This window comes from Halalkalibacter hemicellulosilyticusJCM 9152 (assembly GCF_000513115.1).
In the GTDB taxonomy this organism is placed as follows: Bacteria; Bacillota; Bacilli; order Bacillales; family Bacillaceae_D; genus Halalkalibacter; species Halalkalibacter hemicellulosilyticus.
The window spans coordinates 1-57,671 of sequence record NZ_BAUU01000015.1; the positions used below are offsets into that span (position 1 = coordinate 1).

56 protein-coding genes, 3 pseudogenes and 1 riboswitch (1 of these 60 running past the window's edge) are annotated in these 57,671 nt (G+C 36.6%); of the genes and pseudogenes, 39 read left to right on the forward strand and 20 right to left on the reverse strand.

Going from position 1 to position 57,671, the window contains the following annotated elements; all coding sequences use genetic code 11:
* The 3 genes from JCM9152_RS10750 to wrbA form a co-directional block, all read left to right on the forward strand.
* Positions 1–1,173 (forward strand): asparagine synthetase B family protein (locus JCM9152_RS10750; RefSeq protein ID WP_035344070.1); only part of this gene is annotated, 1,173 nt, incomplete at its 5' end.
* 192 nt (positions 1,174–1,365) lie between these two features.
* Positions 1,366–2,106 carry an SDR family NAD(P)-dependent oxidoreductase gene (locus JCM9152_RS10755; RefSeq protein ID WP_035344072.1) on the forward strand — a complete coding sequence of 247 codons (741 nt, stop codon included), beginning with the start codon at positions 1,366–1,368 and terminating at the stop codon, positions 2,104–2,106.
* Between the two features lie 172 nt (positions 2,107–2,278).
* Positions 2,279–2,881 (forward strand): NAD(P)H:quinone oxidoreductase, encoded by a 603-nt coding sequence (wrbA, locus tag JCM9152_RS10760; RefSeq protein WP_035344074.1) that lies wholly within the window; start codon positions 2,279–2,281, stop codon positions 2,879–2,881.
* A gap of 357 nt (positions 2,882–3,238) precedes the next feature.
* Here wrbA and JCM9152_RS24055 read toward each other — a convergent pair whose 3' ends face one another.
* Positions 3,239–3,322, reverse strand: coding sequence for a YjcZ family sporulation protein (locus tag JCM9152_RS24055; RefSeq protein WP_081727997.1), 84 nt, complete (start codon positions 3,320–3,322; stop codon positions 3,239–3,241).
* Positions 3,323–3,486: 164 nt separating this feature from the next.
* Here JCM9152_RS24055 and JCM9152_RS10765 point away from each other — a divergent pair, with 164 nt between their 5' ends.
* Positions 3,487–3,996: a PTS sugar transporter subunit IIA gene (locus JCM9152_RS10765; protein ID WP_035344076.1), complete on the forward strand. Its 510-nt coding sequence runs from the start codon at positions 3,487–3,489 to the stop codon at positions 3,994–3,996.
* 63 nt (positions 3,997–4,059) lie between these two features.
* On the opposite strand, the gene JCM9152_RS10770 is transcribed toward JCM9152_RS10765, so the two are convergent.
* Both JCM9152_RS10770 and JCM9152_RS10775 read right to left on the reverse strand, forming a co-directional pair.
* A complete protein-coding gene (locus JCM9152_RS10770; RefSeq protein ID WP_035344078.1) occupies positions 4,060–5,016 on the reverse strand; it encodes a TIGR03943 family putative permease subunit in 957 nt (318 codons plus the stop codon).
* Positions 5,017–5,030: 14 nt separating this feature from the next.
* A pseudogene (locus JCM9152_RS10775) lies at positions 5,031–6,063 on the reverse strand (permease).
* A 202-nt stretch (positions 6,064–6,265) separates the two neighbouring features.
* Here JCM9152_RS10775 and JCM9152_RS10780 point away from each other — a divergent pair.
* Complete coding sequence (locus JCM9152_RS10780) at positions 6,266–6,814, forward strand: DUF2179 domain-containing protein (RefSeq protein ID WP_035344080.1); 549 nt, start codon at positions 6,266–6,268, stop codon at positions 6,812–6,814.
* A gap of 62 nt (positions 6,815–6,876) precedes the next feature.
* On the opposite strand, the gene JCM9152_RS10785 is transcribed toward JCM9152_RS10780, so the two are convergent.
* The 4 genes and pseudogenes from JCM9152_RS10785 to JCM9152_RS10800 form a co-directional block, all read right to left on the reverse strand.
* Positions 6,877–7,146: a DUF2651 family protein gene (locus tag JCM9152_RS10785; RefSeq protein ID WP_035344082.1), complete on the reverse strand. Its 270-nt coding sequence runs from the start codon at positions 7,144–7,146 to the stop codon at positions 6,877–6,879.
* A gap of 73 nt (positions 7,147–7,219) precedes the next feature.
* Positions 7,220–9,202 (reverse strand): DUF6449 domain-containing protein, encoded by a 1,983-nt coding sequence (locus JCM9152_RS10790; RefSeq protein ID WP_035344084.1) that lies wholly within the window; start codon positions 9,200–9,202, stop codon positions 7,220–7,222.
* Positions 9,177–10,075, reverse strand: a pseudogene (locus JCM9152_RS10795) (ABC transporter ATP-binding protein). The gene JCM9152_RS10790 and the pseudogene JCM9152_RS10795 overlap by 26 nt, the downstream one beginning before the upstream one ends.
* Positions 10,062–10,457, reverse strand: a complete 396-nt coding sequence (locus tag JCM9152_RS10800; protein ID WP_035344086.1) for a GntR family transcriptional regulator — start codon at positions 10,455–10,457, stop codon at positions 10,062–10,064. The pseudogene JCM9152_RS10795 and the gene JCM9152_RS10800 overlap by 14 nt, the downstream one beginning before the upstream one ends.
* Before the next feature lie 158 nt (positions 10,458–10,615).
* On the opposite strand from JCM9152_RS10800, the gene JCM9152_RS10805 reads away from it, so the two are divergent.
* Both JCM9152_RS10805 and JCM9152_RS10810 read left to right on the forward strand, forming a co-directional pair.
* A complete protein-coding gene (locus tag JCM9152_RS10805) occupies positions 10,616–11,563 on the forward strand; it encodes a CobW family GTP-binding protein (RefSeq protein ID WP_035344088.1) in 948 nt (315 codons plus the stop codon).
* Positions 11,564–11,618: 55 nt separating this feature from the next.
* Complete coding sequence (locus tag JCM9152_RS10810) at positions 11,619–12,263, forward strand: SDR family oxidoreductase (protein ID WP_035344090.1); 645 nt, start codon at positions 11,619–11,621, stop codon at positions 12,261–12,263.
* A 250-nt stretch (positions 12,264–12,513) separates the two neighbouring features.
* On the opposite strand, the gene uppP is transcribed toward JCM9152_RS10810, so the two are convergent.
* A complete protein-coding gene (gene uppP / locus JCM9152_RS10815; protein WP_035344092.1) occupies positions 12,514–13,347 on the reverse strand; it encodes an undecaprenyl-diphosphatase UppP in 834 nt (277 codons plus the stop codon).
* 165 nt (positions 13,348–13,512) lie between these two features.
* Here uppP and JCM9152_RS10820 point away from each other — a divergent pair, with 165 nt between their 5' ends.
* Both JCM9152_RS10820 and JCM9152_RS10825 read left to right on the forward strand, forming a co-directional pair.
* The gene (locus tag JCM9152_RS10820) at positions 13,513–14,031 is read left to right on the forward strand and encodes a TlpA disulfide reductase family protein (protein WP_035344094.1); all 519 of its coding nucleotides are present in this window, start codon (positions 13,513–13,515) and stop codon (positions 14,029–14,031) included.
* A 70-nt stretch (positions 14,032–14,101) separates the two neighbouring features.
* A complete protein-coding gene (locus JCM9152_RS10825) occupies positions 14,102–15,175 on the forward strand; it encodes a DUF3866 family protein (RefSeq protein WP_035344096.1) in 1,074 nt (357 codons plus the stop codon).
* On the opposite strand, the gene mciZ is transcribed toward JCM9152_RS10825, so the two are convergent.
* Positions 15,091–15,288, reverse strand: coding sequence for a Z-ring formation inhibitor MciZ (mciZ, locus tag JCM9152_RS23685; RefSeq protein WP_268870722.1), 198 nt, complete (start codon positions 15,286–15,288; stop codon positions 15,091–15,093). The two genes, JCM9152_RS10825 and mciZ, sit on opposite strands and share 85 nt — an antisense overlap.
* 78 nt (positions 15,289–15,366) lie before the next feature.
* On the opposite strand from mciZ, the gene JCM9152_RS10830 reads away from it, so the two are divergent.
* The 10 genes from JCM9152_RS10830 to JCM9152_RS10875 all read left to right on the forward strand — a co-directional run bounded on the left by JCM9152_RS10830 (position 15,367) and on the right by JCM9152_RS10875 (position 24,018).
* Positions 15,367–15,909, forward strand: coding sequence for an NUDIX hydrolase (locus JCM9152_RS10830; protein ID WP_035344098.1), 543 nt, complete (start codon positions 15,367–15,369; stop codon positions 15,907–15,909).
* A 5-nt stretch (positions 15,910–15,914) separates the two neighbouring features.
* Entirely contained in the window at positions 15,915–17,069 is a 1,155-nt protein-coding gene (locus JCM9152_RS10835; RefSeq protein WP_035344100.1) for an endonuclease Q family protein, read from the forward strand.
* A 68-nt stretch (positions 17,070–17,137) separates the two neighbouring features.
* On the forward strand, positions 17,138–17,779 hold the full coding sequence (gene spoIIM, locus JCM9152_RS10840; protein ID WP_439644205.1) for a stage II sporulation protein M: 642 nt from the start codon (positions 17,138–17,140) through the stop codon (positions 17,777–17,779).
* Between the two features lie 122 nt (positions 17,780–17,901).
* Entirely contained in the window at positions 17,902–18,375 is a 474-nt protein-coding gene (gene fur / locus JCM9152_RS10845) for a ferric iron uptake transcriptional regulator (RefSeq protein WP_035344104.1), read from the forward strand.
* Positions 18,376–18,508: 133 nt separating this feature from the next.
* The gene (locus JCM9152_RS10850) at positions 18,509–18,736 is read left to right on the forward strand and encodes a YqzK family protein (RefSeq protein ID WP_035344106.1); all 228 of its coding nucleotides are present in this window, start codon (positions 18,509–18,511) and stop codon (positions 18,734–18,736) included.
* A gap of 29 nt (positions 18,737–18,765) precedes the next feature.
* The gene (gene xerD, locus JCM9152_RS10855) at positions 18,766–19,656 is read left to right on the forward strand and encodes a site-specific tyrosine recombinase XerD (RefSeq protein ID WP_035344109.1); all 891 of its coding nucleotides are present in this window, start codon (positions 18,766–18,768) and stop codon (positions 19,654–19,656) included.
* A gap of 169 nt (positions 19,657–19,825) precedes the next feature.
* Positions 19,826–21,007, forward strand: coding sequence for a phosphopentomutase (gene deoB / locus JCM9152_RS10860; RefSeq protein ID WP_035344111.1), 1,182 nt, complete (start codon positions 19,826–19,828; stop codon positions 21,005–21,007).
* 32 nt (positions 21,008–21,039) lie between these two features.
* Complete coding sequence (locus tag JCM9152_RS10865; RefSeq protein WP_035344113.1) at positions 21,040–21,855, forward strand: purine-nucleoside phosphorylase; 816 nt, start codon at positions 21,040–21,042, stop codon at positions 21,853–21,855.
* Positions 21,856–21,868: 13 nt separating this feature from the next.
* Positions 21,869–22,696, forward strand: a complete 828-nt coding sequence (locus JCM9152_RS10870; protein WP_035344115.1) for a purine-nucleoside phosphorylase — start codon at positions 21,869–21,871, stop codon at positions 22,694–22,696.
* A gap of 20 nt (positions 22,697–22,716) precedes the next feature.
* A complete protein-coding gene (locus tag JCM9152_RS10875) occupies positions 22,717–24,018 on the forward strand; it encodes a pyrimidine-nucleoside phosphorylase (RefSeq protein WP_035344117.1) in 1,302 nt (433 codons plus the stop codon).
* 264 nt (positions 24,019–24,282) lie between these two features.
* On the opposite strand, the gene JCM9152_RS10880 is transcribed toward JCM9152_RS10875, so the two are convergent.
* Together JCM9152_RS10880 and JCM9152_RS10885 are read right to left on the reverse strand one after the other, a co-directional pair.
* Positions 24,283–25,419, reverse strand: coding sequence for an acyl-CoA dehydrogenase family protein (locus JCM9152_RS10880; RefSeq protein ID WP_035344119.1), 1,137 nt, complete (start codon positions 25,417–25,419; stop codon positions 24,283–24,285).
* Between the two features lie 92 nt (positions 25,420–25,511).
* Positions 25,512–26,699 (reverse strand): ROK family protein, encoded by a 1,188-nt coding sequence (locus tag JCM9152_RS10885; RefSeq protein ID WP_369384554.1) that lies wholly within the window; start codon positions 26,697–26,699, stop codon positions 25,512–25,514.
* Positions 26,700–27,037: 338 nt separating this feature from the next.
* Between JCM9152_RS10885 and xylA the strand changes: the two genes are divergently transcribed.
* The 6 genes from xylA (at position 27,038) to JCM9152_RS10910 (ending at position 33,552) form a co-directional block, all read left to right on the forward strand.
* A complete protein-coding gene (xylA, locus tag JCM9152_RS10890; RefSeq protein WP_035344123.1) occupies positions 27,038–28,354 on the forward strand; it encodes a xylose isomerase in 1,317 nt (438 codons plus the stop codon).
* Between the two features lie 76 nt (positions 28,355–28,430).
* The gene (gene xylB / locus JCM9152_RS10895; protein ID WP_035344125.1) at positions 28,431–29,930 is read left to right on the forward strand and encodes a xylulokinase; all 1,500 of its coding nucleotides are present in this window, start codon (positions 28,431–28,433) and stop codon (positions 29,928–29,930) included.
* Between the two features lie 23 nt (positions 29,931–29,953).
* Positions 29,954–30,946, forward strand: a complete 993-nt coding sequence (locus tag JCM9152_RS10900; RefSeq protein ID WP_035344127.1) for a Gfo/Idh/MocA family protein — start codon at positions 29,954–29,956, stop codon at positions 30,944–30,946.
* A gap of 363 nt (positions 30,947–31,309) precedes the next feature.
* Complete coding sequence (locus tag JCM9152_RS21890) at positions 31,310–31,459, forward strand: YycC family protein (RefSeq protein ID WP_081728000.1); 150 nt, start codon at positions 31,310–31,312, stop codon at positions 31,457–31,459.
* A gap of 511 nt (positions 31,460–31,970) precedes the next feature.
* Positions 31,971–33,035, forward strand: coding sequence for a glycosyltransferase family 4 protein (locus JCM9152_RS10905; RefSeq protein WP_035344129.1), 1,065 nt, complete (start codon positions 31,971–31,973; stop codon positions 33,033–33,035).
* Between the two features lie 112 nt (positions 33,036–33,147).
* A complete protein-coding gene (locus JCM9152_RS10910; protein WP_035344131.1) occupies positions 33,148–33,552 on the forward strand; it encodes a hypothetical protein in 405 nt (134 codons plus the stop codon).
* 1,218 nt (positions 33,553–34,770) lie between these two features.
* On the opposite strand, the gene JCM9152_RS10915 is transcribed toward JCM9152_RS10910, so the two are convergent.
* The 5 genes from JCM9152_RS10915 to JCM9152_RS10935 form a co-directional block, all read right to left on the reverse strand.
* Positions 34,771–35,490 carry a glycosyltransferase family 2 protein gene (locus tag JCM9152_RS10915; RefSeq protein ID WP_035344133.1) on the reverse strand — a complete coding sequence of 240 codons (720 nt, stop codon included), beginning with the start codon at positions 35,488–35,490 and terminating at the stop codon, positions 34,771–34,773.
* Positions 35,491–35,873: 383 nt separating this feature from the next.
* Positions 35,874–37,004: a non-hydrolyzing UDP-N-acetylglucosamine 2-epimerase gene (gene wecB / locus JCM9152_RS10920; protein WP_035344135.1), complete on the reverse strand. Its 1,131-nt coding sequence runs from the start codon at positions 37,002–37,004 to the stop codon at positions 35,874–35,876.
* Positions 36,997–38,133 carry a polysaccharide biosynthesis C-terminal domain-containing protein gene (locus tag JCM9152_RS10925; RefSeq protein ID WP_035344137.1) on the reverse strand — a complete coding sequence of 379 codons (1,137 nt, stop codon included), beginning with the start codon at positions 38,131–38,133 and terminating at the stop codon, positions 36,997–36,999. Before JCM9152_RS10925 ends, wecB begins: the two co-directional genes overlap by 8 nt.
* A 12-nt stretch (positions 38,134–38,145) precedes the next feature.
* Positions 38,146–39,138, reverse strand: coding sequence for a polysaccharide biosynthesis protein (locus JCM9152_RS10930; RefSeq protein ID WP_035344139.1), 993 nt, complete (start codon positions 39,136–39,138; stop codon positions 38,146–38,148).
* Between the two features lie 898 nt (positions 39,139–40,036).
* Complete coding sequence (locus tag JCM9152_RS10935; protein WP_035344140.1) at positions 40,037–40,678, reverse strand: sulfotransferase family 2 domain-containing protein; 642 nt, start codon at positions 40,676–40,678, stop codon at positions 40,037–40,039.
* A gap of 554 nt (positions 40,679–41,232) precedes the next feature.
* Between JCM9152_RS10935 and JCM9152_RS10940 the strand changes: the two genes are divergently transcribed.
* Positions 41,233–42,096: a hypothetical protein gene (locus tag JCM9152_RS10940; protein WP_035344142.1), complete on the forward strand. Its 864-nt coding sequence runs from the start codon at positions 41,233–41,235 to the stop codon at positions 42,094–42,096.
* A 170-nt stretch (positions 42,097–42,266) separates the two neighbouring features.
* Here the strand turns inward: JCM9152_RS10940 and JCM9152_RS10945 are convergent, their stop codons facing one another.
* Positions 42,267–43,427: a glycosyltransferase family 2 protein gene (locus JCM9152_RS10945; RefSeq protein WP_158318432.1), complete on the reverse strand. Its 1,161-nt coding sequence runs from the start codon at positions 43,425–43,427 to the stop codon at positions 42,267–42,269.
* Positions 43,428–44,196: 769 nt separating this feature from the next.
* Positions 44,197–44,385, reverse strand: coding sequence for an H-type small acid-soluble spore protein (locus tag JCM9152_RS10950; RefSeq protein WP_035344144.1), 189 nt, complete (start codon positions 44,383–44,385; stop codon positions 44,197–44,199).
* Positions 44,386–44,571: 186 nt separating this feature from the next.
* On the opposite strand from JCM9152_RS10950, the gene JCM9152_RS10955 reads away from it, so the two are divergent.
* From JCM9152_RS10955 to sigF, 5 genes are all read left to right on the forward strand, one after another.
* Positions 44,572–44,772: an alpha/beta-type small acid-soluble spore protein gene (locus JCM9152_RS10955; RefSeq protein ID WP_035344146.1), complete on the forward strand. Its 201-nt coding sequence runs from the start codon at positions 44,572–44,574 to the stop codon at positions 44,770–44,772.
* Positions 44,773–44,967: 195 nt separating this feature from the next.
* Positions 44,968–46,131: a D-alanyl-D-alanine carboxypeptidase family protein gene (locus JCM9152_RS10960; RefSeq protein WP_035344237.1), complete on the forward strand. Its 1,164-nt coding sequence runs from the start codon at positions 44,968–44,970 to the stop codon at positions 46,129–46,131.
* A 132-nt stretch (positions 46,132–46,263) separates the two neighbouring features.
* The gene (spoIIAA, locus tag JCM9152_RS10965) at positions 46,264–46,614 is read left to right on the forward strand and encodes an anti-sigma F factor antagonist (RefSeq protein WP_035344239.1); all 351 of its coding nucleotides are present in this window, start codon (positions 46,264–46,266) and stop codon (positions 46,612–46,614) included.
* On the forward strand, positions 46,615–47,055 hold the full coding sequence (gene spoIIAB / locus JCM9152_RS10970) for an anti-sigma F factor (protein ID WP_035344148.1): 441 nt from the start codon (positions 46,615–46,617) through the stop codon (positions 47,053–47,055). It abuts the gene before it with no gap.
* A gap of 12 nt (positions 47,056–47,067) precedes the next feature.
* Positions 47,068–47,835 (forward strand): RNA polymerase sporulation sigma factor SigF, encoded by a 768-nt coding sequence (sigF, locus tag JCM9152_RS10975; RefSeq protein ID WP_035344150.1) that lies wholly within the window; start codon positions 47,068–47,070, stop codon positions 47,833–47,835.
* 64 nt (positions 47,836–47,899) lie between these two features.
* On the opposite strand, the gene mtnA is transcribed toward sigF, so the two are convergent.
* Positions 47,900–48,943, reverse strand: coding sequence for an S-methyl-5-thioribose-1-phosphate isomerase (gene mtnA, locus JCM9152_RS10980; RefSeq protein ID WP_035344152.1), 1,044 nt, complete (start codon positions 48,941–48,943; stop codon positions 47,900–47,902).
* Entirely contained in the window at positions 48,940–50,151 is a 1,212-nt protein-coding gene (gene mtnK / locus JCM9152_RS10985) for an S-methyl-5-thioribose kinase (protein ID WP_035344241.1), read from the reverse strand. The genes mtnA and mtnK overlap by 4 nt, the downstream gene beginning before the upstream one ends.
* A 75-nt stretch (positions 50,152–50,226) precedes the next feature.
* A riboswitch (SAM riboswitch) is annotated at positions 50,227–50,332 on the reverse strand.
* A 165-nt stretch (positions 50,333–50,497) separates the two neighbouring features.
* On the opposite strand from mtnK, the gene JCM9152_RS10990 reads away from it, so the two are divergent.
* From JCM9152_RS10990 to spoVAE, 8 genes and pseudogenes are all read left to right on the forward strand, one after another.
* On the forward strand, positions 50,498–51,685 hold the full coding sequence (locus JCM9152_RS10990; protein ID WP_035344154.1) for a 2,3-diketo-5-methylthiopentyl-1-phosphate enolase: 1,188 nt from the start codon (positions 50,498–50,500) through the stop codon (positions 51,683–51,685).
* Between the two features lie 5 nt (positions 51,686–51,690).
* A complete protein-coding gene (locus JCM9152_RS10995; RefSeq protein WP_035344156.1) occupies positions 51,691–52,338 on the forward strand; it encodes a 2-hydroxy-3-keto-5-methylthiopentenyl-1-phosphate phosphatase in 648 nt (215 codons plus the stop codon).
* Positions 52,335–52,973: a methylthioribulose 1-phosphate dehydratase gene (locus JCM9152_RS11000; RefSeq protein ID WP_035344158.1), complete on the forward strand. Its 639-nt coding sequence runs from the start codon at positions 52,335–52,337 to the stop codon at positions 52,971–52,973. Before JCM9152_RS10995 ends, JCM9152_RS11000 begins: the two co-directional genes overlap by 4 nt.
* Complete coding sequence (locus tag JCM9152_RS11005; protein ID WP_035344160.1) at positions 52,960–53,493, forward strand: 1,2-dihydroxy-3-keto-5-methylthiopentene dioxygenase; 534 nt, start codon at positions 52,960–52,962, stop codon at positions 53,491–53,493. The genes JCM9152_RS11000 and JCM9152_RS11005 overlap by 14 nt, the downstream gene beginning before the upstream one ends.
* 289 nt (positions 53,494–53,782) lie before the next feature.
* Positions 53,783–55,689: pseudogene (asnB, locus tag JCM9152_RS11010) on the forward strand (asparagine synthase (glutamine-hydrolyzing)).
* 338 nt (positions 55,690–56,027) lie between these two features.
* Entirely contained in the window at positions 56,028–56,489 is a 462-nt protein-coding gene (gene spoVAC / locus JCM9152_RS11015; RefSeq protein ID WP_035344163.1) for a stage V sporulation protein AC, read from the forward strand.
* 13 nt (positions 56,490–56,502) lie between these two features.
* Positions 56,503–57,507, forward strand: a complete 1,005-nt coding sequence (gene spoVAD, locus JCM9152_RS11020; RefSeq protein WP_035344165.1) for a stage V sporulation protein AD — start codon at positions 56,503–56,505, stop codon at positions 57,505–57,507.
* Position 57,508: 1 nt separating this feature from the next.
* Positions 57,509–57,671, forward strand: the 5' portion of a protein-coding gene (spoVAE, locus tag JCM9152_RS11025) for a stage V sporulation protein AE (RefSeq protein WP_035344167.1). 191 nt of this gene lie beyond the right edge of the window; 163 of the gene's 354 nt are visible here — the first part of the coding sequence; its start codon is at positions 57,509–57,511; the stop codon falls past the right edge of the window.

The following is a 57,671-nucleotide window of genomic DNA, read 5'->3' on the forward strand; positions in this document are numbered from 1 at the left end:
CTTAAAAGTAAAGAGCATTCACATACGGTTGAAGAAACAGCTGAATATATTCGATATTTATTAGAGGATATCGTAGAGAGGCAGCTAGTAGCTGATGTGCCTGTTGGGATGTTTCTTTCAGGGGGCGTTGATTCGAGTGCATTAACCGCGTTAGCAGCCAAGGTGTATGAAAAGCAAGGGAAAGGACCGATTCGTAGTTACTCTGTCGATTATGATGAAAATGATAAATATTTCCGTGCAAATGACTTTCAACCGAATGAAGATGCTCCTTGGGTGAAAGAGGTTTCGAATGCAGTAGGTACACATCATCAAAATAAAGTGATTTCTATTGAAGAGCTGGCTGTTCGCCTTAAAGAGGCTGTGCATGTTAGGGACCTTCCAGGCATGGCGGATGTCGATTCATCACTACTATGGTTTTGTCATGAGATAAAAAAGGACGTGACGGTCGGTTTATCTGGAGAATGTGCGGATGAAATCTTTGGTGGATATCCGTGGTTTCATAAGCCAGAAGTGATGTACATCGACGGCTTTCCTTGGATGAGATCTATATCGGAAAGAGAAGGGCTATTAAATGATAAATGGAAAAAAAAGCTTAACTTAAAGAAATATGTATATGATCGTTATAAGGAAACCATCAATGAGACGCCTCGATTTGAAGCAGATACGAAGGAAGAAGCGCGTAGAAGGGAAATTTCATATTTAAATATTATTTGGTTTATGACCAATTTATTGGACCGAAAAGATCGTATGAGTATGGGAGCGAGCTTAGAAGTTCGAGTACCTTTTTCGGACCATCGTTTAGTTGAATATGTGTGGAATATACCGTGGGAAATGAAGAGGTTACATGGACGTGAGAAAGGGATTTTACGAAAAGCATTAGAAGGGCTCCTCCCACATGATGTATTGTATCGGAAAAAGAGTCCTTATCCAAAAACATACCATCCACACTATACGAAAGCTGTGCATGTGGAGATGAAGAAAGTACTTGCTCAAAAGGATGTTGCTTTGTTTGAATTTATTGATAAAAATTCATTGAAAACAGTAGCTGAAAATGGGGGATTCGATCAAAATATTCCTTACTTTGGTCAGTTGATGGCAGGACCTCAGCTTCTTGCTCATTTTGTTCAAATGAATGAATGGCTAAATCACTATAACGTTCAAATAGAAGAATAATCAATTAAAAGGTTTCTTAAGCATGAGTCGCTTAGGGAACTTTTTTATTGTATAGTTAAGTTGTATTCAATAATGTAAGAAAATTCCCTCATTGACATAAATAAAAAGAGGTATTTGAAGAAGGTTTATGTCAACGGAGCAAAAGAATATGACTAAATACTAAGCGAATCTTGAAAAGAGGAGTGGGTTTCGTTGGATAAGCGTGTCGTGATTGTGACAGGAGCTGGAAAAGGAATAGGGAAGGCGATTGCGTTTGCTTATGCAAAAAAAGGTTTCCAAGTGGTTGTCGTTGATGTAAATAAGTATGATGCGATTGAAACTGTACGTTTCATTGAAGATCATAATGGAGAAGCAGAGGCCATTTATTGTGATATTAGCAATGTAAAGGATATTCAGATATTAGTGAAAAAAGTAAACAAGTCGTATGGAAGAATTGATGTGCTTATTAATAATGCTGGTATTTCAGAATTTAAATCTCCTTATGAGCTTACTGTTCATGAATGGGATCGAGTATTAAATACGAATGTTCGGGGAGCATTTTTTTGTTCGCGAGAAGTAGCGAATGTCATGAAGCGACATGGTGGAGGCTCAATTGTTAACATTGCTTCTACGAGAGCATCCATGTCTGAACCGCACTCTGAAGCGTATGCAGCTTCAAAAGGGGCGATTGTTTCTCTAACACATGCATTAGCTGCCTCTTTCCAAGACGACTTGATCCGAGTAAATGCAATTAGCCCTGGCTGGATTCATACTGGAGAAGAGGAGAGCTTACGTCAGAAAGATCATGATCAGCATTTTTCAAAAAGAGTTGGTAAACCGGAAGATATCGCAAATGTATGTTTATTTCTTACAAATGAGGGGAATGAGTTTATCAATGGAGAAACGATTATAATTGATGGAGGAATGACACGGAAGATGATGTATGAACATTAAACTTTACAAAAAAGCAACATAATTTCAATATCAAACTATTTGACATTAAATCATTATCGCGTTACAATCAAACTTGTAAAAAGGATGGATATGTTCTTTTTATAATCGTATAATTCAGTACTGTATTATATGATTTCAAATTAAATAAAAATGTATGGGGAGGAATTTTCAAATGTCAGTAAAATTAGCGGTTATTTATTACAGCTCGTCAGGTACCAATTATCAGCTTGCCAATTGGGCGAAAGAAGGCGGTCAAGCAGCAGGTGCTGAAGTGAAAGTCTTAAAAGTACCAGAACTTGCACCTCAAGCTGCGATTGACTCTAATCCAGCATGGAAAGCACATTTAGAAGAAACAGCCAATGTACCTGAGGTAACACTTGATGATCTGGAGTGGGCAGACGCGATTATATTTAGTGCTCCAACACGTTTTGGGAATGTCCCTGGTCAATTGAAGCAGTTCCTTGATACGACAGGTGGATTATGGGCTGAAGGTAAACTAGCTAATAAAGTTGTAAGTGCAATGTCGTCAGCAATGAATCCACATGGTGGTCAAGAGAAAACGATTCAAGCTATTTATACGACAATGTATCATTGGGGGGCGATTATTGCGGCGCCTGGTTATACAGATCCGGTGACATTTGCAGCTGGAGGTAACCCTTATGGTACGAGTGTTACGGTTACACAAGATGGCAAATTGGTTGAAGATGTTCAAGAAGCAGTGAAATACCAAGCGAAACGTACAGTCGATGTAGCGAAAGCATTACAGTCTTTATAAGAAAAAACATAACAAGACAACGAGACAATTCAATTGTCTCGTTGTTCAGCTTGTCGATCGACAAGCTTTTTTGTTTAGAGATTTGCCACGATACAGATCTTCGAGCCCGCTACCGGGATAGGGGGCACGCTTTTTGACAAAGAACGTCCAAGTATTGATCTGGTCGCTTTAGTGAAATGGGTGTTTATTGAACACACCAACTGGCATTGAAGAAACAAACCTATCATCATCCAAAACGCCTTTGAGAGTCAGTTCTCAAAGGCATTTTATCTTTTTTTAAAAGATACTTATAAAGTGTTTAGAGACTTAATCAAGTTGGGGGTAAGTGAATTTAGAGAAAAACCGCGCAGCGGTTTTTTAGCAAACATATGCAGAGCCAACGATAACCAAGAGGATGAATAAAACGACAATTAACGTAAACCCGTTATAACCGTGACCCATTGTCCTCAGCTCCTTTCTTTACTTCTCTATAGTCTATGTCAAATAAAAAATGATGAATAGGCAACAGCTGAAAAAAATGAAGAACGATGGAGAATTGTACGTTTTGCTATTCTGATAAAGGGTATAGTAAGAGTAACTTGAACGCATGAAGGAGTGCACGAGAAATGCTAAAGAAATTGTTTGGAAAAAAAGAACGAACGAAGCCTACTGAAGAACAGATTTATAGCCCATTAACAGGCACATTAATTCCGATTGAAGAGGTGCCAGACCCTACTTTTAGTGAGAAAATGATGGGAGATGGATTTGCTGTTGCTCCAACTGAGGGTAAAGTTGTAGCCCCTGTCGATGGAGATGTTATACAAGTATTCCCAACTAAACACGCGATAGGAATGAAAACAGCAGGTGACTTAGAGATACTTATTCACATTGGCTTGGATACGGTTAATTTAGGAGGAGAAGGATTTATTACACATGTGAAGGAAGGAGATCACGTCAAAAGAGGGGATGTACTTGTCGAGTTTGATATCGATGTGATTAAAAAGAAGGCAACGAGTTCGATTACTCCTGTTGTCGTTACGAATGTGGAAAAAATAGCGCAAATGAGTAAGGAGTCGCATATAGATGTCATTGGGGGAGAAACAGAGGTCTTAACGGTCTCAATCGAAACATCTTGAAAAATATGATTATCATTAGGCCACTGAAAAGGTGTAAGTTTCAGCGGCCTAAAAGAAATGGTTTTAAAAACTAAACCGAGGGTATACATAAGGGCTATCCGGTGCTTCGACAATTTCAAAACCACGTAACATGACTTGTGGAATACGCATCTCACCATACGTACTTTCTCCAATAATGCCACTTACACGTACCCAAGTATCATTATCTAGTTCAAGAGGTTCATCTGAACGAACCATCGTTCCGTAAACGGAGGCATCGGCAATACAGCATGTCATTCCAAATCGGGCTACGACAAATTGGTCATCGTCAAAATCACCTTCTTGAAAAACAAACCCGACCATTTCAATTGATTTTCCAATGAAATCATTTAAATGTAGGTCAAGAATCGTCATGACATCTAAGTAATTCTCTTCAGTTACAATAACCGTTTCTTCTTCTAATAGTTCTGAAGCAAGCTCGCTGTAATATTGATTATACCCTTCTTCGGTGTAAAATTCTTCATTAGAAATGGAATCTGCTGCTTCCTGGTTTTCTAATTCAGCATAGTAGGCCTCAGGGTCATCAAGAAATGCTTCTGCTCGTGAAGTTGATGAAGAATTTGCAGTCTCTTGGGCAACTGGAGTCGTCTCGACTAAACCAGAACCAAATTGAACACCACGATTCGCTGCGACTGAGCTGTCTAATAAACGATCTGGCAAGACGAATCCTAATACAATTGGAGTGATGAAAATCGTATAAATAAGCAGCTTCACAAAAAACGGTCCTTGTACAGAGTGGTCAGTACCGCAATCACAAAGTTGTTCCTCTTCTTGTCCTTTTTTGGTACTTCGAATAATTTGAAGAATACCAAGTATTAAGAAGACGGCAGTGGCGAAATAAATAAAAGGAAACATGGTCGGTGCGATGTAATACGTAATGTTACCTGTCATTAAGAATGCGAGCATAAGTAAAGCAAAGCCTATTAGAATAATTCCACGAATATAGGCGTGGAATCCAGTATCAGATTGATTATTATCCATTTAAAGCACCTTCCTTACAAGATTTGGAGATATTGTAGTGCAATCATTGCGGCGAATACAACAACTGTAACGACACTCATAAAGATCACGACAAAGCGTACTTTGAAAAAGGCAAACAGCATAAACGTATTTTTTAAATCAAGCATAGGTCCATAAACTAAAAAGGCAACTAACGAGCCTGTAGAGAATGTATTGTTAAATGATGCAGCGACAAACGCATCAGCTTCAGAGCAAAGCGAGATTAAAAAGGCAAATCCCATCATGACTGCTGTCGAACTCCATTCGTTAGTTCCGATAGCTAGAAGGAATTCACGGTCAAGTAATGTTTGGAATAAAGAAGCGACAAAGGCTCCCATTATTAAGTATTTACCCATTAAGAAAAACTCATCAGCTGCATGATACATCGTTTGTTTCATACGATTCATCTTTCTAGGAGTGATAGGGTCTACTACCACTTGTCGACCGACAAGCTCTTCCTTTGTCCAGCGCAGTTGGTCTTTATTTTTGAAGATGATATATAAAATCGCTCCAATGATAATAGAAAGAATAAAGGCTAATCCCATTCGTGCATAGAGAACAGATAGATCTGTTCGGAATGCAAAAAAGGTTGAAGCAGCAACTATCGGATTCAAAATAGGTGCAGCTACTAGGAAAACAACTCCAACGTGAAGGGGCATCCCTTTTTTAATTAAACGTCTTACAATTGGAACGATCGCACATTCACAAATGGGGAAGATCGCCCCCATAATTGCTGCTGGTAAAAGGGCCGCATAAGCATTCTTAGGTAAATAACGATGAATAAATTCTTCTTTCACATAGATTTGGATCAACTGAAACGAAAACGCCTAATAGAATAAATGGAATAGCTTCCAAGACAATACTTAGGAAGTTCATATGTATGAGCAACCATGTATCAGGAACCGTTATGCCAGCTTGTTCATTTTTAAAAGAATCTATATTAAAAAAGAGAATAAGGAACAAAATAAGGAGAATAAATCCACTTAAGTCCTTAGCGAAACCTAGAAGGGTTCCTTTTAATGATTTCATAGTAATGAGCTCCTTCTAATAGAAACATAGTAGAAATAATTCTAACATATAACTTTTTTTTTGGGGATAATTCTTTTAAAATGTCATCAAGTTGAAAACATACTTGAAATATTTCCAAAAAAATATCATCAATTTAGCTAGCTTGATTAAGAAAATCCTGTTAGACTACGTAAGTTGAACTTAATAGAAGAGGTGAGATTTCATGCTACAAGCGATTATTATTTTCATCGCGCAGCTTCTTTTCGTTCCAGTTCTTACATTAAGAACAATCATGATGGTCAAGGGAATGAAAGAAAAAGCTGCAGCACTTGGCATATTAGAAGGATTTATTTATGTTATCGCACTTGGAATTGTTTTTAGTGATTTATCAAATTATTTAAATATGGCATCCTATGCAATAGGGTTTGGCGTAGGATTATATATAGGGCAAATTATTGAACAAAAGCTAGCAATTGGTTATGTTACGATTGAGGTTAACATTATGAATAAAAATGATGAGCTAACGAAACATCTTCGAGATGAAGGGTTTAGCGTTTCTTCAGCTGAAGTGGAAGGAATGAATAACGCTCGACGATATCGTTTAGATTGTACAGCAAGAAGGGATCGCGAAGAAGAGTTCATTAAGATTGTGAGTACGTATGAACCGAGTGCTTTTGTTGTATCCTATGAGCCTCGTAATTTCCGAGGAGGGTACATTACGAAAGCAATGAAGAAAAGAAGAAAACAGAAGGAAGCGATAAAAGCACAATAAAAATAATGGATCAGTAAGGATAACGGTCTCCGTACTGATCCATTTTTATTATTGTTCAACTCTTATAGTGACGTCGATGTTTGTCGATGCTTTCGTAGATGCCATACTAACAAAGAGATAAATAAAGATAGAAACGTATAGAATATGGACCATCCAAAAAATATGTTCCAACCAATCGAATAATTCATTGAAATAAAAATGGTCGGTAAATTAAAAAGAATAAATATGATCATCGGTGCAGCAAATAGGTCATCATATTTCCATGCAAATACAAGAGAAAGAATGATTGTCATCATTGGAGCAACCATTACATATAATAGAAGTTCCCACATGATGATACCTCCTTCCTAAGTAAGAATTTTGAACCACTCTAAAAGGATATTCGCGGAGTGTTTCAAATATGAATTAATTTATATACTTTTGCCCCTCCTGCTCATTAAGAAAGAACACTTCTTCTAACACCTTATTCTCAGAAAACAAAACGACATAATAAGAGCTGTGAGCATAAGGATGTATATCGCGGAGTAGCTTGTCGATTTCATCAGAAGAATCAATTTCAAAATAGTCAATGGAGAGTAAGCTTAGATCATTTTTTGATTGAATCGTGTCAAATATCTCATAAGGAAAATAGTCCCTTTTGATTACAATGGCGTGATGAATATGCTCGGATGTCAATCGGCTTTGTGATTGTAGCTCATTCTCCTCTAACCATTGATCAAAATGTGTGTACGATTTATTCCAAGTTAGCGACAGCATTTTTCCATTATTTAAATTGAACGTTATATCCGTTTCCCAATAGTTTGGGTTTAACGTATCATGAACCGATTCTCCTTCAATGTCTTGAATGAGGGTATCATATATACCTTGGATTTGATCTGGCTCATTAATATAGAGATAAGGTAGTTGTAAATGATATCGAATATGTCGATTATTTAGACTGATTGATTGAATATGATTTGTGTCAACGTTCATAATTGGATTGTGATTTCTTTTATATTCATTCGATTCGATAATCGGTTCAAGCCATTTTTCATAAGCGTAAGCTGGAAATGAATATTCTCTTAAGATTGTTCTGCCATTTTCTAATTGATAACCAAATGTAAAGCGTTTAGATTGGTCATCATACGTATGTGTGAAATTCATTAGGTGATTTTTGTCACGAACAAGCTGCTCATGTAAGCTTGTAAGTGCTTGAATGACTTCAGGATCTTCATAATAATGATCTTCAGGTTCTTCGCCGTCTGAAGCTTCAGTCGCTGAATAATGATACAAATAACCATATTCAGAAAAGAAGATCCGATTAACGGATTCAGCTTCTGGTATTCGGTTTTCGTAACCGGTAATGTCAAAATGAATGGCAAGCCCAATCACAAAAACAACGGCGACATATCCGATATACCCTTTCCACTTATGGAAGATTCGCCAAGACTTTTGGATAATCATTTCAGCAATGAAATAACCAATTATCGATGCGATGATATACCCAAAAAGAATCCAGCTCCAGTCACTCCCAACAGAGCCATAGTACAGTCCGCCTAGTAGCATGAAACAAAATGTTACACCGTATTTAAAAAACGGCTTTAAAGGTGAAAAAGAAATCGCTGATGTTGCCGCTTCAGCATGTCTTTTTTGATATAAAAAGTATGAGATGATAACGGCAACTAGACCGATTAGAGCATAAGCTGTTATTTCTGTCGTTGATACGTCCTCATACGTATATCTAGGTAAGACAGTAAAAGGGACCCAAGACTCATAATGATGATACATTAGTGAAAGTCCATACATGGCAAATGAAATATTATAAAGAAATAGCACAATGATACCTGCAGGAAAAACGAATAAAATATAGGTGAGTGCTCCTTGTAAAACAGAGATCCCGGTAAACATCCCGACAAAAACAGTGACATAAAACACAAAAAGATTCATGAGTATCATCATGCCAAACCATTCACTAACAGAAGATAAGGAAAGTAAGCTCGGTGCTGGAATGTACCATCCAATCATTAGTAAAATAAGAGCGATCAATACGTATGGTGTAACTAAAAAAACGGTCCCTGTTACGATTTTCTGGACGTAGAGCTGCTCTCTTCGTATCGGAAGACCATGGATAAAATCACTTGATAATTTGACTTGCATGTATCGAAATAAAAAGATCCCTAATAGTAATGGGAAAACAAATGTTAAAAAGTATAAAAAGCCATACGACACTTCAAATAATGATTCAGGAGGCACAAATGGTCTTAGTGGTGTTGCATTTGAATATTCAAATAGTAAATGAATGGGCATGGTAAATAATAAACAAATAAAGTATGCAAGTGGTAACCAGCCGATATGTCGAATATTATAATTTAAAATCCCACGATTAAACGAGAACATTTTCGATGGCATAGCCGACATCCCTCATTTCATAAATAAATATTTCTTCTAGTGTAAGTGGAAGAAGATCAAAAATGGCTGGTTGTAATTGAGTAATCTGTTTCTCAATCGTCGCTTGATTGCCTCTAACAATAAAAAGACGTACACTTCCACGCTTCTCTTCATATAGCACATCTATATTATCATTAAAAGGATGAGACACTTCTTGTTTAAAGGCTACTTGCACCTTATGAATGTCTGATTTTAGATCATCTAGTTCCTTTTCCATAATCATCTCACCACTGTACATAATTCCTACTGAATCACAAAGGTCTTCAACTTCTCGTAAATTATGAGAAGAGATAAGAATCGTCATTTCTCGTTCAGCGACGTCCTGAATAAGTAAATTTTTAATTTTTTGTCTCATGACGGCGTCCAAGCATCAAACGGTTCGTCGAGTATAAGTATATTTGGCATTGTTGATAAACTAAGCCAAAAAGAGACTTGTCTTTGCATTCCTTTGGACAATTGGTGAACCTTCTTTTTGATGTCAATGTTAAATACATGACGAAGTTGTTGAAAACGCTCTTCATTCCAATGCTCATACATATGTGAGTAGAACTGAGCAGCTTGTTTAATCGTCGTATTGGGAAAGAAGTACAAATGGTCGGCAATAAAAATAAGCCGTTGTTTTAATTCATTGTTTTCATAAATAGGCTGATTATTTATATAGACGGAGCCAGTATTTTGCTTGTATATGCCGGAGATGATTTTAAGCAATGTTGTTTTCCCTGCACCGTTTGAACCGAGTAAACCATAAATCGATCCTTTTTGAACAGTTAACGTAACGTCCTTGACCGCTTCAAACTTTTCGTATTTTTTATGAAGATGTTTAATCTCGATCATGAAGATCGCCTCCCTTGAGTGACTGTTCGGCATCGTTAATTAATGATACAAGCTCATCTTTATTTATTCCTAAATAAAGTGCTTCAGTTATAAGCTTAATAATCTCTTGCTTCATTTTTTTCACCTTTTCATCATTAATCGTTTCCGTTTTAGGGGCAACAAATTTTCCTTTTCCAGGTATAGAGTATATATAACCTTGATGCTCAAGCTCGTTATATGCTTTTTGGATTGTATTTGGATTAATGGTTAATTCTTGAGCTAACATTCGGACAGAAGGTAATTGTTCATCTGCCTGATAAACTTCTTGCATAATTAATTCCTTTAATTTATTGACAAGCTGTTCATAAATAGGCTTTCGACTACGAATATCTAATTGAAACATAAAGTCCTCCTTTCCTTTTCGTTACACCGAGATGTTTAACTGTATTAATTATAATAATACAGTTAGTAAATCTATGCAACAAAAATTTAAATCGAAACAGTTCTCGTTTGAGCGCGTGATAGAACTATGCTAATTTAATAAGAAGGGAGGGAAATGTCATGAGTAAATCAATTTCGACCTACATTCTAACAGGCTTCTTAGGAAGTGGAAAAACAACACTATTAAAACGCATGGTTGAGAAAGTGAAGGATGATGGATTAACTCCAGCCATTTTATTGAATGAACTTGGATCAGAAAATGTTGAAAAGCAGCTGTTCAAGGACGAAGAATTGATTGAGATGTTGGATGGTTGTATTTGTTGTACAATTCAAGACGACATGAGATTAGAAATAGAACAACTTGTAACAAATCGTCAAGATATTGATGTATTGTTCATTGAAGGGACTGGTATTGCTAACCCTATTGAAATTGTGGAAGCACTAGCTCATCCTAACGTCATTCATTATGTCGATGTTCACCAAGTGATAGGAGCAGTTGATGCAAGTCGTTATTTGGAGTTTCAAAGTATATTTCAAAGTTCTAAAGAAATAAGAGAAATGTTAAAGGATCAAATACGTACGAGTAGCTTAATTATTTTGAATAAAATCGATTTAATCGATGAAAAAGAGAAAGAAAAAGTAAAAAATCGGATACAAAAATTGAAACAAGAGCAAGTCGAAATAATAGAAGCGACATATGGACAAGTGTCATTAGAACGGTTATTTGAGAAGCGATACACAGTAATGAAATCAAGTAGCCATGATGTGAACGATTTAAACCATCATCACCACCATCATGATCATCCATTTCAAGCGGTAAATATAACAGACATTCCACCATTAAATAAAGTTATGCTTGAAAGTTGGTTAAAAAAGCAATCGGTATTATTACGAGCAAAAGGGTATTTGTATGTGGAGGATGATCCAACTTTGTATAGTTGCCAGTATTCATCAGGGCGTATGCAGTTAACGGCTGTAGATCAATCATTCGAACCATGTCTTATATTAATTGGGTCAGGCTTAAACGAAGAGCTCGTTGACCAATTTAAAAAAACGTTTCATGTTTAAGTTGGAAAAATGAAGGGAAAAGCTGAAAGAATGCTATTTATGAAGGAGAGATTAGATGAATGTACTAGTAGTTGGTGCAAATGGACAAGTAGCAAGACATACTTTAACGAAACTATCAGAAAAAGGCTATCGTCCTATTGCGATGATTCGTGATGAGGAACAAGCAAATGAATTAAAGCAACTAGGTGCAGTTGAAACAATGGTCGGAGATTTAGAGCAAAACATCGATCATTTGTTTACGATTCATCAGATTGATGCAGTTGTATTTGCTGCCGGTTCTGGTGGCCACACAGGTGCTGATAAAACGATATTGATTGATTTATGGGGAGCGATTAAGGTCATTGATACGGCAGAAAAATATGGAGTTAAGCGATTCGTGATGCTAAGCTCTATGGGAACCGTTGATCCTGATAAAAGTGACCGAATTCGTCATTATTTAGTGGCGAAAAAGCTAGCTGATGAACACTTGATGCGCTCAAGTTTAACCTATACGATTGTTCGTCCGGGAAGCTTAGTGAATGAACCTGCTCAAGGAAAGATAAAGTTAGAGGAAGAAATAAAGGTTCGTGATAATACGATCACAAGAGAAGATGTAGCGATTGTGTTAGCTGATGTCATTGAAAGAGAGAATACATTTGGTCAAACATTCGAAATTCTTAATGGCGATACGGTTATTCAAAATGCATTAGATAACGTGTAGATTTGTTTTTAACAATATAAACAAAGAAGTCTTAAAGGTCTTAGTTAAACCTTGAGACTTCTTTTTAAAAATCAGAATTTATAAAATTTATGGGAGGGAAAGGAAGTATGAGGCGAATCGAAGTAGCTAGAGCGTTGGCTTCGCTCGTTTCGCGTTTTTATGAAAGAACCCCACTTTCATAAAAGCTGAAACCCGTTGTAACGGCTCTTCACAACGCAATTTAGAAAAGACGCTGTCGCGTTTTTCTTAATCAAACTTCCATAATCGTATCTGGAGATAAGTAGAAATAGACAAATATGGCAGCAATAAAGCAATAAATGGCAAAGTAAATTAATTTACTCTTCTTCAAGAAGCCGATTAGCCATACGATTCCGATCCAAGAAAAAATAAATGTAACGATAAAGGCGATCATTAGCGGTACAATGCCGATGTCCGCTACTAATGAGCCTTGTGTAAAATCGCCGATCGCTAAAACGGTCGATCCAAGAATAACTGGAATGGAGAGTAAGAAAGAGTAGCGAACAGCCGTATCGCGGTTTAAACCGATAAATAATGCTGTTATTAACGTTGCACCAGAACGAGAGATGCCTGGAATTACAGCTAACGTTTGTCCTAAACCAACAATAATTGAATCTATGAAAGTCATTTGATCTTCTTTTCGATTTCCATAGCGTACAAATCGTTCAATAATAATGAGAAAGATACCTGTTATCGTTAAGGAAACAGCGATAAATGCAGGTGTTTTGAGTGAGTCACCGATTGAGTCTTCAAGTAGCATCCCAAGTATTCCAGTGATACCAGTTGCAACCACGATGTAAATCGCAAAGAAGAATTGAGTTCGGTTTTCTTTACTTTTATTTGTGAAATATTGAAAGAAGCCAACAATCACTTCGATTAAATCACGTCTAAAATAAATAACTACAGCAAGAATGGATGCTAGGTGGAGAAAGATTTCAAAAGAAAGACCTGGAAATTGATAGTTAAAAACCATTTGCGTAATGATAATATGAGCAGTACTTGAAATTGGAAGGAATTCCGTAATTCCTTGTACAATTCCAAAAATAATCGCTTCGATGATAGACATATGAACCGTCCTTTCAAACTAGGAATATTTTTATTGAACTGTTTTATTCTAGCAAACTTTTGATTGTTCGAAAAGAATTCTTTTAATTGACATATGTGTTCGTTGCTATTGAAGCTTGTTCCTTCTTATAATGACATTAGATGATTGAATAACGGAGGAATTACGATGAAAAAACTAAGAACGAAAATGATACTAGGAGCTTGTGTCATACTAGCTATAGCGGTAATCGTTTTTGCTGATCGCCAGCAGTATGGTAATGAAAAAGGATTGGTCATGGAAGATTTTCAGTTACCTATGTATGAACAGGATGAAGGTCAACTTTACGATTACCAAGGTGATGTCATCGTTCTAAATTTATGGGCATCTTGGTGTGAACCGTGCCGCGATGAAATGCCAGCATTAATGGAGCTACAAAATGATTACGTTGAAAAGGGCTTATCGATAGTAACAGTCAACATGCAAACGACAGAACGAACCTTGAATGACGCTCATCAATTTATTGAAGAGATTGATTTAACATTACCTGTTTTCTTTGATGAGGATGGCGAGCTGCTAGAACGATTACGAGCAAAGTATGGAATGCCAATTACATATGTCATTGATAGAGAGGGAGAAATTACGGAAGTTTTCTTAGGTGAGGTTACTTATGAAATGATCGAAGAAGAAATCGAGCCTCTCTTATAAATGAATAACATATAATGTGAAAATAAAGGGATACTACAGGATATATTAGGACGTTAAAGGCGTGAAAAGGATGTACAGAGAAATAGAAGTAACGGTCCAAGCGATTTCTTTTGAAGATGACCATATTCAAAAGCTCAGAACTGATAAAGGCGCTAAACAGGCAATCCTTTATAAGCGTTTTTGTTCCGAAGCAGCTGTAGGTGATATAGTCATCGTTAATGTGACGGCAACGGATTTACAATTAGGAACAGGTGGTTGGGATATTGTCGTTTCTCATCGGCATAAAGCTTTGCATTGGAAAGCTGAAAATGAAGGACATATAATGAAAGCTCGCTATACGCCTTGTCAGCACAGTGTTCAAACAATTGAATCTCAGGAGAGTGACTTTCATGCCCTATTTCAAAAGTCTTTTTCCTTAGCAGGACTACCTGTATTTTTGGCTGAGCTACATAGTATGATTCCTCTTGCCTTTTCTCTACTTAAAGTCAAATATCCGAAAAAGAGATTGTGTGTCATTATTGACGACCAGGCTTCCTTGCCGTTATTTATAAGTGATCAATTACGCGAAATTAAAAAAACTCATACACTTATAACGATAACGGTAGGACAGGCGTTTGGTGGGGATTATGAGGCCATTACAGTAGCCTCTGCTCTCCAGTTTGCTTACAATGTGCTCGAGGTTGATTGTTTACTGATTTCAGTTGGTCCAGGTGTTGTTGGTAGTGGTAGCTATTATGGTTTTGCTGGTATGATACAAGCGCATTGGTCTCATATCGTAAGTGCATTACAAGGGAGGCCAATTTGGATCCCGAGAATTTCGTTTATCGATAAACGAAGTCGACACTTTGGCTTAAGTCATCATACGTTAACGACGCTATGTGAATTTACATTTAAGCCAGCTAGTATTCCATTCCCATTTATGGACCAAGAGAAATTAAAGATTATTAAGGCGCAATTAGTTGAAAGAGAGCCATATGCGAGCGATCACCATATCTATTTTTCTTCGGTTCGAGTAGATGAGTGGGTTGAAGAAGCGCTTAAGGCTTCACCTTTACCGATTCAATCTATGGGCAAGACTTTTGCTGAAGACCCCCACTTTTTTTGTGCTGTGGCAGAAGCCTTAAGATTCGGCTTAGAATCATAACGGCTGTTAATATAATGCTCTACCGTTTCAAAGGAATGTTGTAATTGTTTTAACTTGGCACGTACTTCCCACACTTTCCCTGTTATTGTTAGCCCTTTATTGTGAATATACATTTTCAACGATCCAGTCACATCCTTTCTTATGGTACACTTTTATGTGGAGCGTCACAGAAAAAGAACTGGAGGAGAGACATGGATCATTTAAATGAAAAAACGATCAAAACGACCGAGATTTATAAAGGAAAAATAATTGATCTACAGCTTGAAGAGGTAGAATTACCGGATGGACGTACTAGTATAAGAGAAGTTATCAAACATCCGGGCGCTGTTGCTGTATTACCAATCAAAGAGGATGGAAAACTTGTTTTAGTGAGACAATATCGAAAAGCTTTGCAAAAGTCGATTATAGAGATTCCAGCAGGCAAGCTAGAAGAAAATGAGGAGCCGAAGTTAGCTGCTATGAGAGAATTAGAAGAAGAAACAGGATATAAGACTAATTCTTTAACGTTTATTGGCTCCTTTTACACTTCACCTGGGTTTGCTGACGAATTAATTCATCTGTATGTTACAAGAGACCTTGAAGTGGGGCAAAGTCAAACAGATGAGGATGAATTCATTGATGTGTTGGAAATTGATTTACAAGAGGCTGAGAAACTAATAGAAGAGCAAAAAATCCATGATGCTAAAACGATGTACGCGATTCAATATGCAAGGTTGTATGAAAAGAAAGGATGACTTTTGTGAATCATTATGTAACGGATCTACATATTCATATTGGTCGGACACGATCAAATGCAGCGGTGAAAATCACCGCTGCTTCGTCGTTAACATTGGAGAATATAATCTATTATGCTGAGCATGTGAAAGGAATCGATGTCATAGGGGTAATTGATAGCCATGTTAGCGAAATTCTTGATCAGATTGAAGAACAAATTCTTAGTGGAGAGGCATATGAACGCGCGGATGGAGGTATTCAATTTTCAAACGTGACACTTCTATTAGGCACGGAAATAGAAATTTATGATGAGAATTGTCATGGCCCTATTCATGTCATTGCTTATTTACCCACACTTGAAAAGATGAGAACGTTTTCTAATTGGTTGTCAAAACGAATGAAAAACGCTACTTTAAGCTCACAACGAATTTATGAGAAGGCCGTGACACTTCAAGAAACAGTTCAAGAACTACAAGGTTTGTTTGTACCAGCACATATTTTTACTCCGTTTAAAAGTCTGTACGGAAAAGGAGTAAAAAGTAGCTTGACGGAAGTATTTAAACCTTCACTAATTGATGCGGTTGAATTAGGCTTGAGCAGTGATACGGCAATGGCTGAGCAAGTGACAGAGCTACAATCTTATCCTTTTCTGACGAATTCAGATGCTCATTCCTTGGAGAAAATGGCTAGGGAATATCAAATCATTCAGATGAAGGAGCCAAGCTTTTCAGAGTTACGATTAGCGTTAAAAGAAGTTGATGGACGTAAGATTGTTGCTAATTATGGATTAGACCCTTTGCTTGGGAAATATTATCAAACAATATGTGCGAATTGCTTGCAACCAATGACGGGAAGAAGATGCCTTATATGCCATAGTGAGTCGATTATAAAAGGGGTCTCAGAACGAATTAAAGAGTTATCATTAGGTCAATCAAAGGTTTCACGTCCTTCATATGTCCATCAAATCCCTTTAGAATTTATCCCAAAAGTAGGTAGAAAAACATTAAATCGATTAAGAGCTGCATTTGGTACAGATATGAATGTGATTCACAATGCTTCACGAAAAGAGCTTGAGCAAGTGGTTTCACCGAAAATAGTAGACTCTATTATTCAAGCTCGAACGAGTGATTTAGTTATTCGTGCAGGTGGTGGAGGTCGCTTTGGAAAGATAATAGAATAAAAAAGTTTTACGTCATAGATTCTCCTTTTTACTCATAGAGTGTAGTAAGTGTAAAAGGGAGGATGGTTATGATGAGGTATGGTCTTCGTGAAATGATCTCGATGCACCTCGAAGAAAATCGAACGATGTATGTGTTTACAACGGTCTTGTTTTTAATGGGAATTGTATTTGGTGCTATTATAGTCAATAGTTTGAGCTTAACACAAAAGCACGATTTATATATGTACGTTAATCAATTTTTTGGACATGTTACCGAGGGGGAACTGGCTCAATCATCAACGATCTTTTCACAAAGCTATGCACATTATGCCAAATACTTTGGTCTTATGTGGATACTCGGGTTATCAATAATTGGTTTACCTGTTATTCTCGTTTTACTTTTTTTAAAGGGTGTTGTTGTCGGGTTTACAGTTGGATTTTTAGTGAACCAAATGGGAATGACAGGTTTTTTAATTTCATTTGTGTCAATCATGCCACAAAACTTTATATTAGTGCCAGCTTTTATTATTGTAGGGACAGCTAGTATTTCTTTTTGTTTAAAAATGATTCGACAGCAGTTTATGAAAAGAACGAACTTGCCGATTTTTCCTCAGTTTATGAAATATACGTTATTGATCCTATGTGTAGGTGCAATGCTTTCATTCGCATCAGCTTTTGAAGCATATGTGTCTCCTGTATTAATGAGGTTAATTATTTCAAATCCAATGTAGTAATAAATATAAAATTATAGCAATTATAATTTTATAAATAAGAATTGTTATCAATTGACACTCTTTTTTTGAATGATTATAATAAGAGGAGGTTTTAAGGGTTTGAGAGGGGGAAGATAACGATGGAGAAACGACTTGAACGGATAAAAAAGCATCTACACTCACAGAGCTATAAACTAACACCTCAACGTGAAGCAACTGTTCGTGTCTTGCTTGAACATGAAGAGGATCACTTGAGTGCAGAAGATGTGTACCTCCTCGTTAAAGAAAAGTCACCTGAAATAGGGTTAGCTACAGTTTATCGTACATTAGAATTATTAGCAGAGCTAAAGATTGTTGATAAAATTAACTTTGGAGATGGTGTTTCTCGCTTTGATCTTCGCCAAGAGGGTGCTGATCATTTTCATCATCACCTTGTGTGTATTGAATGTGGAGCTGTAGATGAAATTCAAGAGGATTTATTAGGGGATGTTGAAGAAATTGTTGAACGTGACTGGAATTTTAAAATTAAAGATCATCGTTTAACGTTTCATGGCATTTGTCATAGGTGCCATGATCCTGAGGAAACGGATGCGAACGAAGAGGGAAAGAGCTGACTTTATATAGATTCAGCTCTTTTTAACTGTTAATAATTTATAGATTTTTTGAATAGCTGTATTTACTAGTATAATTCCTTCTTATTTTGGCATAGCTTGTAACAGGAACCTTTTGTACGAGGAGATGAATGAGATGAGGTCATGGTTACAAGCGGTCATACAAACGTTAAAAGTATTTATTCTTTTTATGGGATGCACCTTATTGTTCTATTATGGTATTCTATGGGTAAGTCAAGAATATGAGAGTTATCATCGTTATGATGAGCCGGAAGGAAAGGCTGTTAAGGTCTTTCAATCGGAGGAAGGTCATGTCTCAAGTTTTTTTGAGAGGTTAAGGTTCTTCTATCAAGAAGGGGAATAACATCTTAGTTATGATAGGAGCGATATCATTTGGATAACGTAATAGCTCAATTTCTTCATTATATACAGGTGGAAAGAGGACTAGCTAATAATACGATTCTCTCATATAAGCGGGATTTATCACAATACGTTCATTACATGGAGAAAGTAGAGAAGATATCTAGCTTAAATCAAATTAATCGACAACACATTGTTTATTATTTATATGAATTAAAGGAAAAAGGACGAGCCGAAACAACGATAGCTCGTACGATTGCGTCCATTCGTGCATTACATCAATATGCCTTGCGAGAGAAGCAATCTGATCAAGATCCATCTGTCCACTTAGATATTCCAAAAGCGGTGAAAAAATTACCGAAAGTCCTTTCTACTACTGAGGTCGAAGCTCTATTAGAAGCTCCAAAGGGGAATGATGTCTTTTCCATTCGCAACCGAGCCTTATTAGAGACATTATATGCTACTGGAATGAGGGTTTCGGAGCTCATTCGCTTAACCGTTACAGATACACATTTATCAATGGGCTTCGTTCGTTGTGTCGGAAAAGGAAATAAGGAGCGAATTATACCATTAGGGAGTGCTGCAACTGCTGCGTTACAAGTCTATTTTGAGAAGAGTAGATTACAATTAATGAAAAAGAAACGTCATGATTTTGTATTTGTTAATTTACATGGAAATCCTTTAAGTAGACAAGGATTTTGGAAAGTTCTCAAACAATTAACTGAGAGTGCAAATATTCAAAAGGAACTTACACCACATACACTACGGCATTCATTTGCAACTCACTTACTTGAGAATGGGGCTGATTTACGTGCCGTACAGGAAATGCTTGGACATGCCGATATTTCTACAACCCAAATTTATACACATGTAACGAAAAATAGAATGAAAGATGTGTATACGAAATATCATCCAAGAGCATAAAGGATCATAAGCTAAACGAATATTCGTAGTTTAGCTTAATCTGCACAAATAGGTTGTCAGACATCAGACGATAATAATTAGTTGTTATGAAAAGTAGTGTTTGAATTGAGTTTTTTACCTTTATTAGGGTATGTTAGTAAATATAAGATTGAAGAAGGGGGAAATCTATTTGTCAAATTATACATTTAAGCGAGTGTTTTTAGTTGTATTAGATTCCGTCGGAATTGGCGAAGCTCCTGATGCTCATTTATTTGGTGATGAAGGGTCACATACGTTAGGTCACATTGCAGAAAAAATGAATGGATTACATATGCCGAATATGGCGAAGCTTGGTTTAGCACACATTAGAGAAATACAAGGAATAAATAAAGTCAAATCACCCTTGGCGCATTATGGTTTAATGCAGGAAGCATCAAGTGGTAAGGATACGATGACGGGACATTGGGAGTTAATGGGGCTTCATATTAAAGAGCCGTTTCGAGTGTTTCCTGAAGGATTTCCTCCTCAGCTTGTTGAACAATTAGAACGAGCGTGGGGACGAGAAATGATTGGAAACAAAGTAGCCTCAGGTACAGAAATTATTGCAGAATTAGGTGCAGAACATGTAAAGACAGGAAAGCTCATCGTCTATACATCTGCAGATTCTGTATTACAAGTGGCTGCCCATGAGGACGTTGTACCGATTGAAGAATTGTACGAAATTTGTGAAAAGGCACGAGCCATTACACTTGATCCGCAATATATGGTTGGTCGAATAATAGCTCGTCCTTTTATTGGAGAAAACGGCCAATGGGAACGAACGCCTAATCGTCATGACTATGCACTTAAGCCGTTTGCTCGTACGGTTATGAACGAGTTGGAAGATGCTGGTTTTGATTCGATTGCGATCGGGAAAATTTCTGATATTTACGATGGTGAAGGAATAACGAAGTCAGTACGGACCATATCCAATGATGATGGGATGAAAAAACTCGTTGACTCAATGAAAGAGTCATTTACTGGATTAAGTTTTGTGAACTTAGTTGATTTTGATGCGAAATATGGCCATCGACGTGATCCGATTGGATATGGACAAGCTTTAGAAGCGTATGATCAACAATTAGCTGAAGTGATCGAACACGTAACCGAGGATGATTTGTTAATCATTACAGCGGATCACGGCAATGATCCGACTTATTCTGGTACGGATCATACTCGTGAACTCGTGCCATTACTCGTTTACTCGAAAAGACAAAAGCGAGGAAGTCATTTAGGTACACGCGAAACATTTGCAGATGTCGGTGCGACGATTGCTGACAATTTTAACATTACAATGCCAAAATACGGTACTAGCTTTTTGTCAGAACTATGAATGTTGAAGAATATATGTTAGGAGTGAACAAATTGGGCAAAGAAAGTATTGGACGAGCAACACAATTTCTAAAAGACAAAGTGAATGATAGTCCTACAATTGGACTAATCTTAGGGTCAGGATTAGGAGTACTTGCAGATGAAATTGAAGAAGCAACAGAAGTCCCTTATAGTTCGATTCCGGATTTTCCAGTATCGACTGTGTCAGGGCATGCAGGGAAGCTCGTATTTGGAAAGCTACAAAATAAAAATGTCGTAGCTATGCAAGGGCGTTTTCATATATATGAAGGGTATCAAGCGCATGAAGTGACACTTCCAGTTAGAGTGATGAAGCAGCTCGGTGTCAAACAGTTAATCGTGACAAACGCTGCTGGCGGTGTGAATAAATCCTTTGAACCAGGACATTTAATGTTAATAAAAGATCAGATAAATCAAATGAATCAAAATCCATTAATCGGACCGAATGATGAAGAGTTTGGCCCTAGATTTCCCGACATGTCAAATGCGTATTGCGACCAGTTACGTCATATTGCCCGTGAGCAAGCAAAGAAGTTAGATCTTACGTTGCAAGAAGGGGTTTATGTTGCCAATAGTGGTCCTTCTTATGAAACACCTGCCGAAGTTCGTATGATACGTGAACTTGGCGGAGATGCCGTTGGAATGTCCACTGTACCTGAGGTTATCGTTGCTCGTCATATTGGACTTGAAGTACTTGGTATAACGTGCATTTCGAATATGGCAGCCGGAATTCTACCGCAGCCGTTAACACATGAAGAAGTCATCGAAACGACGGAAAAAGTGAAGGAAGATTTTTTAGCATTAGTAAAAGCAATTGTACATTCAATGTAGAGGAGATGTTGAAATGACGACATTATTAGAAGCCATTAACGAATCAACGGAATTTATTCAAGCAAAAATGAAACATACACCCAAAATTGGACTTATACTTGGTTCAGGATTAGGTGAGCTAGCGAACGAAGTGGAAAATCCAATCCGTATTAATTATAAGGATATTCCGCATTTTCCTGTCTCAACAGTTGAAGGACATGCTGGACAGCTAGTGATAGGATCATTAGAGGGACAAGATGTCATCGCTATGCAAGGTCGTTTTCATTATTATGAAGGCTATACGATGCAGGAAGTGACGTTTCCAGTTAGAGTAATGAAAGCATTAGGTGTGGAACTTTTACTCGTTACGAATGCGTGTGGTGGAATGAACAAAAGCTTTTCACCTGGGGATTTAATGGTTATAACGAATCATTTAAATATGACTGGTGATAATCCATTAATTGGTACTAACTTTGAGGAGTTGGGTCCCCGTTTTCCAGATATGAGTCATGCTTACACACCTGAACTTGTTACATTTGTTGAAAAGACGGCTAAGTCATTAGACATTCAAATTCAAAAGGGTGTGTATGCTGGTGTAACAGGTCCGACTTATATGAGTGGAGCCGAATTAATAATGCTACGTAAGCTAGGTGGAGATGTAATCGGGATGTCTACTGTACCTGAGGTCATTGTTGCTAGACACGCAAGCATGAAAGTAATTGGTATATCATGTATTACAGATATGGCGATAGGTGAAGAAATTCAAGGGATTACCCATGAAGAAGTCGTTGAAGTCGCTAATAAAACGAAACCGATCTTTATTAAATTAGTTCGTGAGCTAGTAGCAAAAGTTGAACTGTAGAGTAGAGGATGTGATCGTTCATGCGCATGGTTGATATCATTGCTAAGAAACGAGACGGAGAAGAATTAGAAAAGGCAGAAATTCGGTATGTGATTAATGAATATACGAATGGTTTGATTCCTGACTATCAAATGTCTGCATTTGCGATGGCCATCTATTTTCAAGATATGACAATGAAAGAGCGAGCTGAGTTAACGTTGGCGATGGTTGAGACGGGTGATCGAGTTGATCTTTCTGAAATAGAAGGGATCAAAGTAGATAAGCATTCTACAGGTGGTGTTGGCGATAAAACAACGATCGCCTTAGCACCACTTGTCGCTGCTGTAGGAGTTCCAGTTGCTAAGATGTCTGGTCGAGGGCTTGGTCATACAGGGGGGACAATCGATAAGCTAGAATCGATTCCTCATTTTTCTGTTGAAATGGAGCCATCTGAATTTATTGCCTTAGTTAATCGAAATAAACTGGCAGTAGTAGGACAAACAGGCAATTTGGCCCCGGCAGATAAGAAATTATATGCACTGCGAGATGTAACAGCATCGGTCAATTCGATACCTTTAATTGCAAGTTCCATTATGAGTAAGAAAATTGCATCAGGTGCTGATGCCATTGTGCTTGATGTGAAAACAGGTAGCGGTGCATTTATGAAGGACTATGACCAGGCTCGAGAATTAGCGGAGGCAATGGTGGAAATTGGCGAGCAACTCGGTAGAAGAACGACGGCTATTATTTCTGACATGAGTCAACCTTTAGGGTATACAGTTGGTAATTCGCTAGAAGTCAAGGAAGCGATTGATCTATTAAAAGGCGAAGGGCCTAACGATTTATATGAGCTATGTATGAGACTGGGAAGTCAGATGGTATATGCAGCGAACAAGGCTAAGTCTTTAGAGGAAGCGCGAGAGATGCTAGATGAAGTGATTGAAAATGGAGAAGCTCTAAATACGTTAAAAAGGTTTATTGAGTCACAAAAGGGTGACCCATCTATTGTTGATGATCCTTCAAAATTACCTACTGCTAATAAGCTCGTGCAAGTTGTTTCTCCATATACTGGTTATGTAAAAACAATTGATGCAGAACAAATTGGGATAGCAGCGATGCAACTAGGAGCGGGGAGAGCGACAAAAGAATCAAGAATTGATCTTGCAGTAGGAATAGAGTTACATAAGAAGCTTGGTGATCATGTTAAACAAGGTGATTATTTAGCGACATTGCATGTCAATGATCGTTCTTTTGAACAAGTCGTACAAATGGTTGAGAACGCCTATGGTTTTTCCGATAAAAAAATACTACCACCGAATCTTATTTATGAAGAACTTATTTAAGTCTTGGTGTTTTTGAAAATAAAAGAACAAATCCAGCCTGTCGACAGGTTTTGTGTTTAGAATTTGCCACAATTTAGCACTTCGATCACGCTACCGGGATGAGGGCACGTACCTGCAGGAGTCGATCCCCATCCCGGCCGCTTTGATTAGTACGAAAACAGGAATGACCTTCTCTTTAAAAAGAGATAGATGACCGTTTTTTGCCAGTATTATAAATGAAAATAAGACTGGAGTGAATGGGCAGTAGCTGCTAACGAGTAGAAATTACTCTTCATGCAGTTGAGCGTGAGCAAGTAATTGTATCGTTCGATCATCCATTGGAGGATTATGAATACCTGCTCTAACATCACGATAGTATCGTTGTAGCTTGTTAGTGTTGTATAGACTGTGAGCACCAACTACTCTCATCGCTCGATCAACAATCTTCTGAGCAGAGTTGACGACATGAAATTTAACGACTCCTAATTCTCCCTGCATCGACATTCGCTCCTCATCGGTAGCATGATCCCATTTTGAAGAAACGCCATAAAGTAAGTGACGTGCTTGAATTAAATCAGCTTCATTCTCTCCAACTTTAGTTTGAACGGCGGGTATATGTTTAATCGGCCCATTTAAACTGTTTGGAGAATAGCTTTTGGCAAATTGAATAGCTTCATTTTGCGCTGCTTGCGCAATCCCCAAATAGCAAGCTGGAATATGTAAGAGCCAACCTGAAGGGCTCTTTTGTCCAGGCGTAAATGTTTCAACATAATAATGGGGAGGTACCTCGACGTCCTTTAAAATAAGGTCATGGCTGGCTGTTCCTCGCATACCGAGTGTATCCCATGTTTCATCAATAGAAATACCATTAAATTCTTTCTTAATGAGAAAGTTACCGACTTCACCTGTTTCGAGTGTAGCTGAAACAAGAACATAGTCTAGTGCTGGAGCCATTGAGGTGAAGCTTTTTCGTCCAGAAATAAGCCAACCACTTTCAGTTTGGACCGCTTTTGTTGTAGGTTTACCACCCCTTGTAGGGCTACCTGTTTCCGGTTCCGTTGCAGCTGCATTTAATAGTGCGCCTTTGTTGATAATATCCCTTACTACTTCATCTAATGTTTCTTCCGGCCAATTTTTATCATGTAGTTCTGATGTAATACCAATATGCCAACCGATTGATAAACTAGTTGAGCCATCAGCAATAGCGATGATCTCTTGCAGTTCTAGCCATTCAGTCAATGTCAATCCTTGCCCTCCTATTGATGTGTGTAAACTTAAAGAAGGGTAGCCAATCTCTTGTAACTCATTTATATTTTTAAAGGGAAATGTTTTTTTCTCATCATGTTCTTTCGCACGATTAGCAAATTTAGCACGATTTCTCGTAATCGTTTTTTTCGTTCTTCTTGAACTAAATGGTGTAATAACATTGTTTCAACTCCTACTGTTTCCTTTTACTTATCTTACCATAAGTTATAGGAATCACGAAGGAAAGAGGTACAAGGGCACTAGTCTAATTAGCTGAATTCTCTCAAAAAACTAAGTCCTTCTTTCGGACGAATAAAGGCTTCACATACAAAAGCAGCCATTCCTAGAGCTGTTGAATGTGTGGCCAATGTTGAAAAATGAATGTGTAGATTTGCCTGTTGAAATTGATAGCGATTTTGATTCGTTACTTCTTCAATTGGCTCTTGTAAAAAAGGCTCTAAACTAGCAAGACGATTTCCGATGATGATTTCATCAGGGTTGAATGTGTTCATAATTGAATTAATGCCATACCCTAAATATAAACCTATTTCATGAATGATCGTAAGGGCACGTTTGTCTTTTTCGTTGGCATATTTAATGAGATCTTCTAAATCTATTTGATCTTGTTGATAGACTTTTTTCGCTTCTTTAAGTAATGCTCGTTCAGAAGCGTATAATTCCCAACATCCCTTGTTCCCACAAACACACTTACGACCACCTGCTTGTATGGTAGTGTGTCCCATCTCTCCAGAAAAACCATTAATCCCACGGTACATCTGATTATTTAGAATGATTCCAACTCCGATACCTGTTCCTGCACTAATATAAATCACATTTTCGCTTTGTTTTGCTGCACCAAACTTCTTTTCACCATATGCACCTCCGTTCGCTTCGTTATCAATAATAACAGGGAGGTCATAGGTAGCTTCTAACTCTTGTTTTAACTCAATACTTTTCCAGTGGAGGTTCGGTGCATGAACAATCATTCCACTATTATTAACAATACCCGGGACACCTACGCCAATTCCGACAATACCATATGGACTATCAGGAGCTTTTTCCATTAATTCTTTTATGATTGAATGAAAATTAGAAAGAACGACAGAATAATGATTATCGGCTAATTTAATGGTTTGTTCGACTATAATTTCACCTTGTAAATCGGTAAGCACAGCAAGAAGTCGGTTAACTTGAAGATCTATACCAATAGCAAAGCCTGCTTTTTGGTTGAAGTGTAACATGACAGGGCGTCTACCGCCGCTAGATTCACCTGGTCCCGATTCAAATATAAGCTCTTCTTCAATTAACTCGTTAACTAAAGAGGAAACCGTTCCTTTATTTAATCCTGATTTTTGAGAGATGCTTGCTCTTGACACTGGTGTTTCAGATATAATTGTTTGTAGAACAAGCGATTTATTGCTTACTTTAACTAGTTGTTGATTCATCGATTGGTTCATCATTTCATCACCTTTACGCGAGGCTGGGACAACAGTGTTTTAATAATGAGAATCTGAACAAATGCACGCGATGAAAATAAATCGCTCCGATATATACTTTGCTCAATTCGTACAATATTTAGATTCCTAACTAAACACATTCGTTATGTTCTAGCCACTTTTCCTTTCTTATATTTTGACATATGAGCGTATTTAGAACAATTTCTATTTTTCAGTATAAACTTAGTTTATCCAATAGACAAACAAAGTTTTGTGTGCTATGATCAATTTATTCAAACAAGTAGCAATAGTGAAAGCGTTCGCATTGTTATTTGATCTTATTTTAGGAGGAATGGTTCATGAGTTATTTTAAAAATGTTTCAAACATTCAATTTGAAGGTGCTCAGTCTAAAAATGATTTTGCGTTTAAGCATTACAATCCAAATGAAATAATCCAAGGGCAAAAAATGGAAGATTTAATGCGTTTTTCAGTTGCATACTGGCATACGTTCACAGGTGATGGAGGAGATCCATTTGGAGCTGGAACGGCAGTTCGTCCTTGGGATCATTTAAGTGGAATGGATTTAGCAAAGGCTCGAGTAGAAGCTGCATTTGAATTCTTCGAAAAGCTAGGTGTACCGTATTTCTGTTTCCATGATTTTGATGTGGCACCAGAGGCGGATACATTAAAAGAAACGAATAAAAATCTTGATGAAATCATTGCTATGATTCAAGATTACATGAAAACAAGCAAAGTGAAGCTACTTTGGAACACGGCTAATATGTTCACACATCCTCGTTATGTTGGAGGGGCTGCTACTTCAAATAATGCTGATGTCGTTGCTTATGCAGCGGCAAAAGTTAAAAAAGGTTTGGAAGTTGCAAAAGAACTAGGCTCAGAAAACTATGTATTCTGGGGTGGACGTGAAGGTTACGAAACATTACTTAATACAGATATGAAGTTAGAGCTTGATAATTTAGGACGCTTTTTCCACTTAGCTGTTGATTATGCAAAGGAAATTGGTTTTGATGGACAATTTTTAATCGAACCTAAACCTAAAGAGCCGACGACTCATCAATATGATTTTGATGTAGCAACAGGAATTGGTTTCTTAAAAACGTATGATCTTGATAAACACTTCAAATTTAATATTGAAGCGAATCATGCCACGCTTGCAGGACATACATTTGAGCATGAGCTACGCTTAGCTCGAGTAAATGGTCTTCTAGGTTCCGTTGATGCGAACCAAGGTGATACATTACTAGGGTGGGATACAGATGAATTCCCAACAGACCTTTATTCGACAACACTTGCTATGTATGAGATTTTGAAAAATGACGGATTAGGTTCTGGTGGATTGAACTTTGATGCGAAAGTTAGACGTGGATCGATTGATACTGACGATTTATTCCACTCTCACATTGCCGGAATGGATGCCTTTGCGATTGGTGCAAAAGTAGCTAATCAGTTAATTGAAGACAAAGTATTTGAAACGATTCTTGCAGATCGATACGAGTCTTTCAATGATGGAATTGGCCGAGATTTCGTTGAAGGAAAAGCAGATTTCCATAAGCTTGAAGAATATGCATTAGGATTAGAACCAATTCAAAATAAATCAGGTCGTCAAGAAAAGATTAAGGCTGTTCTAAATCAATATATCTTGAACGTTAAGTAAGGAAGAAAGGGGCTGTCCAATGGGAAACGTATACCAAATGGACAGCCTTTTCAAGCATAAAAGGGAGGAAGAATAAATGAGCTATGTAGTAGGTGTAGACTTAGGGACAAGTGCTGTTAAAGTATTATTAATGAATAGAAAAGGCAATGTAGTAGCTGAATATTCTGAATCGTACCCATTGATTCAAGTGAAGTCAGGCTATAGTGAACAAGATCCAGAGCAGTGGGTAGAGAAAACAACGAATGTTTTGTCTCAACTAGTGAAGGAAAATCCAGAAGAAGCGGCGAAGATAGAAGGGATTAGTTTCTCTGGGCAAATGCACGGACTTGTCTTATTAAATGAAAGTCATGAAGTCATTCGTCCGGCTATTTTATGGAATGACACACGTACAACGAAGCAATGTCAGGATATTTATAACATTGTCGGAAAGGAACAAGTTCTTTCATTAACGAAAAATCCAGCATTAGAAGGATTCACATTGCCGAAGATCTTATGGGTAAAAGAGAACGAACCTGAAAATTTGGCAGAAACAGCTGTTTTCCTACTTCCAAAAGACTATTTACGTTTTAGACTAACAGGTCAGTTGCACAGCGAATACTCTGATGCTGCAGGTACATTGCTTTTAGATATTCAAAAGAAAGAATGGAGTTCTGAAATTGCCAAAAAGCTTGATATTGATTTAGCCATTTGTCCACCATTAGTTGAATCACATGAATGTGTGGGGACGATTACCGCAGATTTTGCTTTTGATAGTGGTTTACCACAATCGACTAAGGTGTTTGCAGGTGGTGCTGATAATGCGTGTGGAGCGATTGGCTCTGGAATACTGGCAGAAGGAAAAACGATGTGTAGTATCGGTACATCCGGAGTTGTTCTTTCATATGAGGATAACGGTGAGAAGGAATTTGGTGGGAAAGTCCATTACTTTAACCATGGTCAAGAAAATACCTTTTATACGATGGGCGTCACATTAACGGCAGGTCATAGTTTAAGCTGGTTTAAGGATGTATTTGCTAAAGACGAACCATTTGAACAATTAACGGCAAACATTGATCAAGTTCCACCAGGTGCTAACGGACTGCTGTTTACACCATATTTAGGTGGTGAGCGTACACCACATGCAGATTCGAGTATCCGTGCTAGCTTCATCGGAATGGATGCTTCACATAAAAGGGTTGATTTTGTTCGTGCTGTTTTGGAAGGAATTACGTTCTCGCTTAATGAATCGATCGAATTATTTCGTGATGCAGGTAAGCAAATTGATACGGTGTTATCAATTGGTGGTGGCGCGAAAAATGAAACTTGGTTACAAATGCAAGCGGATATTTTTAATACGAAGGTGGAACGACTAGAAACGGAGCAAGGTCCTGGTGTTGGTGCAGCTATGCTTGCGGCATATGGTTGTGGTTGGTATGATAAACTTGCAGACTGTGCGGATGAATGGCTGGAAGTGAAACAAACGTATGAACCAAATCAAGAACGCGTGGAAGCATATAAGCAATTGTTTGCCATATATCAAAGTGTTTATACACAGACTAAAACATTAAATGAACAATTAGTGAGCTTCCGCAAATAAGAAGATTAATTGGGGGGACTTTCATGAAAGCGTTACAATGGGGAGTTTTGAGTACGGCTAAAATCGGTCAAACACAAATGATACCTGCAATTCAGCGTTCAAAAAATGGAGAAGTAGCTGCAATTGCAAGTTCTAGTGAAAGGGCAGCCGAAATAGCTGAATCGTTATCTATAAAAAAAATTTACGATAGCTATGAAGATCTGTTAGCTGATCCTGATATCGATGCGATTTATATCCCATTACCTAATCATTTACATAAAAAGTGGGTGATTGAAGCAGCGAAACATAGAAAACACATATTATGTGAGAAGCCTGCTGCGCTTACGGCTGATGATACTGAGGAAATGGTGAATGTTTGTCATAATCAAGGTGTTACATTTATGGAAGCATTTATGTATCAGTTTCATAGTCAACATGAACGAGTTCGCAAAATTATTGCTTCGGGAGAAATTGGTGAAGTGAAACTTATTAAAGGGAGTTTTTCTTTCTTACTTGAAGACCGTTCTGGCAATATAAGAGCAGATGCTAAAAAAGGTGGAGGTAGTTTATTTGATGTAGGTTGCTACCCTGTGCATTCCATACGTCATATATTAGGAACGGAACCATTAAGTATTCAAGCATACGGCGAAGTGGATCCCGAACGTGGGATTGATTTATCTGTTTTTGCTCATATGAAAATGGCCAATGGTGTGAATGCGATGTTTGATTGTAGCTTTGATATGACAAATCGTAATGAATATGAAGTGATAGGCTCTAAAGGTGTAATTCGTGTTCCGAGAGCGTATCGTCCAGATGTTGTTAATGAAGGTGAGGGTCTTATTATTGTTGAAGCAGGTGGAGATGTACGGACGGAAACGGTAATAGATGACCAATACAAAAATCAAGTAGAACATTTTGCTAAAGCAGTGTTAGAAACTCAAGATCCTTTTTACCCTGGGGAGCAGTCTATCCGTAATATGAAAGTCATTGATGCTTGTTATGAATCATTAAGGTCAGGCCATCGGATAATGATTTAGTACATTCATGAAAAGACTACTGAATATATTCGTCATTCAGTAGTCTTGTTTTGTTATTTCTAATATAAGTGAGGGCCAAAGCATGAGTAGTCTTCGTGAAATGTAACAATGTCGATATGAAAAAGTCATAGCTTGCTTTCTCAGTAATGAGTAGACCCGCATTAAAGTCTTGTAGGGAGTGATTTTCTCTCTAAAAAAGCGTAGCGATCGGGGCATTGCTATAAACAGACTCTTATAGTGAATACGTGGAATATGAGTGGAATATGAGTGGAATATGATAAGATAAAAGGAGCAAGGAGGCCACTGAAAAAGTACAAATCAACTTTTCCAGTGCCTTTGGAACAAGTGGAAGGAGGCTCATTCATGAGACCACATCAAATTTCGGCAGAAACGGCACAAAAGCTGTCAGAAAAGCTAAAGCTCCCACTGGAGCAAATTATGCATATGCCTCAGCATATTTTAATAGCTAAATTAGCTGAATTGGAAAAGTCTGAACATGATCGAGATGATTAAAAAAGTCGATGTGAGTAGCTAGTGTAGCTATCATCACATCGACTTTTCTTCATTTATATATGAATAATATTAGTACCTAAAAAATTTATACCGGTAATTATTTATCATGTCGTGAATAATTAATTCATATCATAATATGTTAATGTTGTTTTAAATGTTTATCGTGGTCAAGGTGACAAGAATAAAAAAGCTTCTATTTTACCGTTGTAGACCTTACAATCGTGTATTACTTTTTACGCAATCTTGCTTAGCTAATAGCTAGCTTTTCGGCCACTTATAGGATACAGATTGAAAAACCTTCATTCTTGTGAACTTTTACTCACAAGGGTGGGCTGATTTAGGTAGGTTTTAATATTGTCCAACATTTATTTGTTTTATATATTTTATAAGGGATAAGTTTTTATATTACAAAGTTTGTTAAAAATGCAGTCGGTGAAAACGATTGATTACTATTTTGTTATCTATACACTGCAAAGAACCTTTGAATTTATATAGAAAGGGGATGAAAGGAATGAAAGTTCTATTTGTATTTAAATTCTTAACTGGTGGAATTGCTACATTAAACTATAACAGAGCTAAAGCACTTTTACCAAAAGGAATAAAGTGTCATTTTTTATATTTAAAACAAGGGAGTAAGACTCACTTATACAGCAGTGAAGACACTTTTATTATGAGTGAAAACCCCAAAATTGAAAAACTCATAAACGAACATGAATATAAAGCTATTGTTGTTTGTTCAGATTACACGTTTTTAAGTAAATTAAACAACTGGAGGTATGACGGGATCGTTATTTATGATTTTCAAGGAATTGGAGATTTACAATTAACAAAACGTTGGCTAAGCAATGCACAAAGGCCGGTAGAAACGTATGCTAATGCAATATTATATCCAAAAAATTCTGTATTCGATGAACTTATTTCTACTTTTTATCCATATAAAACTAAATTTTCATTCCATAATTGTATTGATTTAACTCTTTTTACTTACAAAAATGTTACCTCCCCTGATCAAATCATTATTGGATGGGTTGGTCGAATTGAAGAAAATAAGAATTGGAGAGAGTTTCTTCAAATTGGAGCAGGTTTATGTGCAATCAACTTAAATGTTCACCTTTGGATGTTCATAGACGATTCTTTTATTACATCAAGCGATCGAAAGAAATTCAAAAAATTTGTGAAAAAGTTCAAGTTAGAAAGTAAGTTAACCTCCCATAATAATATCCCACACCTTAAAATGCCCCATTATTATTCATTAATTGCTTCATCTGGTGGTTTCGTATGTTCAACCTCTTATCTTGAAGGTTTTGGGTATTCAGTACTTGAAGCAATGTCCTGCCAATGTCCCGTGTTAACAACCCATTCTGGTGGTGTTGAAAGCTTTGTTATTCACAATATTACAGGGAAATTATACAAAATTGGACATATTCATAAGGCAATAGAAGAGGGAAAGGAAATAATAGAAAATAAAAAGCTTAGAACCCAAATAATATCTAACACACAACATACAATCAAAAAGCAATTTACTTCGGAACAATATGCAAACTGTTTTTTGGAAATGCTTAAAGCGTTGAGTTAAAGCTTTCATTTAAAAATATACTATTGTCTAATGTTCTTTACCCACACTAATCATTAATAATTTAATAGTATAAAAGAGAAATAAGAATATTAAAAGAAAGGTGGCTATATATATGCCAACGGCGCAGACTAAACTAGTATGGACTACAGAGCCGGTTAGTAATGAATTTGGTACACCGCCATATACGTCCCAAAGATTTACCAATGTCAGGGTTGCTGTGAGGAATGGTCACAAAAGGAAACCTGTAATTATTATTGCTACAGTACTAGATGAGAATAATAATGTAGTAGAAAAAGTAAGATTTAGAGTAGATCCAAGAACCATTGAAACTCGGTTATTTGATGTATCGACCGAAGATGCCTTTATTGTAAAGATTAGAAGTACAATGGAGGTTCCACCATTACGCTCCAAGTGGGCTAGTATCATTCAGCCTAGTGTAACTGCTGAGAATAGTTCGACAGGTGAGTCTGAAGTACTCCCTCTTACAATTGTACGTCCAAGAGGGTTTACAGTGTGACCGTCAAATAATAGGCTCTTACGCAATTTTGGTCCTAACCTTTTGGAAGTATGATTTTTTTACAGTCTATGAATAACTCACTTTTTTAAGAGAGTAAGACTTACGCGAGTCCACATAACAATCGCTTAATGGTTATTAAGAGATTAATAATTAAATATAGTTATGTTTTTTGTTGTGATCATATCTCGAAATAATTGTATGAAACCATAAAGTTCTTTCATCCTTGGAAAACGTTCAAGGACTTGATTAAGCGTTTCTCTTTTGGATGGTTTTAACGTTATAAGTGGCTTCCAAAAAAGCGATTTAATATGTTTTCTTGTTACGATATTTTCCTTTTCTAATGCACGCTTTGTGTCTTTTCGTAGGTCTTGAACACGAGTACGAATGGCGGAATAACTTTCCTTATATCCTGTGTTTCGTAGCTTATAACCGGTATACCCAAGACTTACGAACTCTTTTAAATCGTTTAAATAGATTAATAGAAGAAACTCACCGTTTCTTCCTCTCGGTTTTCTAATAGATTAACAGGTTCATGTGTTTTTAAGTCGCATATTAAAGTGCCGTAAAAATGACCTTGCCTCCAAGAGAAGTCATCCAATCCGGTGAAAGAGAGAAGGCGACTTCACCGCCTCTTTTCGATAGATTAAAGATAATCATGCATCATAGAGCACTTAGGGCAAACTGCATTTTTTGATAATAGTTCCATAACAAAAGAGAAGACCTTCTCCCTCTTGCTGGTATAATTAGATACTTCAGCTAAAATCATTTCAAAATCACCCCTTACAGTCGTTACCCATAAGAGAAACACTAAAACAAAAATCACCCAAATTGCGTAAGAGCCAAAAATAACCCCACCTTTGCGCTTAATCGAGATAGCCAGGGAAATGTCGTCATAAGTCACGAACTATTTTGACTTGTCTGCCGAAAAAATCATGAGTTGCATCGCTTTCGCTGTAAGATCGAGACTTTTTTCAAGTGACAACACCTCCCTGTTCAAAACGCTCTATGTGGCAAGAGAAGGCGGTGTGTAATCAACTCTTGGTTGCGCTTATCACGTACTGTTTACAAGACTTTTCCAAGAGCGGTTGCGACACAACGGTCCTTTACTCGATATAAAGAAAAGCCTACAGAACTGTTGTCTATTTTTCACTTTGACTTGAATAGCTTCCCCTTAATTTCTAATTAATTATTTAATTGGGAAAATTTTTTTGATTTTTTCTATTTTTCAGAAGCTTTTTTTCGTAGTTTAGTAATGAGGTTCTTTAGAGGCTGATTATATCTACTTTTTACTATTTCAGTTTCCTTTATTATCTCATAAATATGTTTTTTCGTTCCCATATTTTCGTGAATACGGTAGAAGACAAGGGGTTCATGAATACAACAATAATCATATTTTAGTAAAATACGACACCACATATCATAATCATTTGCATAAAGTAATGATTCATCAAACAATCCAACATTAGAAAAAACATCCATTTTTGCTAGGACTGTGCATCCATTAATAGAGCAGGTCTTTAATAGAGATTTTATCAATGCAATTCTTTTCGAAACTTGATCTATTTTTCGCAAGGAATCTCCATTAGAATTAATTAAAATATACGAAGAAAAAGAAAAAAACGATCCACACCTTTTCATGAACTTTAATTGTTTGGAAATCTTATCAGGCTTGAAAAGATCATCGGAACTCAACCAAGCAAAATATTCTCCAGTTGCATAACGAATCCCTGTATTTAATGCACTGGCTGTACCACCGTTCTTTTTTTGAATATAATGTATGGAATCTAAATAGGGGGTTATTCTTTCTATATATTTTGTAGAACCATCATCAACAACAATGACTTCTATGTTTTGATAAGTTTGGTTCAGTGCACTTTCAATTGCTTTCTCAACATATTGGCAATTGTAGAATGGAATAATAATCGAAACCTTTTCCATTGTTTTCTCATCCCCATTGGATTTTATTGATGAATGAATTCTAATTATTACAATATAAAGTAATTAGAATATTCTCTTTAATTACTAGTGTATTACTTAGAGTGGGCTCAAAAAAAACTAAAAATCATAGACTTATAAAAAGAATAGGAGGGAAGTTATTTTGTTACGTAATATCTGGTATTGAAACTTCTCTCAAAGATTGGCACAAATTGAAGTGGTTATTATAAAAAATAGTAGTCCCTTCAGTGGTAGAAGGGTTCCTAATGGATTTTATGAGATCAGGCGATTTTTCCTCTAGAGAGATGTCAACCGTGGTATAATTTTTATTACTTCGTTTTTGTACATTTAGATTATTGAATGTATATGACAATGTCTTTCTTTATTCACTCATTATTTCCCCATACTCTTTTGTTTATAATTTTAGTATAACTTTCAATAAGTTTAACAATTTTAATTGATACATTTGTGTCTTTATAATCAGGTGATAAAATTCTTTGTACATTATGACTAGAAATTTCTGTGGCCAGCTCAATAGACTGTATTATTTCTGTTGCAGTAATTCCGCCTATTACGATTGATCCTTTATCCAATACCTCAGGACGCTCAGTACTTGTTCGAATTAATACTGCGGGAAAGTTTAAGATAGATGATTCTTCACTTAAAGTTCCGCTATCGGAAAGCACACAGAAAGCGTTTTGTTGAAGTTTATTGTAGTCTGAGAATCCAAATGGTTTGTGGATTTTGATAAGAGGATGTAATTGGATATTGGAATCTTGAATTCGCTTCATGCTTCTTGGATGGGTAGAATAAAGGACTGGTACTTTATATGTGTCAGCTACTTGTTGTAATCCATGCATTAAATTTTTAAAGTTTTGTACATGATCAATATTTTCTTCCCTATGGGCACTAACTATAATATATTTTTTCGGTTCTAATTTTAAATCATCTAAAATTTTGCTATTATCAAACTTTTCTTTGTAAAGTTCAATTACTTCGGGCATTGGAGATCCTGTAACAAAAATGAATTCCTTTCTGATTCCTTCACTCAATAAATAACGGCGGCTATGCTCAGTATAAGGTAAATTAACATCACTAATATGATCGACTAATCTTCGATTGATTTCTTCAGGTACGTTTTCATCAAAGCAGCGATTCCCTGCTTCCATGTGAAATATTGGAATTTTTAGTCGCTTAGCAGCAATTGCGCTCAATGCACTATTGGTATCCCCTAATATCAATAAGGCATCTGGCTTTTCTGTTAATAAAATTTCATATGATTTAGAAATAATATTCCCAATGGTTTCACCTAGATGTTTCCCCACAACATTTAATACATAGTCTGGTTTTCTTAACTCCAATTCATCAAAAAAAATATCATTTAAATTTCGATCCCAATTTTGCCCCGTATGCACAAGAATATGATTAAAATATCGATCACATGCTTGAATGACAGCCGATAAACGTATAATCTCAGGTCTTGTACCTACAATAGTCATAACTTTTTTTTTATTCATTTTCCACCTCTCTAAAATAAGTATCTGGACGGTCTTTGTCAAATATTTCATTCGCCCAAAATAACACAATCAATTCACTTTCCCCAATGTTTTCAAGGGAATGTGTATACCCTGGAGGGATATCTACAATTTGTGCTTTATCACCCGTGACTACGTACGAAGAGATTTCATCAGATATTATATTCTGGAGTTTAATATTTGCTTTTCCTTTAATTACACAAAATTTTTCAACTTTAGTGTGATGATAGTGATTGCCACGAATTACACCTGGGTGGGATGTTGAAATAAAAATTTGCCCAAAATGGTCCGACTTTAAAAGTTCCACTAGACTCCCCCGAAGATCTTTTTTGATTTCTAAATTATAAGCAAATTGGTATTGGTCTAAATAAGATAGATAAGTTGAATAAAGTGCTTTAGTTAGTGGATTGGATAAATCAGGCATGATCAAATTTTTTCGTAGATTATAAAATTCATAAATTTGAGCTGCCAGTTTTTTTAGAGTTATTTTATAAGTGGGGGTCACTTGATGAATGAATGGTTTACTTTTTTCTTTTAAACAATAAATTCGATTTTTAAATTCTTTAATGACATCATCGATATATACTAATTCTATTTCGTTAAGAGGATCATGTATATCGACGTCTAAACCACGTGATATGTTATAACAAAAAGTCGCAACTACTGAGTTATAATTTGGTTTTCCCCATTTTCCAAACACATTTGTTAAGCGGTAAATAAAAACCTGGTTATGATTCGTCTCTTGTGCGTATTTTTCTAAGATTTCTTCTGCCTTTTTCTTACTTTCTCCATAAGGTGTGTTATTTGTTACTTGAATACTGGATGACATGACAATGATTGGTTTCCTGTCAATCTTTCTAAGGATTCCAGTAATCTTTTCTGTGAGATTGATATTCCCTTCTACAAATTCAATATCCTCATCTTTTACTCGATTAACTCCTGCCAAATGGAAAACTACGTCTGCTTGGTTTAAAAATTGCTCCAATTCTTTAATTGTTTGATCTCTCGTATAGGTTTTAATTGAAACATTCTTCATTTCTTCTAAAGCAACATATAAATTCTTGCCTATAAAACCATTAGCTCCAGTTATTAAAACATTCACATTTTTCATTAAAGCACCGCCTTACGAAGAATGAACATTTGCTTTTTTAAGGATTTTTTCTATTTCACTAAGCGACATTAGTTCATCATTGGATTGATATTTGTTGAACAATACTTTAGGTAATTGACTATATTTTTTTACTAGATTATCTGAAGGATGTGAAGGGAGAATGACATAGTATTCTTCATCAAATTTATAAGTGTTTTTTGATTCGTAATTTGATATTAATACTTCATGAAGTTTTTCTCCTGGACGAATACCAATCTCTTTTATTTCAATGCCTTTCGTTGCATATTGTTCTTCCAAAACTCTAATTAAATCGACAATTCTACATGACTTCATCTTCATTACAAAAGTCTCTCCGCCAATAGCTATCTCGGAAGCTTTGAGCAGTAAATCAATTGCTTGCGAAACCGTAAGGAAAAAGCGTGTCATTTCTTTGGAAGTAAGCGGTACTTGATGGCGATGGATAATTTGTTCCTTAAAAAAAGGAATGGCGCTACCATTGGTGCCAATAACATTTCCGCCACGGATACAAACAAATCTTGTATCTTTACTTAATTGGTTTGCTTGAATGATTAATTTTTCACCGACAGCTTTCGTTAATCCATAAAGATTCACTGGGTCAACCGCTTTGTCTGTCGAAACATCAATAACTTTCTTTACCCCATGATGGATACTGGCTTTAATGATATTTTCTGTACCAATAATATTGGTTTTTATAGCTTCTAAAGGTTGATCTTCACATACCGGTACATGTTTCAATGCTGCCAAATGAAAAACATAGTCAACCTCTTTCGTTGCGTTAGATACTGCTTCAAAATCCCGCACATCACCTATCACATATTTTAAGCAGTTATAATCTGAAAACATTCGATTCATCTTGACTTGAGCATACTCGTTTCGTGAGAATATATGAATTTCTTTTGGGTTAAAATGAAGTAATTTTTTGACTAGTTCATATCCCCAAGAACCCGTACCACCAGTTACTAATATAGTCTTATTTTGAAACATTAACATCTCTCCTTGTATAAAGCTGTTTCTAGAAGAATTTCCTATTAATTTAAAATGACTCTGTACATACTATGAAAGAGGAGTTTCACTGACACGGCTATTATACTTATGCTATTGTTCTTTAGACTTAAGATAGAGACGAATATGTTGGTGTTGAAAAGCGGTAACCGGATGGTATTTTGGAAACGCCATCTTTACAGCAATGGTACGTACCATAAAACTAAGGTGTCAAAGAAAAGTGAAGTTTGTTAACATGGCTATATTGATGATTCGCTCACTAGCGCGCCCGTTAAATAGTATAATATTTCAAGTTATTTAAATGTTTAATCTATTAGGTTTAAGATAATATAGAGGGAATAAGGTAAGGCATACCATTTTCGATCATCTCTCACGGGAATATGGGCTGGAGCATAAGGCTTCCACAAGAAATAGAAGCGAATATTTATATAAATCATAGCCATAAGGGTAATGCAGCATTGTTCATGGAGAATAAAAAAGTATAGGACTTATGGATAGACTAAAGTGAAGTAATAATAACCGATTAAAAAGAAAAATAGAATTCTCTATATTTGAACAGATATAAGGCTCAGTATTTCTCATTGTAGCAATTTAGGAGTTACAAGAGTTGCTGTACTAATAAAAAAACCTTCGAATACTGAACTTTCAACAAAGGTTGTTCATCCTTCTTCAATTATTGATCCATGGCTATATAGGCTACTTCTCAATACTCTATCCATTTGAAAAGACGAAACAGATCTTTGGTTTAAAGGAGGGGAAGTTTCAATCTTTTATACTACGTTGGTCTCTAATTCACCATCAAGTACAAAATGTACTTGATTAAGGAGACGCTAAACAGATTTCCAGCATCGTTTCATCCTTTTTAAAAAACGAGCTCATCTTATTTGTTATACCTTAACCGTTTTTCAAAATGTTTTTTAGCCCATTTATATAGTTGTATATCGAAGAAGTTTGCTTTTTCTATTTTTTCTATTGTTTCTTTTGGTATCGTTTCAATTTTTGGTTTCTTTTCATTTACATTTATTTTTGAATAAGGAGAGTTTTTCCACCCGAATGTCTTTTCCATCAACACTAAGGACTCTGAAAACATTTCCGTTATTCCAAAAAATGCAAAAGTTTTTAAATTGGAAATAGCTTGCTTTACATTCACTGTACCACCAGCAATATATTTTGTTTGCAAGTTTACATTGTAATCCAATTGTGCATATTCTTCTAAACTATATCTTGCAATACCATCGATTTTTAGTACATATTTGTCATAATAATACTGTGAGATCAAACGCTCAACTGGGTCCCGTAGCATCGTTACGTATACACATGGTCCTGTGTCTTGATAGTGGCCGAAAACGTGGTGACCTGTTACAAGTTTTATGTTTTCGTTTATTTTTTTAATTGTATTTATCGATGCAAATTTAACTTCTTGAACTTCGGCTGGATTGTAATGCTTTTTTATCATTTCAGCTAATGAAGTTCCTCCAGTCTTGGGTATATGAATGAAGATTACTGTTTTGTCTTTATACATATGGCACCTTCTTTCTTTTTTTTTGACAATGACCATTTTCTTTATATCAGAAGCACATTATCAAAAATCATATAATTATGTTTTATACGATCAGTGTATTCCCGTAGAGTATGATGATCACGGCATATTCCTGATTTAGTTATTAGTTTTGATCTACAATTGAATCACCTTATGATTCTTTATATGAATGGTAATTTCACTTTGAGTAGTCCGATCTCTTTTATAAAAAACTATATAATTAAATAATGGTTTAAAATGCTGACTGGAACATGTTATTCATACAAAACATCACTAGCTTTGCATAAACTTGTTCATTGGCCTCTAGATAACCGCTGGGATTTGAAAAAAGGGAGAATAAACAATTGCTTCAAAAATGAAATGAAGGGTACAATAACACAGGTTTCAGATGTAAAAAGAAGATTAATGAAAAGTGAATCAAAGTTTTCTTTCAAAAATTTCACTAAATCTAGGTAAGTTATTCAAACCAACATAAAATAAGATTCATATTATTTAGGAGTGTATATGAACTAATTTTATGTAAGGAGTGATGAATATTGGGGAAACCTGCGTATAAAGGCCCGAAAGTTGCTAATAACCGTATTATTGTCTATATTCCTTTTAATAATTTGAATGTTCGGAGGACGCTATTGTCAGATAATATTGATTATCCGAATATTCCTAGGGATGATACACATCTTACAAAGGAATGGATTAATAAAAGGGTCGCTATTTTCATGAAATTTACTTTATTGAGTCTTCTTAACCAAACAAATCCAAACTATCTCGCTTTTATCGTGTATCATGATAGTTCCAGAAAATTTATTGAAGAAGCATTGCAAAATTATCCGCCTCTACCTTTCAATATTAGGTTTGTTTCCAGTAGTGAATATGAAGGAGCTGTAATAAACGCAATTAAAGGCTATACATTTTTCTATGAACTCCATCTTTATAGCGATGATGCGTACCATAAAAATTATATTAATTATCTTTATCATTACAAACCCCAAAGTCAAACAAAAGTGTTAGTTTGTCAAAATGGCTATATTTATGATTCTGTCACGAATGAGCTCGCTGAATATTATAACATCTCAAGTTCATTTAATTGTTTAATCTATCGGGTTAAAGATTATTTAGAGGGAATGAGGCATAACATTTTCCAACCAAATCCCATGGGAATATGGGCTGCAGCGATAAGGCTTCCACACGAAATAATAAAAAAGAGGGTCTATATAAATCATAGTCATAAGGGGAATGCAGCATTTTCCATGGAAAATGAGAAAAAGGTGCAGGGCTTATGGAAAGATGAAAATGGTAATCCACTTAACGTCATTGGAGACATGATATCTGATGAAAAAGAAAAAAATAGAATTATCCAAGATTTTCTAGGGAAGGAATATCGATTTGATGCTTCCTGTTGAACGGCTTGGTCACTGCTTTAATAAAATAATGACAATTGAAACAACCTGTTGCTTAGAATCATGGGCGATAGGTGTTTCGATTTTTATTGCCGTTTTTGAATGTTGCATTTTATAAAGATAAGATACCAACCAGAAGAACAGATTGGTATCTTTTTACCTTATGAATTCATTTAATTGTTGTTGTCGTTTAGTAAAGATGATAGATATTCTTTTGGATATATTTTTCCGAATTTAGGATACACAAGCCCGGCTGAACCTTGGCTATTAAAAGGGTTGGTGCAAGCGGCATTTAACATTTCTTTAAGTTGTTCCGGATGCTGAAAGCAGTTTTCTGATCGAAAAAACATGACGAACCTTGTATCCGCTAACTCCAAGCTTTTTAATGAAATTTCGTCTAAATTGCCGCTTGGTGCCGAAAAATATTGTGTGCGAATATCAGGAATCTCATTTATTACAGGAAGAAATTCTTTATTGGCCGAAACGTCATAAATGATCAACTTAAAATTTGATAAAAATTGATCTAGAATATTCTCCAAAGCTTGTATGGATTTTTCTGAAGAATCTCCTACAGGGAAGATAATCGTTAGCTCAGGGCTGATATTCCTCCGCTGAAGCGCCTCGTTCATAACAAGGAACATCAAATAACGTCTCATCCTACGTTTTTCCTCTGAATTATTTATTTCAATCGAATTACTGTGAGGAGAGTTAAGTCTGAAATCCATAAGTTCTATTGGAACAAAGGTGATATCACAGTGTTCAGTTAAACGTAAAAAAAAATCCAAATCCTCGACTGGCGTGTATTTGTAGCCTTCTATTTTCTGAGCGATCCTTTTCTTATACATGAATGCGTAACCGAGAAAGTAATAGTTTACTAAGTTTTCTTTCGGTTGATTTTGCCATTTTAATAAATTGTAATTTTTATCAATTTTTTTACCTTGGTCGTTCACGAATCTAAAACTTCCATATGCTAAGCCAACTTCTGGCGGTGATTTTTTTAATTGTTTTCTTAAAACTTCAACAAAATTAGGATAGTAAATATTATCGCTTGATACCCAGGTTAAAAACTCTATTTTTCTTTGCTTCATTAAATAATCAAAGCCAATATTTAGAGCAGCTGCAGTTCCACTATTATTTTGCCTTGAAATAACAATAATTCTTGGATCTTTTCTGGCGTAGTGTTGAGCAATACGCTCTACATTGGGGGTTATGCCATCAATGACTATAACAAACTGAAAATTGAAGTATTTTTGATTAATGATAGACTCTATAGCTTTTTTGAATATTTTACTGTTTTGTTTATACACCGGCATGACAATCCCTACATCAGCCACAATAAACATCGCTCCCTTTACCTTATACTATAAATTTATTTTATTCCTGTATGTACCTATGGACACGGCATATTCCTAGCTTTGTTCATTTTTTCGCTTTTTGTGTTTAATTCTGTAATTGCCTACACATTAAACAAGCGCTAACAGTTTGATAAATCGATATAAGGATATGGAAATTATTGGGTGAATAGATGGTTCTAGACAATTTTTGAATTAGAATTAGATGAGTCCAATTTATCCGAAACCATTAAATAAAAATGCGGTACCACTAAGGTAGAGACTGGGACATAACAAAAGTCTTTAGCTGAGGTTCTGAGCATTTAGAGAAAGTAGCGGATAAACTCCTGGGGATGAAAAGGAGAGCACTGAAAAAGTCCTTTCTAGTAACTCAAAGAAGAGTAGTGGCTCCGCTCGTTGCGCGCATTTCTATGAGGAACCCACTCATAGCAAGGCTTTCAAATTCGGGCAACGGCTACGCACATTACTTAAAGGCCACTGGAAAAGTGTGATTTTCACTTTTTCAGTGGCCTCATGAAAAGCAAAGGTGAGACCCCGCCGTGTGTAGCACGCGGAGGCTCACCAGCTTCCCGCGGAAAGCGAAGTATATTTCAGGAGCGGTGAATGTGCTCCACTCTAGATTTGTTCGGTTTTTCATTTATAGAAATACTTTTGTCCCAGCCTCTCAACATTGAATTTTTCTTTGATTGAACTACTTTTTGTTCCTGACTCGATATTAATTTGAAATAAAAGCAAAGAGTAATTTGCCTGTCTAGTTTTCAAATTCTTCGTTTAATTCACTTATGGGTACAATCGTACGTTCTTCAAGAGGTCCACGTAAATGAACAACAGCTGTATGATCAGATTCGTTGAACTCATCAATCCAAACAGATGTTCCATTATATGTGACGTCTACATCAGCTGTTGATGAAAGAATTTGTTTGATTCGTTTCATTTCCATGATTTAATTTTATCCTTTCTTTCTGAAATAGTTTTCAACGATAGTTTGCGTACTTCGAAAAGTTTTATGTAGCAAAGTGAAGTTTGACGCTCAAAGAAGATGATTTTGTTGGCAATTTTCACTAAGTATAGATTGAAGGAGTGGAAGCAAGCTAATGGTGAACACAACAAAGTGAGGTGAGATAATATGGCTAACAATAATAGTAACCAATTAGTAGTACCTGGTGTTCAACAGGCATTGGATCAAATGAAGTATGAAATTGCTTCAGAATTCGGTGTGAAACTTGGTCCTGATGCAACGTCTCGCGCAAATGGTTCAGTTGGTGGAGAAATTACAAAGCGCTTGGTACAACAAGCTGAGTCACAAATGGGTGGCTATTCAAAATAATTAAGTTCCTTTTATAATGATGGCGTAGCTCGGGAGGTACATCCTTCCGAGCTATTTTGCTCTTTCAAATGCCACGAGCAAAAATGAAATGTATAAAGATTAAAAAAATGGTAAAGATGGAAAGAGCAAACTTAGGTGAAGTGTCACAAAGGTTGTGAGTACGACAATGAAAATAAAATTGGAGGTCGGATGGAGATGAGGAAAGTTCTATCCAGTATTGTATGTGTCAGTATTATTATCGGTTTATGGGCACCGACAGTTACTGCAGCCGAGAAACAAGTGAAATTAGCTGAAAATGCAACCTCAGCAATTGTTATTGAACGAGATACAGGTGAAATTATTTTTGAGAAAAATAAAGACGAGAAATTACCACCTGTTAGTATGACTAAAATTATGACGATGCTATTAATTATGGAGGCACTTGAACGTGAAGTGATTACATATGATGACATGGTTCGTACAAGTGAATATGCAGCCTCTATGGGGGGATCACAAATCTTTTTAGAACCGGGTGAAGAGATGACTGTCCGTGATATGCTGAAGGCGATCGCGGTTGCTTCAGGCAATGACGCATCTGTCGCAATGGCTGAGCATATCGCTGGGACAGAAGAAGAATTTGTCGATATGATGAATAACAAGGCTAAGGACTTAGGATTAGAGCATACTCACTTTGTAAATGTCAATGGTCTTCCAGCTGATGATCATTATTCATCTGCTCATGACTTGGCGATCATGTCGAAGGAATTATTAAAATATGAAGACATCACAACTTTCACTGGGATTTACGAAGATTATTTACGTCAAGATAGTGAAGACCCGTTTTGGCTTGTAAATACGAATAAGCTAGTGAAATTCTATCCTGGAGTAGATGGGTTGAAAACTGGCTTTACTCAAGAGGCGAAATATTGCTTAGCAGCTACAGCTGAGAAAAAGGGAATGAGAATTATTACGGTTGTAATGGGGGCACCTTCTCCAAAGGAACGAAACGCTCAAATTACGTCGATGCTAGATTATTCGTTTAGTCAATATGAAACACATAAATTATATGACCGTGGTTATGTGATGGCAGATGTGAACGTTAGTAAAGGGGATAAGAAGCAGGTTGCAGCAATGACTGCTGAATCGGTATCACTACTAACGAAAAAAGGAGTAAAAATAGATGATGTTGTTGAACGCATACAGTTAAATGACGACTTACGTGCTCCGATTGAAAAAGGTGCTGTAATTGGAACTCTTTATATTGAAAAAGAAGGACAAGTGTTAAACAAAACGAATTTATTAGCAGAGAGCGAAGTGCAGGAAGCATCATGGTGGACGATATTCAAACGAACGATTGGGAAATTTGCTGTATCTTCTTAAGGAGATTGACTACTTTGTTCGAAATCACACTAGTTTTGTCATGAAGCAGGAAGTAACAGTGAATAAGGAGAATTTCTCTAGCAAAGGAGCACATCTTTTGTGCAAATTGAACCTAGAGGGAGAGTGATCATGTTGAGTTTGCAAATTGGTGTAGAGGAAAGAGGAGCTGTATTACTTGTTCGCCTCGTTGGAGAGCTTGATCATCATACGGCAGAGGAGTTGCGAACGCAGGTAGAGAATAAGCTAGTACAACATGAAGTGAGACATATCGTTTTAAATTTGGAGCAACTTTCATTTATGGATAGCTCAGGTCTTGGCGTCATATTAGGTAGGTATAAGCAAGTAAAGGCAGTGGGTGGTGAAATGGTTGTTTGTGCCATTTCACCAGCTGTTAAACGCTTGTTTGAACTTTCAGGCTTATTTAAAATTATTCGTTTAGAAGAGAGCGAGCAGTATGCGTTACAGACTTTGGGGGTGGCCTAAATGAAAAATCATATGGACTTACAATTTTCGGCTGTTAGTCAAAATGAATCATTTGCTAGAATAACGGTTGCTGCTTTCATTGCTCAGCTTGATCCGACGATGGATGAACTAACGGAAATTAAAACAGTCGTATCTGAAGCTGTTACGAATGCGATTATTCATGGATATCATAACGATCCAAATGGGCTCGTATATATTCATGTTAAATTAGTTGAGAGTGCTATTGAACTCATTATTCGTGATGAAGGGCTAGGAATACAAGACATTGAAGAAGCGAGAATGCCATTATATACGTCAAAGCCAGAGCTTGAACGATCAGGAATGGGCTTTACGATTATGGAAAACTTCATGGATCAAGTTGATGTTGTCTCAGAACCGATGATTGGGACAACCGTTTATTTGAAGAAAACTCTTACAAATAGCAAAGCTATGTGTAATTAAGGGGTTTTGACTATGGATGTGGAGGTTAAACAGCAAAAAAAGCAGCAACGACCTCATTTTACTGATGAGGAAGTAAAGGAATTAATTGCGAAAAGTCAAGCCGGAGATCAAGAGTCAAGGGACATGATTGTTAATCGTAATACTCGCCTCGTGTGGTCCGTTGTTCAGCGCTTTATGAATCGAGGGTATGAGGCTGACGATTTGTTTCAGATTGGGTGTATTGGATTAATTAAATCAGTAGATAAATTTGATCTTTCCTATGATGTGAAATTCTCAACATATGCTGTTCCGATGATTATTGGAGAAATTCAGCGCTTTTTGCGAGATGATGGTACGGTAAAGGTGAGTCGTTCTATTAAGGAATTAAGTAACAAAATTCGCAAAGTAAAAGATGAAATGACAAAGACGCTAGGACGAACGCCAACGGTTAATGAAATTGCCAAATATTTAGATATTTCACCAGAAGAAGTTGTATTTGCTGGAGAAGCGAGTAAATCATTGTCATCAATCCATGAAACTGTCTATGAAAATGATGGCGATCCAATTACACTCCTTGATCAAATTGCTGATCAAACAGAAACGAAATGGTTTGATAAAATCGCTTTAAAGGAAGCGATACGAGATTTGGATGAACGTGAACGATTAATTGTTTATTTACGATATTATAAAGATCAGACTCAGTCTGAAGTTGCTAACCGATTAGGGATTTCACAAGTACAAGTTTCAAGATTAGAAAAGAAAATATTGGAACAAATGAAAAACGAAATGAGCGAACCATAAATAATAAGGTTTGTCGCAAAAGAAACAAGTAACCTTTTGTGACAAACCTTTATTTCTTATCTAGTTAAAACAATTTAGCTAACTTTTCGATATAATTCCCTTTAATAACTCCCTTTTCTGTTATGATACCAGTAATATACTCAGACGGAGTTATATCAAAAGCAGGATTGTATACTTGTATATCTTTAGGAGAGATTTGCTGACCATTAATCGTTCTTATTTCATCAGCATGTCGCTCTTCAATTTCGATTTCACTACCAGAAGTTGTATCTAAATCAATTGTTGATAGTGGAGCAGCGACATAAAATGGAATATTTAAAGCTTTAGCGATTAAAGCAATACCGAATGTTCCAATCTTATTAGCGGTATCTCCATTAGCTGCAATTCGATCTGCTCCGACTATTACTGCGTTGATCCCTTTTGATTTCATTGTATGGGCAGCCATATTGTCTGTGATTAGAGTGACGTTTACACCAAGGTTTTGTAATTCCCATGCCGTTAGACGTGCTCCTTGCAAGACAGGTCTTGTCTCACAAGCAAAGGCATTTAATGAGATTCCTTGCTCCTTTGCAAGGTAAAAAGGTGCAAGAGCTGTACCATATCGTGCAGTCGCGATTCCACCAGCGTTACAATGTGTAAGAAGAGTATCACCTTCATTAAATAAAGTTAACCCGTATTCGCCAATCGCTTTACAAACAGCTTCATCTTCTTCTTGGATAAGCTTTGCCTCATTTAGTATGAGTTGCTTTGCCTCTGTTACAGAGCTTACTGATTTAGTAACGTTAACAACTCGTCTAATAGCCCAAAATAAATTGACAGCAGTAGGTCTTGCTGACTCTAAGTAAGTGGCCTGTTCTTGGAGTGAAGTTAAATAAGTCTGAAAATCATCTCCTTCAAATGCTTGAGACCATAAACATAACCCATAGGCAGCAGATATACCAATGGCTGGAGCACCTCTTACTTTTAATTCAAAGATAGCATCCCAAATATCTTGTATCGTTGTTAATGTTAAAAATACGGTTTGCTGTGGTAATAGTCGTTGGTCCAGAAGTTTAACATGATTGTTCTTCCATTCAACTGAACGAATCGGTTCTACTGCTTTTGTCATTGTGTCACAACCTTCTTTAGTTCATTAATGGATGTTATTTGTGAGCGGTTTTGAATAAGTAATTTACCCAGTGTAATTGCAGTACGCTTAACGTTTAAGCGTAATTCCTCATTTTCAATCGCTTCAACGTCTTCGACACCAGCTAATCCAATCATGCGACGAATCATTTTACATCCAGCAAAGCCAAGAGTATCTTGAAAGATTTGATTAAGAACATCATCTAAGTAACCATCTACTTTCATAAATGAATCTTGAGCATTGTCTTGCCATAGGGCACCGAATTCCACATCAAATACATTCCATGTTTCTGTTAATACACTTAGTAAATAGTCTTGATATTCGTTTCTTGCCTGCTCATCCTCAATATGACCTTCTTGAGAGAGATAGTTTAGTAGAATATTAGCAATAAAGGCACCGATATCAAAGCCGATTGGGCCGAAGTAGGCAAATTCGGGATCAATGACAACTGTTTCTTCTGCCGAAGCAAATATACTACCAGTATGTAGGTCCCCGTGGATGAGCGCTTCTCCTTTTGTTAAGAATAGGTGTTTCAAAGAAGCAACTTCTCTTTTTAATGATTTATCTGACCAAAGTGTTGTTTCGACAAACTCTCTTAATTTGCTCGGAATATTATTTGTGTCATGATCAAAGAATGGGTCTGTAAATACAAGATCTTCTGTAATTTTACAAAGCTCAGGGTTGTTGAATTTTAACGTCAATTTCTTTTTCTCTTGTTGATTCATCCCAAAATCAGAATGGTAAAATAACGTATGCGCTAAAAAAGTCCCGATATCTCGCGCGAGACGAGGATAAACATTCCCCTCAATTAATCCTTTTCGTACTATTTGTAAATGAGATAAGTCATCCATGACCGTAACAGCCAATGTATGATCAGAATGATAAACACGAGGCGTAAACTCTGGTACCACTTCATAGGCGTGTTTCAATGCTTCGCTTTCGATACGAGCACGATCAAGCGTTAATGGCCAGCTAGAACCGACAACCTTTGCGTACGGTAAGGCTTGCTTCAATATAATTGATTTATTCGTATTTTTATTTTGAATGCGAAAAACGAGGTTGAGATTGCCATCTCCAATTTCCTCAGCTTCTAATAAATCACTTTGTTCAAATAGCCCGATTTGTTTACTATAGTCTACTGCAGTTTCAATTGTAAAAGGTTCGTATTTAACAGTATCTATTGTCATCATCTTTCCTCCCTTTCGCTCTATCAAATGAAAAATCCTCTTGATTGATCAAGAGGATTGAAACAGTACTGTTCGTTCCTCTCATCTTTCAGAATGGTTTCATTCTGTTGGAAGTAGCACCTTTGCGTAATGCAGGTTGCCGGGCGTCATCGGTCCAAATCCCTCAGCCTTCTCATGATAAGAGTGTTATTCATCGCCATTTAATATACGGTCATGTTACACTTTTTCAATATAGTTTGTCAATTCAGATTGTTTGAAAAGTAAAAAGATTGACGAAAAAATAGAATACTGTCATAATTTTTAATTAATGAACGAATACATAACTGTTGATATATAGGTGGTGGCAAATATGGGTGAGGTACTAGCAACCTACCTAATAGATGGAACAACGAATATTGAAAAAAAAGCCGATTCGATTGCTGTTGGATTAACGGTTGGATCATGGACAAACCTTCCTTCAGTCGAGCAAGAACAATTAAAAAAGCATAAAGGGCGAGTTGTTAATACAGAAATCTTAGCTGGAAAATCAGTCATAACGATTGGATATCCAAGTTTGAATTTCACGAATGATATTCCGGCCATTTTGACAACTGTATTTGGAAAGCTCTCTTTGGATGGTAAAGTGAAGTTAGTGGATCTTTCCTTTAGTGAAGACTTAAAGAAAGTATATCCTGGACCAAAAGTTGGGATAGAAGGTCTACGAAAACTTTTAGGAGCTTATGATCGTCCATTGTTGATGAGCATTTTCAAAGGGGTAATCGGCCGAGATCTATCTTCTTTGAAGGAACAAATGAAAGGTCAAGCACTTGGTGGTGTCGATATCGTCAAAGACGATGAAATCTTGTTTGAAAATGAACTGACACCTTTAACTAACCGCATAAGAGTGTGCAAAGAAGCACTTAAGGAAAGTGAAGAAGAGACAGGGAAAAGAACACTATATGCAGCCAATATTACAGGCCGTACGTTTCAGTTGAAGGAGCAAGCAAAGCGGGCTGTAGATGCAGGAGCAGATTTGCTCCTATTCAATGTATTCTTATATGGATTAGACGTGCTACAAGAATTATCAGAGGACCCGGACATTCCGCTGCCTATTATGGCACATCCTGCATTTTCAGGTGCGATGATTTCATCAGCTGATTATGGTCTATCTCCTTCTCTTCTTCTTGGAAAGCTTTCGCGCATGGCAGGTGCGGATCTTGTCTTATTCCCATCGCCTTATGGATCAGTCGAGATGGCCAAGGAGGAAACGATTAAGATTGCTCGTGAATTAACCGCTAAAGATCTGTATCATCGGGCCTTTCCAGTGCCTTCTGCTGGTATTCACCCTGGTCTAACACCGAAGTTATACGAAGACTTTGGAATCGATAGTGTGATTAATGCTGGCGGAGGAATTCATGGTCACCCTGGAGGTGCACCTGCAGGTGGAAAAGCATTCCACCAAGCAATTGATGCGGTTATGCAAGGTCAATCTTTAAAGGATGCCGCCCAGCATTCTGTAGAACTCCGCCAAGCAATTGAGCTTTGGGGAGGAGCGTAAGAAGAATGAAGCCTGTTATATTTTGTGATTTTGATGGAACGATTACAACGAACGATAATATTATTGCGATTATGAAGGAATTTGCGCCTCCTGAGTGGAATGAAATCAAGGATCAAATTTTAGAAGAAAAAATCTCAATTCAGCAAGGTGTCGGGCAGCTCTTCCGCTTGTTGCCATCTTCTTCGAAACAACAGTTGATCGATTTTATTTTAGCTGATGCTAGAATTCGCGAAGGCTTTGACGATTTTGTCACGTATACAAAGGAACAAGGAATAGAATTGATCATTGTAAGTGGTGGAATTGACTTCTTTGTTGAACCTTTATTAAAAGCGTATAAATTACCTGTTTATTGTAATTCGGCAAGCTTTGCTGAGGAGACGATCAAAATTGAATGGCCCCATGAATGTGACGCTTTTTGTGAAAATGATTGCGGTTGCTGCAAGCCTTCTATTATCCGTAAGGAAGCAAAAGGTAGAGATATTATTGTCATTGGTGATTCAATTACGGATTTACAAGCAGCCAAACAAGCTGATTTTGTTTTAGCACGAGATTTATTATTAGAAAAATGTCAACAATTGAATCTGAAACATGCGCCATTTGTCACGTTTCATGATTGTATTGAAGTCTTGAACGAAAGGGGGCTTGAGGCTTGATTTTGCAATGGAATGAACTTGCAAGTATTAAAAGAGAACTAGCAGAAAGAGATTGGTTTCCAGGAACTAGTGGAAATTTATCAATTAAAGTACAGGATGATCCACTTCAATGTTTAGTAACGGTAAGTGGAAAGGATAAGTACAAAGAAACGCTTGAGGATTTTGTTCTAGTTAACGAAGATGGACAGCCATTAACGGATGAAGGTAAGCCGTCGGCTGAAACGGTCATTCATTTAGAAGTGTATAAAAAGACGGATGCTGGTTGCAGTTTGCACGTACATACGCTAGATAATAACTTAATATCTGATCTCTATTTTGAACAAGGATTTATTACTTTCAAAGGAGTCGAGCTTATTAAAGCATTTGGTATTTGGGAGGAAGATGGTCAATTAACGATCCCTATCGTTGAAAATTACGCTGACCTTCCTACGTTGGGCAAGGCTATTAGTCATGTGATTGAACCCGACACAAAGGCCGTCCTAATTCGTAATCATGGTATTACTGTGTGGGGGCGTAATGCGTTTGAGGCCAAGCGTCATTTAGAGGCTTGTGAATTTTTATTTTCATATCAAATGAAGTTGCTTCATGCAAAAGCAGCAAATTTAAAGGAGGTTATTAAAAATGGCAGTTATTAAAATTCGTAACACGAATGAAGTGATTCAAGGGACAGAAGAGGTGAAAGCATTTCTTGAAAGTCAAGAAGTATTGTATGAAAAATGGGATATGTCTAAATTACCAGATCATTTAAAGGAACGCTTTGATTTATCAGATGAAGATAAGCAGGAAATTTTAAATAGTTTTGATGATGATATTCGCTCATTAGGTGAACGGAGAGGCTATGTGAACTGGGATGTGATTTCATTATCAGAAAGTACTCCTAATTTAGAGGAGCTTTTGAAAAAGTTTGAGAATGTTCATACTCATACAGATGATGAAGTTCGTGCTATTACAGCAGGGCATGGTATTTTCATAGTAAAAGGTGAAAATGGATATTTTGACATTGAACTAGAAGCCGGTGATGTGATTTCTGTCCCAGAATATACACCTCACTTTTTCACGTTAATGGATGATCGTCAAGTTGTCGCTGTTCGTCTATTTATTGATACTGAAGGATGGGTTGCTCATCCTTATGAAGAAAAAGAATACAAGCTTTAAAATAAATTAAGTCGAATCGTCAACGATTAAAGGTCGTTGACGATTTTTTGTATAGATCAGCTGTAATAAATGATATGTTTGAAAAATCGTCATATGTTTAATCCATGGATGACCATTTATCTGTCAAAAAACATGATCGATCGTTTTTTGAGATCTCTTACGTTGAGGTGTAGGCATGGGGAATGATTTTCTATATGAACAATTAAAAAATTTGTAGTAATGTAACCTTTATCGATCTTCAATCGTTTTATAATCAAATGATGCTTTCGATGAAGAAGGGAAGATGAACATGTGTGGTTTTGTTGTTCGAATAAGTGAGCAAGCTGAAAAAGGCTCCTATAAAAAGATGATGGAGTGTAATCGCTATATTCATCATCGTGGACCAGATCAGGTCGGTTACTTAAAAGGAGATTATATTGAGATGGCGTTTTCAAGATTAAGCATTATTGACGTAGAAGGGGGAAATCAACCACTCACTTATGAGGATCACCGCTATTCAATTGTATTCAATGGTGAGATCTATAATTATATTGAATTACGTGACGAATTAAAGGAAAAAGGAAAAGAATTTCAAACATCTTCAGATACTGAGGTCATATTAGCTCTTTATAGTGAGGTTGGTATACAGTTTGTGGAAAAACTAAGAGGTATGTTCGCTTTCGTTATTTGGGATAAGGTTAAGAATCAGGCGATTATTAGCGAGATCGGTTTGGTATCAAGCCTCTTTATTATCATGAAGATGAAGAGAGCATTATTTTTTCTTCAGAAAAAAAATGCATAACTCAACGAATTCAGGAAGGAAAGCTTAATAAGCAAGCTCTGCATCATTATTTCTCATTCCAATATGTACCAGAGCCTTATACGATGACTGAATCGATTTTACGTGTAGAGCCTGGCATGGTTGCGATAAAAGAAATTGGTAAACCTTTGAAAAAAGAATTTTATTGGAAACCTATTTTAACTACGACATATCGAACGGAAGATGTCTGGATAAAAGATATCAAAAATGTTGTTTGTGATTCAGTTGAGAAGCATATGAGAAGTGATGTAGCAGTAGGTTGTTTTTTATCTGGTGGTATTGACTCTACGATTATCACAACTTTGGCAAGTGAACATCACCCTGGTATAAAAGCTTTCTCAATAGGTTTTGAAGAAGATGGTTATAGTGAAGTGGATGTAGCAGAAAAAACAGCAAAGGATCTTGATATTGAACATCACGTTTCTTATTTATCAGCCCATTCCTATAAAGAGGAGCTGCCGAAGCTTCTTTGGCATTTAGATGATCCGTTTGCTGATCCTGCTGCTGTACCGTTATACTTCGTTGCGAAAGAGGCAAGTCAACATGTCAAAGTGGTTCTTTCCGGGGAAGGAGCAGATGAGTTATTTGGAGGATATACGATTTACAGGGAACCAATTAGCTTATCTCCATTTAACAAGCTCCCACCATCATTGAAGCCAGTATTGGCCAAATTGGCTCACCTTATACCAGAAGGTGTAAAAGGGAAAAGTTGGATCGAACGAGGAATTACTCCACTAGAAAATCGTTATATTGGTAATGCGTTTATGTTTAAAGAAACAGAAAAAATGAAATTATTAAAATCATATAACTCATTATATACAAATGGTAGGATAACTGATGCTATTTATCAGCAAAGTGTTGGAGAAGATCCGATACAACGAATGCAGCATATTGATTTAATGACTTGGTTACGTGGTGATATTCTCATGAAGGCTGATAAAATGACGATGGCCCATTCACTGGAATTGAGAGTACCTTTTCTTGATCCCTATGTATTTGAGGTAGCCTCTAAATTGCCACCCGAAGCTAAAACAACTAATGGTACAACAAAGTATATGTTACGAAAAGCCTTTGCTGATCGCATTCCTGCACATGTAGTTGCTCGTAGGAAGCTAGGATTTCCTGTACCTTTACGTGTATGGTTACGAAATGAGTGGTTTGAGTGGGTAGAGGAACTCATTCGAGAAAGTGAGGCATCTTCTTTCCTTAATAAATCGTTTGTTCGAGAACTTCTTTATGAACACGCTCGCGAAGAGGCTGATCATAGTCGGAAATTATGGACGGTTATTTGTTTTATCATTTGGCATCAAGTTTTCATAGAAAAGAAATATGACATTGAAAAATGGATAACAGATATCAAGGATCAAGACAAGCAACCATTTTGTAGTATTGGTTAAAAAGGAAGGGTAAAAAGGTTTCATTCAGTGGCTACTGAATGAAACCTTTTTTATATAGAAAACACTAAGAAGTTTAATCAAGATGGGTGTAAGTCGAGTCAGAGGTGGCATTGGCTTCATACGTTACACGTTAATCTGAATGGAAGGGCACTTCAGATTAACTCAAGCTTTGTAATGACTACTTATGACGTAGTTAAGAAAAACTGCTAGGAGGTTCTCTTAAAATACGTTACGAGTTGAGTTTAGAAATGAAGATTAACAATTCAATGTATGTTCTTAAAATAAATTTATCATACTAACATTACTATTTAATTGACTAAGGTAAGGGGGAAGTATATGTGCAAACAGAAGAGGAAAAGAAGCAGTATCAAAAAAACATAACATTATACCAGCCCAAAAAGCACGTTTTAAAAAACGGATTAAAAGCGTTTATTATAGGTGGTCTCATTTGTATGTTTGGCCAATGGTTGAGTAAGGTTTACATGACTTATTTACCTTTTACAGAAGAAGAGGCAATGAGTTCCATGCTGGCGACGTTAATATTGCTAGCTGCACTTGCAACAGGGTTCGGTGTGTATGATCGTTTAGGACAATTTGCCGGTGCAGGCTCACTTGTTCCAGTTACTGGATTTTCTAATGCAATGACAAGTTCAGCACTTGAGCACAAAAGTGAAGGCCTCGTATTCGGGATTGGAGCAAATATGTTTAAACTAACTGGTGCCGTTATTGCATTTGGGGTAGTTTCAGCGTATGTGGTTGCCTTAACAAGGTTGTTGGTTTCAATGCTGATTAATTCGTAAGGGGCGTGTTTACTTGCAAAGAAAAGGGAAAAATACGTGGTTATTTAATGCTCCTGTTTATGTTCAGTCTACTGGCACTGCAGTAGGCCCCGAAGAAGGGAAAGGACCCATTCAAGATAGCTTTGATAAAGTGTATGATAACTTGTATGCCGGTCAAGATAATTGGGAATTAGCTGAAAGACAACTTATGAAAGATGCCGTTCACTATGCTTTGAAAAAAGCAGAAAAGAAGGAAGAAGATATTGACTACTTTTTAGCAGGAGATTTATTGAATCAAATTGTCACTTCTAATTATATTGCTCGTGAATTAGAGATTCCTTATTTTGGATTATTTTCAGCGTGTGCAACGGTAGCTGAAGCGGTTTCATTGGGGGCATTATTTGTGGATACTAACCTCGCTGACAGAGTACTAATCGCTGTCAGTAGTCATAATGCTACGGCTGAGAGACAATTTAGAAACCCTACTGAATTCGGTGGTCAACGTCCTGATACAGCTACCTTTACTGTGACAGGAGCTGGTGCGATGGTCATCGGTTCAGTTAAAAGCCAAATTCGAATTACGAGTGCGACAGTTGGAGAAGTTGTTGATTTAGGTATGAAAAACCCATACGATTTGGGGTCCGCTATGGCTCCGGCAGCAGCCAATACTATTCTTAAACATTTTAAGGAAATGAAACGTGATCCATCTTATTACGATGTTATTGTAACAGGTGATTTATCACGAGTAGGAAGTGGAATATTGTACAGACTATTGGAAGAGGCTAATCTTTCACTAAATAACCATGAAGATTGTGGCATTATGATATTTGATCAAGAGCAGCCTGTCTTTTCTGGTGGTAGTGGAGCAGCCTGTGCAGCAGTTGTAACGTTTGGTCATTTAATCAGTGAAATGAAACGAGGTGCAATTAGGAAAATGCTTGTTGTGGCAACAGGTGCATTATTAAGTCCGCTTATGATGCAACAAAGTGAGTCTATACCTTGTATTGCACATGCTGTCTCCTTTGAATGGGAGGATTGAAATGTTTGAGTATGTTGCTGCATTTCTTGTCGGTGGAACGATATGTTTTATTGGTCAAATGTTAATGGATATAGGAAAGCTTTCACCAACACACACATTGAGTACATTAGTTGTAGCAGGAGCTTTGTTGGATGGCTATCATCTATATGATCGACTAATTGACT

Excerpts from the sequence above, each read along its gene's own strand:
- wrbA (WP_035344074.1), top strand. The coding sequence starts at position 2,279 with ATGTCAGTAAAATTAGCGGTTATTTATTACAGCTCGTCAGGTACCAAT.
- JCM9152_RS24055 (WP_081727997.1), bottom strand. The coding sequence starts at position 3,322 with ATGGGTCACGGTTATAACGGGTTTACGTTAATTGTCGTTTTATTCATC.
- JCM9152_RS10765 (WP_035344076.1), top strand. The coding sequence starts at position 3,487 with ATGCTAAAGAAATTGTTTGGAAAAAAAGAACGAACGAAGCCTACTGAA.
- JCM9152_RS10770 (WP_035344078.1), bottom strand. The coding sequence starts at position 5,016 with ATGGATAATAATCAATCTGATACTGGATTCCACGCCTATATTCGTGGA.
- JCM9152_RS10780 (WP_035344080.1), top strand. The coding sequence starts at position 6,266 with ATGCTACAAGCGATTATTATTTTCATCGCGCAGCTTCTTTTCGTTCCA.
- JCM9152_RS10785 (WP_035344082.1), bottom strand. The coding sequence starts at position 7,146 with ATGTGGGAACTTCTATTATATGTAATGGTTGCTCCAATGATGACAATC.
- JCM9152_RS10790 (WP_035344084.1), bottom strand. The coding sequence starts at position 9,202 with ATGCCATCGAAAATGTTCTCGTTTAATCGTGGGATTTTAAATTATAAT.
- JCM9152_RS10800 (WP_035344086.1), bottom strand. The coding sequence starts at position 10,457 with ATGTTTCAATTAGATATTCGTAGTCGAAAGCCTATTTATGAACAGCTT.
- JCM9152_RS10805 (WP_035344088.1), top strand. The coding sequence starts at position 10,616 with ATGAGTAAATCAATTTCGACCTACATTCTAACAGGCTTCTTAGGAAGT.
- JCM9152_RS10810 (WP_035344090.1), top strand. The coding sequence starts at position 11,619 with ATGAATGTACTAGTAGTTGGTGCAAATGGACAAGTAGCAAGACATACT.
- uppP (WP_035344092.1), bottom strand. The coding sequence starts at position 13,347 with ATGTCTATCATCGAAGCGATTATTTTTGGAATTGTACAAGGAATTACG.
- JCM9152_RS10820 (WP_035344094.1), top strand. The coding sequence starts at position 13,513 with ATGAAAAAACTAAGAACGAAAATGATACTAGGAGCTTGTGTCATACTA.
- JCM9152_RS10825 (WP_035344096.1), top strand. The coding sequence starts at position 14,102 with ATGTACAGAGAAATAGAAGTAACGGTCCAAGCGATTTCTTTTGAAGAT.
- mciZ (WP_268870722.1), bottom strand. The coding sequence starts at position 15,288 with ATGTATATTCACAATAAAGGGCTAACAATAACAGGGAAAGTGTGGGAA.
- JCM9152_RS10830 (WP_035344098.1), top strand. The coding sequence starts at position 15,367 with ATGGATCATTTAAATGAAAAAACGATCAAAACGACCGAGATTTATAAA.
- spoIIM (WP_439644205.1), top strand. The coding sequence starts at position 17,138 with ATGATGAGGTATGGTCTTCGTGAAATGATCTCGATGCACCTCGAAGAA.
- fur (WP_035344104.1), top strand. The coding sequence starts at position 17,902 with ATGGAGAAACGACTTGAACGGATAAAAAAGCATCTACACTCACAGAGC.
- JCM9152_RS10850 (WP_035344106.1), top strand. The coding sequence starts at position 18,509 with ATGAGGTCATGGTTACAAGCGGTCATACAAACGTTAAAAGTATTTATT.
- JCM9152_RS10870 (WP_035344115.1), top strand. The coding sequence starts at position 21,869 with ATGACGACATTATTAGAAGCCATTAACGAATCAACGGAATTTATTCAA.
- JCM9152_RS10875 (WP_035344117.1), top strand. The coding sequence starts at position 22,717 with ATGCGCATGGTTGATATCATTGCTAAGAAACGAGACGGAGAAGAATTA.
- JCM9152_RS10885 (WP_369384554.1), bottom strand. The coding sequence starts at position 26,699 with ATGAACCAATCGATGAATCAACAACTAGTTAAAGTAAGCAATAAATCG.
- xylA (WP_035344123.1), top strand. The coding sequence starts at position 27,038 with ATGAGTTATTTTAAAAATGTTTCAAACATTCAATTTGAAGGTGCTCAG.
- xylB (WP_035344125.1), top strand. The coding sequence starts at position 28,431 with ATGAGCTATGTAGTAGGTGTAGACTTAGGGACAAGTGCTGTTAAAGTA.
- JCM9152_RS10900 (WP_035344127.1), top strand. The coding sequence starts at position 29,954 with ATGAAAGCGTTACAATGGGGAGTTTTGAGTACGGCTAAAATCGGTCAA.
- JCM9152_RS21890 (WP_081728000.1), top strand. The coding sequence starts at position 31,310 with ATGAGACCACATCAAATTTCGGCAGAAACGGCACAAAAGCTGTCAGAA.
- JCM9152_RS10905 (WP_035344129.1), top strand. The coding sequence starts at position 31,971 with ATGAAAGTTCTATTTGTATTTAAATTCTTAACTGGTGGAATTGCTACA.
- JCM9152_RS10910 (WP_035344131.1), top strand. The coding sequence starts at position 33,148 with ATGCCAACGGCGCAGACTAAACTAGTATGGACTACAGAGCCGGTTAGT.
- JCM9152_RS10915 (WP_035344133.1), bottom strand. The coding sequence starts at position 35,490 with ATGGAAAAGGTTTCGATTATTATTCCATTCTACAATTGCCAATATGTT.
- wecB (WP_035344135.1), bottom strand. The coding sequence starts at position 37,004 with ATGAATAAAAAAAAAGTTATGACTATTGTAGGTACAAGACCTGAGATT.
- JCM9152_RS10925 (WP_035344137.1), bottom strand. The coding sequence starts at position 38,133 with ATGAAAAATGTGAATGTTTTAATAACTGGAGCTAATGGTTTTATAGGC.
- JCM9152_RS10930 (WP_035344139.1), bottom strand. The coding sequence starts at position 39,138 with ATGTTTCAAAATAAGACTATATTAGTAACTGGTGGTACGGGTTCTTGG.
- JCM9152_RS10935 (WP_035344140.1), bottom strand. The coding sequence starts at position 40,678 with ATGTATAAAGACAAAACAGTAATCTTCATTCATATACCCAAGACTGGA.
- JCM9152_RS10950 (WP_035344144.1), bottom strand. The coding sequence starts at position 44,385 with ATGGAAATGAAACGAATCAAACAAATTCTTTCATCAACAGCTGATGTA.
- JCM9152_RS10955 (WP_035344146.1), top strand. The coding sequence starts at position 44,572 with ATGGCTAACAATAATAGTAACCAATTAGTAGTACCTGGTGTTCAACAG.
- JCM9152_RS10960 (WP_035344237.1), top strand. The coding sequence starts at position 44,968 with ATGAGGAAAGTTCTATCCAGTATTGTATGTGTCAGTATTATTATCGGT.
- spoIIAB (WP_035344148.1), top strand. The coding sequence starts at position 46,615 with ATGAAAAATCATATGGACTTACAATTTTCGGCTGTTAGTCAAAATGAA.
- sigF (WP_035344150.1), top strand. The coding sequence starts at position 47,068 with ATGGATGTGGAGGTTAAACAGCAAAAAAAGCAGCAACGACCTCATTTT.
- mtnA (WP_035344152.1), bottom strand. The coding sequence starts at position 48,943 with ATGACAAAAGCAGTAGAACCGATTCGTTCAGTTGAATGGAAGAACAAT.
- mtnK (WP_035344241.1), bottom strand. The coding sequence starts at position 50,151 with ATGATGACAATAGATACTGTTAAATACGAACCTTTTACAATTGAAACT.
- JCM9152_RS10990 (WP_035344154.1), top strand. The coding sequence starts at position 50,498 with ATGGGTGAGGTACTAGCAACCTACCTAATAGATGGAACAACGAATATT.
- JCM9152_RS10995 (WP_035344156.1), top strand. The coding sequence starts at position 51,691 with ATGAAGCCTGTTATATTTTGTGATTTTGATGGAACGATTACAACGAAC.
- JCM9152_RS11005 (WP_035344160.1), top strand. The coding sequence starts at position 52,960 with ATGGCAGTTATTAAAATTCGTAACACGAATGAAGTGATTCAAGGGACA.